This is a genomic window from Reyranella sp. CPCC 100927, assembly GCF_007859315.1.
Taxonomy (GTDB): Bacteria; Pseudomonadota; Alphaproteobacteria; order Reyranellales; family Reyranellaceae; genus Vineibacter.
The window spans coordinates 1-43634 of record NZ_VOHA01000038.1 but is presented as its reverse complement, the minus strand read 5'-3'; the positions used below and the strand labels follow the sequence as shown (position 1 = coordinate 43634).

General features: G+C 67.0%; 47 protein-coding genes. 31 read left to right on the top strand and 16 right to left on the bottom strand.

Features of this window, described 5'->3' with window-relative positions; all coding sequences use genetic code 11:
- Nucleotides 1-179 precede the first annotated feature (179 nt).
- Nucleotides 180-899, bottom strand: a complete 720-nt coding sequence (gene phnF, locus FQU96_RS40630) for a phosphonate metabolism transcriptional regulator PhnF (RefSeq protein WP_146547157.1) — start codon at nt 897-899, stop codon at nt 180-182.
- Nucleotides 900-992: 93 nt separating this feature from the next.
- On the opposite strand from phnF, the gene phnG reads away from it, so the two are divergent.
- From phnG to FQU96_RS40580, 10 genes are all read left to right on the top strand, one after another.
- Nucleotides 993-1445 carry a phosphonate C-P lyase system protein PhnG gene (gene phnG / locus FQU96_RS40625; protein ID WP_146547156.1) on the top strand — a complete coding sequence of 151 codons (453 nt, stop codon included), beginning with the start codon at nt 993-995 and terminating at the stop codon, nt 1443-1445.
- A 2-nt stretch (nt 1446-1447) separates the two neighbouring features.
- Nucleotides 1448-2032: a phosphonate C-P lyase system protein PhnH gene (phnH, locus tag FQU96_RS40620; RefSeq protein WP_146547155.1), complete on the top strand. Its 585-nt coding sequence runs from the start codon at nt 1448-1450 to the stop codon at nt 2030-2032.
- 1 nt (nt 2033) lies between these two features.
- The gene (locus FQU96_RS40615; RefSeq protein ID WP_146547154.1) at nt 2034-3137 is read left to right on the top strand and encodes a carbon-phosphorus lyase complex subunit PhnI; all 1104 of its coding nucleotides are present in this window, start codon (nt 2034-2036) and stop codon (nt 3135-3137) included.
- A gap of 5 nt (nt 3138-3142) precedes the next feature.
- Complete coding sequence (locus FQU96_RS40610; RefSeq protein ID WP_146547153.1) at nt 3143-4060, top strand: alpha-D-ribose 1-methylphosphonate 5-phosphate C-P-lyase PhnJ; 918 nt, start codon at nt 3143-3145, stop codon at nt 4058-4060.
- Nucleotides 4061-4185: 125 nt separating this feature from the next.
- Nucleotides 4186-4962, top strand: a complete 777-nt coding sequence (gene phnK / locus FQU96_RS40605) for a phosphonate C-P lyase system protein PhnK (protein ID WP_146547152.1) — start codon at nt 4186-4188, stop codon at nt 4960-4962.
- Between the two features lie 2 nt (nt 4963-4964).
- Entirely contained in the window at nt 4965-5675 is a 711-nt protein-coding gene (gene phnL / locus FQU96_RS40600; RefSeq protein ID WP_146547151.1) for a phosphonate C-P lyase system protein PhnL, read from the top strand.
- Nucleotides 5672-6811, top strand: coding sequence for an alpha-D-ribose 1-methylphosphonate 5-triphosphate diphosphatase (locus tag FQU96_RS40595; RefSeq protein WP_146547150.1), 1140 nt, complete (start codon nt 5672-5674; stop codon nt 6809-6811). Before phnL ends, FQU96_RS40595 begins: the two co-directional genes overlap by 4 nt.
- Nucleotides 6812-6907: 96 nt before the next feature.
- Nucleotides 6908-7456: an HD domain-containing protein gene (locus FQU96_RS40590; protein ID WP_146547149.1), complete on the top strand. Its 549-nt coding sequence runs from the start codon at nt 6908-6910 to the stop codon at nt 7454-7456.
- A complete protein-coding gene (phnN, locus tag FQU96_RS40585; protein ID WP_146547148.1) occupies nt 7449-8033 on the top strand; it encodes a phosphonate metabolism protein/1,5-bisphosphokinase (PRPP-forming) PhnN in 585 nt (194 codons plus the stop codon). The genes FQU96_RS40590 and phnN overlap by 8 nt, the downstream gene beginning before the upstream one ends.
- A 152-nt stretch (nt 8034-8185) precedes the next feature.
- Complete coding sequence (locus FQU96_RS40580) at nt 8186-8890, top strand: DUF1045 domain-containing protein (RefSeq protein ID WP_146547147.1); 705 nt, start codon at nt 8186-8188, stop codon at nt 8888-8890.
- 89 nt (nt 8891-8979) lie between these two features.
- Here FQU96_RS40580 and FQU96_RS40575 read toward each other — a convergent pair whose 3' ends face one another.
- From FQU96_RS40575 to FQU96_RS40555, 5 genes are read right to left on the bottom strand one after another with little or no spacing between them, the layout of a single operon-like run.
- Nucleotides 8980-9834: a 5'-nucleotidase, lipoprotein e(P4) family gene (locus tag FQU96_RS40575; protein ID WP_146547146.1), complete on the bottom strand. Its 855-nt coding sequence runs from the start codon at nt 9832-9834 to the stop codon at nt 8980-8982.
- Between the two features lie 44 nt (nt 9835-9878).
- The gene (add, locus tag FQU96_RS40570; protein WP_146547145.1) at nt 9879-10919 is read right to left on the bottom strand and encodes an adenosine deaminase; all 1041 of its coding nucleotides are present in this window, start codon (nt 10917-10919) and stop codon (nt 9879-9881) included.
- Nucleotides 10916-11812 (bottom strand): phytanoyl-CoA dioxygenase family protein, encoded by an 897-nt coding sequence (locus tag FQU96_RS40565; RefSeq protein WP_178131144.1) that lies wholly within the window; start codon nt 11810-11812, stop codon nt 10916-10918. Before FQU96_RS40565 ends, add begins: the two co-directional genes overlap by 4 nt.
- Complete coding sequence (deoA, locus tag FQU96_RS40560) at nt 11809-13155, bottom strand: thymidine phosphorylase (protein ID WP_218575072.1); 1347 nt, start codon at nt 13153-13155, stop codon at nt 11809-11811. Before deoA ends, FQU96_RS40565 begins: the two co-directional genes overlap by 4 nt.
- On the bottom strand, nt 13152-13970 hold the full coding sequence (locus FQU96_RS40555) for a purine-nucleoside phosphorylase (protein WP_146547143.1): 819 nt from the start codon (nt 13968-13970) through the stop codon (nt 13152-13154). The genes deoA and FQU96_RS40555 overlap by 4 nt, the downstream gene beginning before the upstream one ends.
- Before the next feature lie 166 nt (nt 13971-14136).
- On the opposite strand from FQU96_RS40555, the gene FQU96_RS40550 reads away from it, so the two are divergent.
- From FQU96_RS40550 to FQU96_RS40520, 7 genes are all read left to right on the top strand, one after another.
- Nucleotides 14137-15003 carry an enoyl-CoA hydratase/isomerase family protein gene (locus tag FQU96_RS40550; RefSeq protein WP_146547142.1) on the top strand — a complete coding sequence of 289 codons (867 nt, stop codon included), beginning with the start codon at nt 14137-14139 and terminating at the stop codon, nt 15001-15003.
- Between the two features lie 172 nt (nt 15004-15175).
- Nucleotides 15176-16423 (top strand): Zn-dependent hydrolase, encoded by a 1248-nt coding sequence (locus FQU96_RS40545; protein ID WP_146547141.1) that lies wholly within the window; start codon nt 15176-15178, stop codon nt 16421-16423.
- Nucleotides 16424-16724: 301 nt separating this feature from the next.
- A complete protein-coding gene (locus FQU96_RS40540) occupies nt 16725-18083 on the top strand; it encodes a hypothetical protein (protein WP_146547140.1) in 1359 nt (452 codons plus the stop codon).
- Complete coding sequence (locus FQU96_RS40535) at nt 18080-18880, top strand: 6-phosphogluconolactonase (protein ID WP_146547139.1); 801 nt, start codon at nt 18080-18082, stop codon at nt 18878-18880. Before FQU96_RS40540 ends, FQU96_RS40535 begins: the two co-directional genes overlap by 4 nt.
- Before the next feature lie 66 nt (nt 18881-18946).
- Nucleotides 18947-19567, top strand: a complete 621-nt coding sequence (locus FQU96_RS40530; RefSeq protein ID WP_146547138.1) for an OmpA family protein — start codon at nt 18947-18949, stop codon at nt 19565-19567.
- Between the two features lie 289 nt (nt 19568-19856).
- A complete protein-coding gene (locus FQU96_RS40525; RefSeq protein WP_146547137.1) occupies nt 19857-20252 on the top strand; it encodes a VOC family protein in 396 nt (131 codons plus the stop codon).
- A 334-nt stretch (nt 20253-20586) separates the two neighbouring features.
- Nucleotides 20587-21096, top strand: a complete 510-nt coding sequence (locus FQU96_RS40520; RefSeq protein WP_146547136.1) for a DUF805 domain-containing protein — start codon at nt 20587-20589, stop codon at nt 21094-21096.
- On the opposite strand, the gene FQU96_RS40515 is transcribed toward FQU96_RS40520, so the two are convergent.
- Nucleotides 21060-21557 carry a MarR family winged helix-turn-helix transcriptional regulator gene (locus FQU96_RS40515; RefSeq protein ID WP_146547135.1) on the bottom strand — a complete coding sequence of 166 codons (498 nt, stop codon included), beginning with the start codon at nt 21555-21557 and terminating at the stop codon, nt 21060-21062. The two genes, FQU96_RS40520 and FQU96_RS40515, sit on opposite strands and share 37 nt — an antisense overlap.
- 100 nt (nt 21558-21657) lie before the next feature.
- Between FQU96_RS40515 and FQU96_RS40510 the strand changes: the two genes are divergently transcribed.
- Nucleotides 21658-22536, top strand: coding sequence for an EamA family transporter (locus FQU96_RS40510; protein ID WP_146547134.1), 879 nt, complete (start codon nt 21658-21660; stop codon nt 22534-22536).
- A gap of 5 nt (nt 22537-22541) precedes the next feature.
- On the opposite strand, the gene FQU96_RS40505 is transcribed toward FQU96_RS40510, so the two are convergent.
- From FQU96_RS40505 to FQU96_RS40495, 3 genes are all read right to left on the bottom strand, one after another.
- Nucleotides 22542-22967 (bottom strand): DUF1036 domain-containing protein, encoded by a 426-nt coding sequence (locus FQU96_RS40505; RefSeq protein WP_146547133.1) that lies wholly within the window; start codon nt 22965-22967, stop codon nt 22542-22544.
- A 148-nt stretch (nt 22968-23115) separates the two neighbouring features.
- Nucleotides 23116-24522 (bottom strand): MFS transporter, encoded by a 1407-nt coding sequence (locus FQU96_RS40500; protein ID WP_146547132.1) that lies wholly within the window; start codon nt 24520-24522, stop codon nt 23116-23118.
- Nucleotides 24523-24764: 242 nt separating this feature from the next.
- On the bottom strand, nt 24765-25214 hold the full coding sequence (locus FQU96_RS40495) for an ester cyclase (protein ID WP_146547131.1): 450 nt from the start codon (nt 25212-25214) through the stop codon (nt 24765-24767).
- 170 nt (nt 25215-25384) lie between these two features.
- Here FQU96_RS40495 and FQU96_RS40490 point away from each other — a divergent pair, with 170 nt between their 5' ends.
- Nucleotides 25385-26080, top strand: coding sequence for an alpha/beta hydrolase (locus FQU96_RS40490; protein ID WP_146547130.1), 696 nt, complete (start codon nt 25385-25387; stop codon nt 26078-26080).
- Here FQU96_RS40490 and FQU96_RS40485 read toward each other — a convergent pair.
- The gene (locus tag FQU96_RS40485) at nt 26077-26331 is read right to left on the bottom strand and encodes a hypothetical protein (RefSeq protein WP_146547129.1); all 255 of its coding nucleotides are present in this window, start codon (nt 26329-26331) and stop codon (nt 26077-26079) included. The genes FQU96_RS40490 and FQU96_RS40485 overlap by 4 nt on opposite strands.
- Before the next feature lie 226 nt (nt 26332-26557).
- Here FQU96_RS40485 and FQU96_RS40480 point away from each other — a divergent pair, with 226 nt between their 5' ends.
- Nucleotides 26558-27715: an LLM class flavin-dependent oxidoreductase gene (locus FQU96_RS40480; RefSeq protein ID WP_146547128.1), complete on the top strand. Its 1158-nt coding sequence runs from the start codon at nt 26558-26560 to the stop codon at nt 27713-27715.
- Nucleotides 27716-27815: 100 nt separating this feature from the next.
- Nucleotides 27816-28841, top strand: coding sequence for a D-2-hydroxyacid dehydrogenase (locus tag FQU96_RS40475; RefSeq protein ID WP_146547127.1), 1026 nt, complete (start codon nt 27816-27818; stop codon nt 28839-28841).
- 12 nt (nt 28842-28853) lie between these two features.
- Here FQU96_RS40475 and FQU96_RS40470 read toward each other — a convergent pair whose 3' ends face one another.
- Both FQU96_RS40470 and FQU96_RS40465 read right to left on the bottom strand, forming a co-directional pair.
- Nucleotides 28854-29036, bottom strand: coding sequence for a hypothetical protein (locus tag FQU96_RS40470; RefSeq protein ID WP_146547126.1), 183 nt, complete (start codon nt 29034-29036; stop codon nt 28854-28856).
- A 44-nt stretch (nt 29037-29080) separates the two neighbouring features.
- Nucleotides 29081-29341, bottom strand: coding sequence for a PqqD family protein (locus FQU96_RS40465; RefSeq protein ID WP_178131142.1), 261 nt, complete (start codon nt 29339-29341; stop codon nt 29081-29083).
- A gap of 125 nt (nt 29342-29466) precedes the next feature.
- Between FQU96_RS40465 and FQU96_RS40460 the strand changes: the two genes are divergently transcribed.
- Nucleotides 29467-30198: a GDP-mannose 4,6-dehydratase gene (locus FQU96_RS40460; RefSeq protein WP_146547124.1), complete on the top strand. Its 732-nt coding sequence runs from the start codon at nt 29467-29469 to the stop codon at nt 30196-30198.
- On the opposite strand, the gene FQU96_RS40455 is transcribed toward FQU96_RS40460, so the two are convergent.
- Nucleotides 30185-31141, bottom strand: a complete 957-nt coding sequence (locus FQU96_RS40455) for a glycosyltransferase family 10 domain-containing protein (RefSeq protein ID WP_146547123.1) — start codon at nt 31139-31141, stop codon at nt 30185-30187. The two genes, FQU96_RS40460 and FQU96_RS40455, sit on opposite strands and share 14 nt — an antisense overlap.
- Nucleotides 31142-31185: 44 nt before the next feature.
- On the opposite strand from FQU96_RS40455, the gene FQU96_RS42405 reads away from it, so the two are divergent.
- The 4 genes from FQU96_RS42405 to FQU96_RS40440 all read left to right on the top strand — a co-directional run bounded on the left by FQU96_RS42405 (nt 31186) and on the right by FQU96_RS40440 (nt 35481).
- On the top strand, nt 31186-31362 hold the full coding sequence (locus FQU96_RS42405) for a hypothetical protein (protein ID WP_218575071.1): 177 nt from the start codon (nt 31186-31188) through the stop codon (nt 31360-31362).
- A 22-nt stretch (nt 31363-31384) separates the two neighbouring features.
- Complete coding sequence (locus tag FQU96_RS40450; RefSeq protein WP_146547122.1) at nt 31385-32491, top strand: glycosyltransferase family 2 protein; 1107 nt, start codon at nt 31385-31387, stop codon at nt 32489-32491.
- On the top strand, nt 32488-33420 hold the full coding sequence (locus FQU96_RS40445) for a hypothetical protein (protein WP_146547121.1): 933 nt from the start codon (nt 32488-32490) through the stop codon (nt 33418-33420). The genes FQU96_RS40450 and FQU96_RS40445 overlap by 4 nt, the downstream gene beginning before the upstream one ends.
- Nucleotides 33421-33579: 159 nt before the next feature.
- Nucleotides 33580-35481 carry an ATP-binding protein gene (locus tag FQU96_RS40440; RefSeq protein ID WP_146547120.1) on the top strand — a complete coding sequence of 634 codons (1902 nt, stop codon included), beginning with the start codon at nt 33580-33582 and terminating at the stop codon, nt 35479-35481.
- Nucleotides 35482-35519: 38 nt separating this feature from the next.
- On the opposite strand, the gene FQU96_RS40435 is transcribed toward FQU96_RS40440, so the two are convergent.
- The gene (locus tag FQU96_RS40435; protein ID WP_146547119.1) at nt 35520-35936 is read right to left on the bottom strand and encodes a TetR/AcrR family transcriptional regulator; all 417 of its coding nucleotides are present in this window, start codon (nt 35934-35936) and stop codon (nt 35520-35522) included.
- 387 nt (nt 35937-36323) lie between these two features.
- On the opposite strand from FQU96_RS40435, the gene FQU96_RS40430 reads away from it, so the two are divergent.
- From FQU96_RS40430 to FQU96_RS40410, 5 genes are all read left to right on the top strand, one after another.
- The gene (locus tag FQU96_RS40430; protein ID WP_146547118.1) at nt 36324-37307 is read left to right on the top strand and encodes a LysR family transcriptional regulator; all 984 of its coding nucleotides are present in this window, start codon (nt 36324-36326) and stop codon (nt 37305-37307) included.
- Between the two features lie 340 nt (nt 37308-37647).
- Nucleotides 37648-38052, top strand: coding sequence for a single-stranded DNA-binding protein (locus tag FQU96_RS40425; protein WP_146547117.1), 405 nt, complete (start codon nt 37648-37650; stop codon nt 38050-38052).
- Nucleotides 38053-38232: 180 nt separating this feature from the next.
- The gene (locus tag FQU96_RS40420; protein ID WP_178131138.1) at nt 38233-40443 is read left to right on the top strand and encodes a mechanosensitive ion channel family protein; all 2211 of its coding nucleotides are present in this window, start codon (nt 38233-38235) and stop codon (nt 40441-40443) included.
- A gap of 554 nt (nt 40444-40997) precedes the next feature.
- The gene (locus FQU96_RS40415) at nt 40998-41573 is read left to right on the top strand and encodes a hypothetical protein (RefSeq protein WP_146547115.1); all 576 of its coding nucleotides are present in this window, start codon (nt 40998-41000) and stop codon (nt 41571-41573) included.
- Nucleotides 41574-41658: 85 nt separating this feature from the next.
- On the top strand, nt 41659-41955 hold the full coding sequence (locus FQU96_RS40410) for a hypothetical protein (protein ID WP_146547114.1): 297 nt from the start codon (nt 41659-41661) through the stop codon (nt 41953-41955).
- Between the two features lie 180 nt (nt 41956-42135).
- Here the strand turns inward: FQU96_RS40410 and FQU96_RS40405 are convergent, their stop codons facing one another.
- Nucleotides 42136-43383 (bottom strand): hypothetical protein, encoded by a 1248-nt coding sequence (locus FQU96_RS40405; protein WP_146547113.1) that lies wholly within the window; start codon nt 43381-43383, stop codon nt 42136-42138.
- Between the last annotated feature and the right edge of the window lie 251 nt (nt 43384-43634).

The window sequence follows — 43634 nt, the reverse complement described above, 5'->3', positions numbered from 1 at the left end:
GCGAGAAAACTGTCACCCATGTGCTGAGTACAATCTGTTACCCATGTGCTGCGGTCGCACTAAGGCCGGAGGGGGGTTGCTCGAACGGTTCGGGCGTATCAACCAGCATCGCGTGCGCTGCCACCATCCCCATCCGGCGCTTCGTGCCACCTTCCCCGCTTGCGGGGGAAGTTAAGTCACTAAAACTCCACCACGAAGGTCATCAGGTCGCCCAGCATGCGGCCGTGGCCGAATTCGATGATGCTGCCGTCGGGCTCGACGTTGACGCTGTCGGTGACCAGCACGGCGCGGCCGCGGCGGACGCCCAGCACCCGGGCGTCGGCGTTGGAAATGAGCTGCGCTGAAATCCGTGTGGTGCGCCGCTTGTAGTCGGGCACGCCGCAGCGGCGCAGCGCCGCGGTGATGGAGCGTTCCGCCGTGAACGCGGTCGCGATATCGGGCACGCGTGCCTGGGGATAGTAATGGCTGCCGATGCCCACCGGCCGATCGTCGGCCATGCTCAGCGTCTCAAGACAGATCAACCGGGTATCGACCGGGATCTGCATCGCTGCGGCGAGGGCGGGGTCGGCGGCGATCTCCGATGCCCGCAACAGACGCCGTGACGGGCGACGCTGCGCCTGGCCGATGTTGTCGCTGAAGCGCGTGTGCGGCGTGACGGCGTAGTGGATCGGCGGATCGGGTACGAAGATGCCGCGGCCTTGTTCGGCGCGCAGCAGGCCTTCGTTCTCCAGGTACGACACCGCCTGGCGCAGCGTGTGCCGGTTGACCTCGAAGCGGTCGGCCAGCGCGTACTCGCCAGGCAGGCGATCGCCTGCCTTCCAGGTGCCGGCTTCCAGTTCGGCGCTCAGCGTGTCGGCGATCTGACGCCAACGCGGGCGCGGAGCCTCCTTGGTGCGCATGTCGTCAAACCTTCATCGACTGGTCTTGCAACGGTCACCGGCAAGGGATAGTTTGAAAAATATCTTGTATAGACAAGTGAGATCGTTGTCGAGATGAAAAGCGATCACGACGCCAAGAACCGCCAGCGCCGGCTGGCCGCCCTGGCCCGGTCCGAGCGCGAGACGCTCGAGGATGCCCTCGATCGAATCAAACCGCCGCCGCGTTACGATGTGGTGAAGCCGGCCGAGACCGGCCTGGTGATGGTGCGTGGCCGCGCCGGCGGCTCGGGCGCGCCGTTCAATCTCGGCGAGATGACGGTGACGCGCTGCGTGGTGCGCGGCGCCGATGGTGCGCTGGGTGTCGGCTACGTCGCCGGCCGCGACCGGCGCAAGGCCGAGCTGGTCGCGATCTTCGATGCGTTGCTGCAGGACCCGGAGCGCGTTGGACAACTCGAAAGCGACGTGATCGCACCAGCCGAGCAGCGCCGCCGCGAGCGACAGGACCACGTGCTCGCCCGTGCCGCGGCCACGCGCGTCGACTTCTTCACGGTGGTGCGGGGAGAATGAGCATGACCACGGCCGCGCTGCCCGGCTTCGCCGACAACGTGCATGACGCCCAGGGCACCTTTCGCCGCCTGCTCGACGCCATGGCCCATCCTGGCCGCATCGTGACGGTGCCGGGGCCGCAGGCCGCACCGCCGGGCCTCGATCCGGCAACGGCGGCGCTGCTGCTGACCCTGTGCGATGGTGAGACGCCGGTGTGGCTGGATCCCGGCGCTGCCGCCATCGCCGACTGGCTGGCGTTCCACGCCGGCGCACCGGTCACGACGGCGCCAGCCCGCGCGGCGTTCGCCGTGGTGTTGCAGCCGCAGGCCATGCCGGCGCTCGATGCCTTCGACTGGGGCACGGACGAGGTACCCGAAGCCAGCACGACGCTGATCGTCCAGGTCGCGTCGCTGGCCGACGACACGGGCTGGACGTTGCGCGGGCCGGGCATCGCTGCGCAGGCGCGCCTGGCGGTCGCCGGCCTGTCACAGAACTGGTTCACAGATCGGCGCGCCATGCAGGCGGCGTTTCCGCGCGGCGTCGATGTCGTGTTCACGAATGGCCATCGTGTCGCGGCACTGCCGCGCACAACGATCATGGAGTCCTGACATGTACGTGGCGGTCAAGGGCGGCGAGCGGGCGATTGCCAATGCGCATGCGTGGCTGGCGGAAGAGCGGCGGGGTGATCCCGCGGTGCCCGAGCTGACGGTGGCGCAGATCCGCGAGCAGCAGCGGCTGGCGGTTGATCGCGTGATGACCGAAGGATCGCTCTACGATCCCGATCTCGCGGCGCTGGCGCTGAAGCAGGCGCGCGGCGATCAGGTCGAGGCCATCTTCCTGCTGCGTGCCTATCGCACCACCCTGACCCGCTTCGGTGCCACGGTGCCGCTGGAGACCAGCCGCATGACGGTGCGCCGGCGCGTGTCGGCGATCTTCAAGGATGTGCCGGGCGGCCAGGTGCTGGGTCCGACCTTCGACTACACCCACCGCCTGCTCGATTTCGCCCTGGCCGCCAATGGCGAGCCGCCGGCGGCGCCGATCGCCGAGACGCCGCTGGCCGACACCCTGCCGGGCGTGATCGACGTGCTCAACCGCGAGAGCCTGATCGAGACCGAGGTGGCGCCGTCCGAGGCGCCGACACCGCCCGATCTGACGCGCGAGCCGCTGCGCTTCCCGGCGCCGCGCGCCATGCGCCTGCAGAACTTGGCGCGCGGCGACGAGGGCTTCCTGCTGGCGCTGGGCTACTCGACCCAGCGCGGTTATGGCCGCAACCATCCCTTCGCCGGCGAGATCCGCTTCGGCGAGGTGACCGTCGAGTTCGAGGCACCGGAGCTCGGCTTCGCCGTCGAGCTGGGCGACATCGAGCTCACCGAATGCCAGATGGTGAACCAGTTCGCCGGATCGAAGACCGAGCCGCCACAGTTCACCCGCGGTTACGGCACCAGCTTCGGCCACGGCGAGCGCAAGGCGATGGGCATGGCGCTGGTCGATCGTGCGCTGCGCGCGGCGGAGCTGGGCGAGGAGGTGACCTCGCCGGCCCAGGACACCGAGTTCGTGCTCTACCACAGCGACAACGTCGAGGCGCAGGGCTTCGTGCAGCACTTGAAGCTGCCGCATTACGTCGACTTCCAGTCCGAGCTGACGGTGATCCGCGGCATGCGGCGCACGGCGGCGCAGACGCGGGAAGCAGCCCTGGCGGAGGCCGCGGAATGAACGCCATGACACCCCCCGCCGTCGACGTTGCTCGCGAGGAGGAGGGCTACAGCTTCGCCTTCCTCGACGAGCAGACCAAGCGCATGATCCGCCGCGCCATCCTCAAGGCGGTGGCGATCCCCGGTCACCAGATCCCGTTCGGCAGTCGGGAGATGCCGCTGAGCTACGGCTGGGGCACCGGCGGCATCCAGGTGACGGCGTCCGTCATCGGTCGCGACGATACGCTCAAGGTGATCGACCAGGGCGCCGACGACACCACCAACGCCGTCAGCATCCGCGGATTCTTCCGCCGCATGACGGGCGTCGCCACGACGGAGCGCACCGAGGATGCCACCATCGTGCAGACGCGGCACCGCATACCGGAGACCAAGCTCGCCGAGGGCCAGGTCATCGTCTACCAGGTGCCGATCCCCGAGCCGCTGCGCTGGCTGGAGCCGCGCGAGACCGAGACCTGCAAGATGCATGGGCTCGCCGAGTACGGTGCCATGCACGTGAAACTCTACGAGGACATCGTGCGCTATGGCCGCATCGAGACGGCCTACGATTATCCCGTGATGGTGAACGGCCGCTACCTGATGCGGCCCTCGCCGATCCCCAAGTTCGACAATCCCAAGATGGACTACATGCCGGCGCTGCAGCTGTTCGGCGCCGGGCGCGAGAAGCGCATCTACGCCGTGCCGCCCTACACGTCGGTGAAGTCGCTCGATTTCGAGGATCATCCGTTCGAGATCGAGCGCTGGGAGCACAGGTGCGCGCTGTGCGGCTCGGGTGACAGCTTCCTCGATGAGATCGTGGTCGACGACCAAGGCAACCACGCCTTCGTCTGCTCAGACACCGACTACTGCAGCCAGCGCCGCGCCGAGGGCCACGAGGGTACCGGCATGCCGGAGGGGTATTTGCAGCCACAAGACGGTCGCGAATGATGAACCACAGAGCATGTCTGGTTGGATTGGACTCGGCGCCCTGGGAGCGCGGGCCTCTGGCCCGCTCATGTCTCGGCGTTCCGCGCCGATGCGGGCGGGACGCCCGCGCTCCCAGGAGGTGACCCATGAAAGAGCAACCCATCCTCGAGGTGAGCGGCCTCACCAAGCGCTTCGGCGTCCGCACGGCGGTGCGCGATGTCGCCTTCGAGTTGTGGCCCGGCGAGGTGCTGGGCATCGTGGGCGAGTCGGGATCGGGCAAGACCACCCTGCTGAACTGCGTCGGCGGTCGCCTGCCGGCCGACAGCGGCGAGGTGCTGTACCGCACGGCGGCGGGCCCGGCCGTCGACATGCTGATGCTGGCCGAGGCCGAGCGCCGGCGCCTGCTGCGCACCGAATGGGGCTTCGTGCACCAGAATCCGCGCGACGGGTTGCGGCTGGATGTCAGCGCCGGCGGCAATGTCGGCGAGCGCCTGATGGCGCTGGGCCATCGCCACTACGGCAATTTGCGCCAGGCGGCGGTCGACTGGCTGGCCCATGTCGAGATCGACACGACGCGGGTCGATGATCCGCCGCGCGCTTTCTCCGGCGGCATGCAGCAGCGCCTGCAGATCGCGCGCAACCTGGTGACGCACCCGCGCGTGGTGCTGATGGACGAGCCCACCGGCGGCCTCGACGTCTCCGTGCAGGCGCGCCTGCTCGACCTGTTGCGCCGCCTGGTGCGCGAGATCGGCGTGTCGGCCGTGATCGTGACCCACGATCTCGGTGTCGCGCGCCTGCTGGCCGATCGGCTGCTGGTGATGAAGGGCGGTGAGGTGGTCGAGGGCGGCCTGACCGACCGGCTGCTCGACGATCCGCATCATCCCTACACCCAGCTCCTCGTCTCCTCCGCCCTTTCGGTGTGACCATGCGTGCCGACGAACCTGCGCTGCGCATCCGCTCCCTGCGCAAGACCTTCACCCTGCATCTGCGCGGCGGCGTGCGGCTGGATGCCCTGCGCGGTGTCGACCTCGACCTGTTCCCGGCCGAGTGCGTGGTGCTGCGCGGCCCGTCCGGCGCCGGCAAGAGCACGCTGATGCGCTGCGTCTACGGCAACTATGCTGCCGACAGCGGCAGCATCCGCGTGGCGCACAATGACGCAACGGTAGAACTGGTCGGCGCCGCACCGCGACAGGTGCATGAACTGCGCCGTGGCACCCTGGGCTATGTCAGCCAGTTCCTGCGCGTGATCCCGCGCGTGTCGGCCATCGACATCGTGGCCGAACCGCTGCTGTCCCGCGGCGTGACGGAAGCCGACGCGCGCAAACGCGCCGCGGCACTGCTGGAGCGCCTCAACATCCCGTCGCGACTGTTCGATCTGCCGCCGGCGACGTTCTCGGGCGGCGAGCAGCAGCGCGTCAATATCGCGCATGTCTTCATCGCGCGCTATCCGATCCTGTTGCTTGACGAACCGACGGCGTCGCTGGACGACGCGAACCGCGCCGTCGTGATCGACCTGATCCAGGAGGCGCGCCGCGACGGTGCGGCGATTCTCGCGATCCTGCATGACGCGACGGCGCGCGAGGCGCTGGCGACCCGCATCTTCGAGTTGACGCCACGGTTGGCGGAGGTGGCTTGATGGATGAATTGATACTGACCGACGCGCAGATCGTGACGCCGCAGGCTGTCGTCCGCGGCACGGTCGTGGTGCGCGGCGGCATCATCGCGACGATCGAGGACAGGCGCTCGACAGCCGGTGAGGCGTTCGACGGCGACTACCTGATCCCGGGCCTGGTCGAACTGCATACCGACAACATGGAGCGCCATTTCGCGCCACGGCCAGGCGTGCGCTGGCCGGCGGTGTCGGCGGCGCTGGCGCATGATGCGCAGATCGCCGCCGCCGGCATCACGACCGTGTTCGATGCCGTATCGCTGGGCTCGATGCAGGACCATGACATCAGGCTCGACGCACTCGACGAGATGCTGAGCGGCTCGCGCACGGCGCGCGACAACGGCCTGTTCCGCAGCGAACACCTGCTGCATCTGCGCTGCGAGGTCAGCTACCCCCAGATGCCGCAGATGCTGGAAAGCCTGATCGACGATCCGCGCGTGCAGCTGGTATCGATCATGGATCACACGCCGGGTCAGCGGCAGTTCGTCAATCCGGAGAAGTACCGCGAGTACTACAAGGGCAAGAACGGCTTCAACGACGACGAACTCGATGCCTATCTCGACCTCGCGCGGGCGCGCGGCGCCCAGCACAGCATCGAGAACCGGCGCGCTGTCGTGGCGATCTGTCAGGCGCGCCGCATGCCGATGGCCAGCCACGACGACGGCACGCCCGAGCACGTTGCCGAGGCGCTCGCCGACGGCATGGTGGTGGCCGAGTTCCCGACGACCGTCGAGGCCGCGCGGCTGTCGCGCGACGGCGGCATGAAGGTCGTGATGGGCGGGCCCAATGTGATCCGCGGTGCCTCGCACTCCGGCAATGTCTCGGCCAATGCGTTGGCGCAGCAGGGCCTGCTCGACATCGTGTCGTCCGACTATGTGCCGACCAGCCTCGTGGAGTCGGCCTTCAAGCTGGCGTGCGAGATCCCTGGCATCGACCTGCCCAAGGCGATGGCCGCGGTGTCCCAGACGCCGGCCGAGGCGGTCGGCCTGAAAGACCGCGGCGCCATCGAGGTCGGCCGCCGCGCCGATCTCGTGCGCGTGCGCCTGATCGACGGCCAGCCCGTGGTCCGCACGGTCTGGCGCGACGGCAAGCGGGTCGCGTGAATTCTCCTCTCCCCCAGCTTCGCTGGGGGAGGTGGCCGTATCGGGGCACCTCCCCACTGCGTGGGGAGGAGGAAGATCTTGAAGGGGATCATATCCATGACAACAGTCGATGATCTGTTCGATCTGCTCGCCAAGGCGGGCGCGCGTCGCTATGGCGGCGAAGCCGTGTCGCAGCTGGCACATGCGCTGCAGACGGCGACGCTGGCGGTCGAGGCCGGCGAGCCGGCCTCCGTGGTGGTCGCAGCGCTGTTCCACGATATCGGCCATCTCGTGGGCGAGGGCGACGAGGGCCTGGTGGCCCAGGGTGTCGATGCCCGCCATGAAGACCAGGGGGCCGAGGCGCTGCGGCCGCTGTTCGGCGATGCCGTGGCCGAAGCGGTGCGCCTGCACGTGCCGGCCAAGCGCTGGCTGTGCTACGCCGAAGGTGGTTACTGGGATTCGCTCTCGCGCGGCTCGCAGGCGAGCCTTGCGGTGCAGGGTGGTCCGTTCGATGCCGACCAGGCCGCCGATTTCATCGCCCAACCGCATGCCGAAGCGGCCGTGCGCGTGCGCCGTTACGACGATTTCGCCAAGGTGCGCGGGCGCGGCACGCCGGGGCTCGACGAGTTCCGCAACTGGGCGGCGGCGCTGCGTCCGCATGCCTGACGGCCAGCGACTGGTCCTGGTCGTCGGCCCCAGCGGTGCCGGCAAGGACAGCGTGATCCGCGGCGCACAGCAGGCATTGGCGGGACGAACCGACATTGTCTTTCCGCGTCGCGTCATCACCCGTCCGGCTGACACCACCGGCGGCGAAGACCATGAGCCGTGCGAGCCGGCGGCGTTCGAGCGCCGCGCCGCGGCTGGTGACTTCACACTTCATTGGCACGCCAACGGTCTGCGCTATGGCGTGCCGGCGACAATCGAGGCTGATCTCACGGCAGGCCGTGCCGTGGTGGTCAACGTGTCGCGCGCCATCATTCCGGCCGCCGAGATGCGCTATCCCGATCTCAGTGTCTGCGTGATCACTGCGTCGCCAGCGGTGCTGGCGGCGCGCCTGCGCCAGCGCGGCCGCGAATCGGCCGATGATATCGTGGCGCGCCTGGGCCGCGCCGACGCCTTCACAGTATCGGCCCGCCGCGTTCGCACGATCAACAACGACGGCCCATTGGCCGCCAGCGTCGATGCGCTGCTGGAAGCGATCGACTTTGGACCGCGCGCGTCCACGCGCGCATCGGCGCGTTAGACCTGGGAGCGCGGGCCTCTGGCCCGCTCATGTCAGGCGACAGCACGCTTTGGCCTGGGTGCGGCCTGCGCTTCGCGGGACGAAGAGGTGACATCGGAGAGTCATGATGGCATTGCAGTATTCTGACGTCGTCGCATCCTGAGTCCATTGCCGTGTATCGTTACGCCATCTACGCCGCCATTGACCCCGACAGCATGCTGCATAACTTGGCCAGCGCCTGGCTTGGCCGCGACGCAGCGCGCGGCATCGGCATCACGCGCCCGATGCTGGACGGCATCGACGAGTCGGAAGCGGCGGCGTGGACGGCAGATCCGGCGCGCTATGGCTTCCATGCGACGCTGAAACCGCCCTTCCAGCTTGCCGAGGACCGCTCCAGTCACGCGCTCGACGATACGCTGCGCCGCTTCGCCGCGGTGCGCGATCCGGTCGACCTGGGCCAGCTCGAGGTCACCGCGTTGTCGGGCTTCGTGGCGCTGCGGCCGGTCGAGCCGATCGCCGCGCTGCAGGCCCTGGCCGACGATATCGTGCGTACCTTCGATGTCTTCCGCCGGCCGCCGGATGATGCGGAACTGAAACGGCGGCGCGCCGCCGGCCTGACGCCGCGACAAGAGGCCAACCTGATCCGCTGGGGTTATCCCTTCGTGCTGGATGATTTTCGCCTGCACTTCACTTTGACCGGCCGGCTCGACGACGCGGCGCGCGCGCAGGCCGTGCCGGCGCTGGCGACCTATCTGGCACCGGCCATTGCCGCCCCCGTCACGATCGAGGCGCTGTGGCTGTTCGTCGAACCCTCGCCCGGTGCACCGTTCCGTCAGGTCTCGCGCTACCCGTTGTCGGCAACGAGCGTCGCGGCCTGACCGGGGAGTGCTGGCGTCCGGCCCGCATCAAGGCGAAAGCCTCGCGTGCACCTTGGTATGGGCGGGGCGGAGGCCCGCGCTCCCAGGAACTACGGTCCCTGCCAGCCTTGCAGCACGTCGAGCTTGGCCTTGCGCTGCACCGCGCGGGACTGCTTGAAGTCGTGCATGTAGGGCGCGGTGTCGAACGAGCCGTAGCTGGGATTGGGCAGCATGATCCACTCGCGGCCCCAGCGCGCGACGTTCTTCTCGTAGGCCGCGAGCCGCTCGGCCTCGCTGCCGCGATAGGCATCGTCGAAATCGCCGAAATTGTCGCCGATGCTCAGCAGGATGCGGTAGTCCTTGGCGACATGGGCCCGGCGCGTGCCCTTGGCCGAGCCCCATTCCGGCCGTTCGCGCGCCATCAGGAAGGTGTCGACGTTGCCGCCCATCGGGAAGCCCAGCTTTGCCATGTTCTGGCGCGTCGGCTCTTCCTCTTCGCCGCTGCGGTTGGTGACGTAGAATACCTTGACGCCCTTGGCGTCGGCGTACTGGGCGAATTCCAGTGCGCCGGGGATCGCGGTCGAGATCTGCGCCGACACGAACTTGGTCCAGGTCTTGGAGTCGAAGGTCTGGTCAGCCTTGATCATCCACACCTGGTAGGCGGAGTTGTCGAGCAGCGTCTCGTCGACATCGACGACGATGGCCGGCGGCAGGCTCTCGTAGGCACCGGTCTGCTCCACCGGCGCCGCGGTCCATTTCGCATCCGCCAGCGCCTGGTCGAGCCGGATGCGCGCCAGTGTGAACGCTGCCAGGCAGCTCGCCTTGTACTCGACCGAGCGCTGCATCCACAGCGTGGCGAGCAGGCCGTCATGCGGCGGCGGACCGTCCTGCGCATGAGCGGCGGCGAGCGGCGTCGCGAGCACCGCGAGGCCCAGGCTGAGGGCACGTACAAAACGCATGGTCATGGTCTCCTCCCGCTTGTTCCCGGGAGCGCGGGCCTCTGGCCCGCTCATGTCTCGGCGCTCCGCGCCGATGCGGGCGGACGCTCGCGCTCCCGGGAGTATTGCGCAACGCGTTCGGTCAGGCGATGCCGGGTTTCGGTATCGGCAAAGGCGGCGTCGATCGCCGTCTGCGTAATGTGCAGCAAATCATCTTCACCGAGGCCAAAGCTCTCGACCGCCATCGCGTACTCGCGGCCGATCGAGGTGTCGAAGTAGGGTGGATCGTCCGAGTTCAAGGTCACCTTGCAGCCGGCGTCGATCAGGCGGCGCAGCGGATGATGGGCAAGGTCGGGATAGACGCCCAGCGCGATATTGCTGCCGGGGCAGACCTCCAGCACGATGCCGCGGCGCGCGATGGTCTCGAGCAGGCGCGGGTCTTCGCTGGCGCGCACGCCGTGGCCGATGCGTGAGAGCGGCAGCGCATCGATCGCGGCGCGCACGCTCTCGGCGCCGGCCACCTCGCCGGCATGCGCGGTGCAGGGATAGCCCGCGTCGGCCACCAGCCGGAAGGCCGGCGCGAAATCGGCCGGCGTGTGCTGCAACTCGTTGCCGGCCATGCCGAAGCCCACGACATAGGGGTGCCGCGTGGCCAGCATGGTGCGCGCCGTCCACAGCGCGCGCTCGGGCCCGCGATGGCGCAGGCAGATCGCGATCAGGCGGCCGGTGATGCCGAAGTCGCGCTCGGCTGCGTCGATGCCGGCCACCAGGGCTTCGAGCTGCGCCGGAAAGCCCAGGCCGATGTCCTCGGCATGCTCGGGCGAGCTGAAGAGCTCGACATAGATCGCGCCTTCGCGGGCGCAGCGCCCGAGATAGTCGTAGATCAGGTCGCGGTAATCCTCGGCCCGGCGCATGGCATCGCAGGCGCGATCGTAGGCGGCGAGGAAACTGTGGAAGTCCGTCCACGCGAAGCGATGTTCGTCGACGAACATCGACTCGGGCAGCGCGACCCCGTTGCGATGCGCCAGTTTGCGCACCAGTGCCGGCGATGCCGCCCCTTCGATGTGGCAATGCAGCTCGGCCTTGGGCAGGGCGGCGATCGTCTGATTCATGCGAAACCCCGCAAGGGTAACTCGGGACGCTGCAGCCAGTTGTCTGCCGCATAGGCCGTGGTGCCGTCGATCAGGTGCAGGCTGTAGGCATGGCGCGAGCGGGCCGAGCGGTTGGCGCTGCTGGCATGCGGCAGCAGGCCATGCAGCACCACGACACTGCCGCGCGGTGCTTCCAGGGCAACGGCTGGGCCGGCCGGCCACGGCGTGGCATCGAGCGTCTGCGTGATCAGAGCGCCATCCTGGTAGCGGAAGCGCTGGCGCAAGGGCCCGCGGTGGCCGCCCGGGATGGCCAACAGGCAGCCGTTGTCGATATCGGCATCGTCGAGCGCCAGCCAGAACCCAACGACACTGGGCGGTGTTGTGTGCAGGAACGTCAGGTCCTGATGCCAGTCGACGGCGCCGCCGATGTGCGGCTGCTTGAAGATCACCATCGATTGCAGCAGCAGTGGCGCCGCCAGGCCCAGCGACGCGGCGAGGCCGGCGAAGCGGGCATGACGCGAGATGCTGGCGAACACGGGATCAAGATCATGCAGCGCATGGCCGATCTTGTTCAGTGCCCGCGCCTTGGGCACGACCAGGTTGCCGTCGGCGTCCAGCGCGCCGTCTTCGTAGAAGAAGCGGATCGCGCCACCGGAATCGCGGAAATAGGCATCGCGCGCATGCGCCTGTGATGCCGTCGAGAACACCGTGCGCGTGGTCGTCGGGTCGAAGGCGTCGACCAGTTGGGCGATGCGCGTCTGCACGGCATCGCAGTCATCGGATGGCACGCAGCCGTCGAGGATCAGGAAGCCGTCGCGGTCGTAGACCTCCAGCATCGACGCATCGAGCCGTCCATCCGGCGGCGCCGTGAAGCGCGCCGGTGCCCGGGGAGCGCGGGCCTCCGGTCCGCTCATGCGATGGCCTCCCTGGAGGTGCCCTCGGCGTCGATACGGGCGTGCACGACCGGATGCGGCAGCGGCGCGTCGTTGGCAACATGGATGGCGCGGCGCAGGGTCGATATGGCCGCATCCGCCGCGGCGGCATCGGCAGCGTGCACCAGGGCCAGCGGATCACCGGCCGCGACCCTGCGGCCGACGCCCGCCACGTCGCTCAGTCCGACCGACGGGTCGATCGTATCGCTGGCGCGGCGCCGGCCACCGCCCAGCGTGACAACGGCCAGCCCGATATCGCGCGCGTTCATGCCGGTGACGACACCCGCCCGTTCGGCGGTGCAGGCGCGCACCGCCGTCGCCGTCGGCAGGTGCGCGTCGCCGCGGGCCAGGATGTCGGCCGGTCCGCCCAGTGCCGCGACCATGCGCGCGAACGTCTCGGCGGCGCGGCCGTCGGCAAGGCAAGCCTCGGCCTTGGTGCGCGCTTCGGCCAGTGACGGCGCCAGCTTGCCCAGCACCAGCATCTCGGCCGCCAGCGCCATCACCACGTCGTGCAGGCGCGCATCGCGCGTGCGCGGCTCGGTGAGGTAGGCCACCGTCTCGCGCACCTCAAGCGCGTTGCCCACGGTGGTGCCCAGCACCTGGTCCATGTCGGTGATCAGCGCCGTGGTCGGCAGGCCGGCGCCGGTGGCGACCGCCACGATGCTGTCGGCGAGATCGCGCGCCATCGCCGCGCTGGCGGCAAAGGCGCCGGAACCGGTCTTGATGTCCATCACCAGGCCGTCCAGGCCTTCGGCCAGCTTCTTGGACAGGATCGACGCCGTGATCAGCGGGATCGATTCCACGGTCGCGGTGACGTCGCGGATGGCATAGAGGCGGCGGTCGGCCGGTGCTAGGTCGTCGGTCTGACCGATGATGGCGCAGCCGACGTCGCGCACGACGCGGCGCAGGGTGGCGATGTCGGGATCGGTGCGGTAACCCGGGATCGCCGCCAGCTTGTCGAGCGTGCCGCCGGTGTGACCCAGGCCGCGGCCGGAGATCATCGGCACCACGCCGCCGCAGGCCGCCACCACCGGCGCCAGCATCAGGCTCACCTTGTCGCCGACACCGCCGGTGGAATGCTTGTCCAGCACCGGGCCGGGCATGCCCTCCCAGCGCAAGATCGTGCCCGACTGCGTCATCGCCGACGTCAGCGCAACGCACTCATCGCGCGTCATGCCGCGCAGGAACACCGCCATGGCGAACGCGGCGACCTGGGCATCGCTCAGGCTGCCGTCGGCGATGCCGCGCACGACGAAGCCGACCGCGTCGGCCGCGAGCGCCTGCCCGTCGCGTTTCTGGCGGATGATCTCTTGCGGCAGCATCAGCCGGCGCCGTCGGCGAAGAAGGCGAGCAGGGTACGGCGGATGTCCTCGGCGCCGCGGGCGGCAGCCACGCGCAAGGTCTCCAGGTGGCTGAGCGGCGCATCGCCCATGCCGGCCGCCAGATTGGTGATCACCGACAGCGCGGCCACCTTCATCCGTGCATGCCGCGCCAGCACCACCTCGGGCACCGTCGACATGCCCACGGCATCGGCGCCCAGGCGATCGGCGGCGCGGATCTCGGCCGGCGTCTCGAAGCTGGGCCCAGCGAACCAGATATAGACGCCTTCGTGCAAGGTCACGCCGCTCGCCGTCGCGGCCGCCTTCAGGCGGTCGCGCAGTGCCGGATCGTAGGCGTCGACCATGTCGACGAAGCGATCGTTGCCGGGCTCGCCGAACAGCGGCGAGACGCCGGTGAAGTTGATGTGGTCGGTCACCAGCATCACGCTGCCCGGCGTCACCTGCGGCCGCAGGCTGCCGGCGGCGTTGGTGAGCAGCAGCGTCTGGCAGCCCAGACCGGCCAGGGTGCGCACCGGCACCTTCATCACGTCGGCGCGGCCGTGCTCGTAGTAGTGGGCGCGGCCATGCAGCAGTGCCACCGGCACATCCGCGATCCGGCCCAGCAGCAGCGTGCCGGCGTGGCCGCTGACAGAGGGAATCGGGAAGCCGGGCAGATCGCTGTAGGGGATCGTCGCCACCGGTGCCACCGCGTCGGCCAGGCTGCCCAGGCCGGTGCCCAGCACAATGCCGATGCGCGGCGCGAAGCCGGGCGCCCGGTCACGGATCACGGAAAGGCACTTGTGGACGTCGTCGTTGGTCATCAGGGGTCCGCTGTTGTCGACGCCAGTGTGACTCATTTCCGGTGGTCGCGGCATCAAACTTCGATGGAGAAGCACTCTATCCTGGCTGGGATGCCGATCCAGCGGGTGACATCGCCGATCGTTTGCCTTGGAATATCGCGCACGACCAAGTCCAGGAGGGAACACGATGTCTTTCGTTGCCGGCGCCACGTCCGATGCGTTGATCTGCGAGCAGGATGGCCCTGTCGGGATCATCCTGTTCAACCGTCCCGAGGCCATGAACACGTTGTCGCGCGATCTCGAGGCGGAACTGCATGCGGCGCTGGACCGCGCCGAGCGCGACGATAGCGTGCGTGCCATCGTGCTGGCCGGTGCCGGCGATCGCGCCTTCTCGGCCGGCTACGATCTTGGCCGGCAGCACGGCCTCAGCGGCCGGGCCGAGGTCCTGCGCTACTGGTGGACCAACGATCAGGCCACGCCCGACAAGCACTGGCACCTGCTGCGCCTCGAGAAGCCGGTGATCGCCGCCGTCGACGGCTGGTGCCTCGCCGGCGGCTTCTGGTACGCGCTGGCGGCCGATATTACCTTGGCGTCGGAGCGCGCGGTGTTCGGCCAGCCCGAGGTGCGCGAGGTCCAGAACTCGACCGTCATGTTGGCATGGCTGGCGGGCTGGAAGAATGCGGCGCGCTATGCGCTCACCGGTGATCACTTCGATGCGCAGGAAGCCTATCGCATGGGCATCGTGAACGAGGTGGTGCCGCATCAGGAGCTGCGCCAGCGCGCCGTGGCGCTGGGCAAGCGTATCGCTCTGGTGCCGGCGGATTCGGTGCGCATCAACAAGCGCATCAATACCTTCGCCATGGAAGCGATGGGCCTGCGCACCGCGATGTCGGGCGGGTCGTTCCTGTCAACGATCGTGCATGCCTCCAACGATTCGCCCGAGCTGGCCGAATTGAACGAGGTGCGCCGCAGCCAGGGCCTGGCCGCCTCGCTGAAGGTACGCGACGACAAGTTCCGGCCCGAGCCCGGCGGTCCGCGATCCAAGCCGCGGTGATTTCTACCTTCCCTCGCTTGCGGGGGAAGGTGGCGCGCAGCGCCGGATGGGGGTTGTTGCGACAAACGTGATGGCCAGTGGATAACGCCTCTGCCTCAGCATCCCCCATCCGCCCCTTCGGGGCACCTTCCCCCGCAGGCGGGGGAAGGTAGAAACCATACAGGAGCCCCACATGACAGCCCGCCCCAACGAACTTCGCATCAACGAGCAGCGCTTCTGGGACACCATGGCGCGCTCGGGTGAGATCGGCAAAGGCCGTACAGCAGGCCTGTCGCGCCTGGCGCTGGGTGATGACGACAAGCAGATGCGCGATCTCTTCGTCGGTTGGTGCCGGGACGCCGGCCTTGAGGTCACGGTCGACGCCATGGGCAGCATCTTTGCGCGCCGCCCCGGACGCGACAACGGCCTGCCGCCGGTCCTGGTGGGCAGCCACCTCGATACCCAGATCGCCGCCGGCAACTACGACGGCATCCTGGGCGTGCTGGGCGGATTGGAGCTGATCCGCACGCTCAACGATGCCGGCATCGAGACGCGCCGCCCGATCGAGCTGGTCGACTGGGCCAACGAGGAGGGCGCCCGCTTCAACCCGCCGATGCTGGCCTCGGGCGTGTTCGCGGGCGTCAACAAGCTCGACTGGGCGCTGGGCCGCACCGACCTGCAGGGCAAGACCTATGGCGAGGAATTGAAGCGCATCGGCTATGCCGGCCCGGCGCCGGTCGGCGGCCGACCCGTCGATGCCTACTTCGAACTGCATATCGAGCAGGGCCCGATCCTGGATGCCCGGAAGATCCCGGTCGGTGTCGTGGTCGGTGGCTATGCCACGCGCGGCATGCGCATCAGGATCCACGGCGAATGTGCCCACGCCGGCGGTGCGGCGATGGACGTGCGCAAGAACGCGCTGGTCGGCGCTGCCTATCTGATCGTGGCGCTGAACGAACTGGGCTGGCGCTACCACCCCGAGGGCGGCCGCTCGACGGCGGTGCAGATCGAGGTGTGGCCCAACCTCACCGGCATCCTGCCGGAGTCGGCGCTGGTGACGCTCGACTTCCGTCATCCCACTGTCGCGGGTGTCGAAAAGATGAAAACTGAGTTCGACGCGGCGATGGTCCAGGCGGCCGAACGTGCGCAGGTGCGCATGGAGATCGCCGAGGCCTGGCGCTTCGGTGACGAGGCGTTCGACAAGGACTGCATCGGCCTGATCAAGAGCGCTGCCGATGAGCTGAAGATCCCCTGCATCGAGATGCTGAGCCAGGCCGGCCACGACGCCTACAACATGACCCGCATCTGCCCGACGGCCATGATCTTCGCACCCTGCGACAAGGGCATCTCGCACAACGAGAATGAGACCATGGCGCCCGAAGATGCCTATCCCGGCGTCAATGTCCTGATGCACGCCGTGCTGGCACGCGCCAACCGGTAACGGTCTCGACGTGGCGTATGCGGGCACACCGCATACGCCGTTTTCTGCTCGATCGCATTGAGGCGTACAGCCATCGGTGGTATCGTGCGACGTCGTCGGTTTCGGGCAGCATACTGACTCCCAGAGGACATTGAATCGTCATCTGTCAGCGTCATTTTTCAATGCATCGCTGTGACAGAAGACGACAGCAGACTCATCGCGAGCGTTCATGCCGGGCCTTTAAGTTTGTCTTGGAATACAACCTGTGAGTGCAATTTTATTGGCGCGTGCAGGTGAAGAATTCACCCCGTCGGGGACGCCGTTGCGCGTCGGCATTCCCGACATCAACGCGCGTGCCACCTTGAACGCCATCATCGTTGGTGGCGGACCGGCCGGCCTGGGCGTGCTGGTCGCTGCGGCGCGATCAAATCGGCTGTTCGACCTGCTGGCATCTGGCCTGGTGGTGCTGGACCGTGGACCGGTGCTGGGCAGCGGCGCGATCGGCCGCTACGCGATCAACTCGGATAGTTTTGCCGACAGCTTCCTGCGCGGCGTGGACGGCGGACCGTTGCGCGACATGGCCGCGCTGGTTCGCCATCCCGCGACGCGGGCCCTGGACGCCGCGCGGGGCCAGCCCGTGCCGCTGCGGCTGGCGGCCGCGTTCCTCGCGCAGCTCGCGAGCGGCGTGCGCCACCTCGCGGCCACGGCCGGATGGCAGCCTTTCCTCGATGGCGTCGATGCCACCAGCGCGCACGCGCTGCCCGACGGACGATGGCGGGTCCAGTGCCGACGCCTGGCGGATGGCCACGGTTTCAGCCTCATCACACGCTTCCTGGTGCTGGCCACCGGCGCGGCCCAGTCGATCGCCGGGCTCCACGACCAGACGGTGGCCGGCCTGCCGCTGCTGCCCACGTTCCGGCGCACGCTGATGCTGGCCAGCACGCTTCTCGGCGAGGGCGGTCCACGGCGGGTCGCCTGGCGCCTGGCGCCGGTACCGCAGCCGCGGATCGCGATCGTGGGCGGCTCGCACAGTGCGCTGGCCGCGGCACGGCGCCTGCTCGATATGCCCCTCGCCTGGTCCGAGCCGTCGATCACCCTTCTGCACCGGCGTGCACTGCGCATCACCTACGCCTCGCCCGAGGAGGCACTGGCGGACGGCTTTTCCGCCTTCGGGCGCGACGACATTTGTCCACGTACCGGTCGCGTCTTCCCGCTCGCCGGATTTCGGGCCGAGGCACGCACCTTGCTGCGGCAGATCTGGGGATTGGGCAACAGCCCGCCGGAGCGGCGCGTCCGGCTGCTGCATCTGGCCGCGCCCTCGCAGGCCGCGGCGGCGGACGTGCTGCGCGCCGCCGACCTGGTGGTGGCAGCGACAGGCTATCGTCCGCGGGCCTTGCCGCTGTTTGATGCGCGAGGCGCTCGCGTGGTGCTCCAGAGCGAGGGCACCGGGGCGCCGCCGATGGTCGACGGATCCTCGTGCGTGCTGGACGCGGCGGGCTGCCCGGTGCCGGGCGTCCTGGGCATCGGCCTGGCCGCCGGCCTTCCGTTGGCCGGTACGTTCGGCGAGCGCAGCTTCACCGGGCAGGCCAATGGGCTGGCGCTGTGGCACAGCGACATCGGCGCCGCGATCGCCACGACGCTCCTGCACGGCGCCCAGGTGCAGGCCATGCACACGCCATGATCCCGCCGGAGCAACCGTGGGTGCTGGCGCGCGAGGCGCTGAGCCGGGCTGCCGCGCGCTGGATCGTCGACACGTTGTCCGACCGCCTGGAGGCCGCCGGGCATGCCTGCCTGGTGCCCTCGGCCGGCCGCACGCCGCTGGCAACCTATGCCGTGCTGCGCGACCGCTACCGCAACGCCATCGACTGGCGCTGCGTTCATCTGGTGCAGATGGACGAATACATGGGCCTCGCGCCCGACGACCCGCGCAGCTTTGCCGACTATCTGCGCCGCCACCTCGTCGAACCGCTGGGGATCGGCGCGTTCACCCATTTCAACGGCGCCGATGGCCGGCTGCTGCGCAGCCCGGCGGCCTACGAGAGGGGCCTGCCGCCGATCGACCTGGTCGTGCACGGCATCGGCCGCAACGGCCATATCGGCTTCAACGAGCCAGGCGCCGTCTTCACCTCCCCGACACGCGCGGTGCGGCTGTCGCCATCCACGCTGGGCGCCAACTTCGCCGTCGACGCGGACCGGCAGGCCTGTGCCATGGGCGTGACGCTGGGCCTGCGCTGCCTGTTGGCCGCCCGCCAGTCGCTGTTGCTGGCCTGGGGCGTGGAGAAGGCAGACGCGCTGCGCCGGGCGCTGTGCGACACACCTTCATCCCGCTGCCCGGCTTCGGGGTTGCGGTTGACCGGACGCCTGATCGTGATGGCTGATCCGGACGCCGCCAGGCTCTGCATTCCGGTCGTCGCCGGCAGCGCGGGAAACAGCGGTACTCCCAAATGGGAGTATCACGCGGGTGCGCACATCGATTAGTCCCCCCTGCCTGTCGACCGGGAACACCGTGGTGCCCGGCGTCACGTGGAGGGGGAGAGAGAATCGATGTTGAGAAAGTTGTTCGGCCCCGCGGCCGTCGCGCTGCTGGTGAGTGCCTGCCAGCAACCCGAGCCGGCCGCGCCGCCGTCGCCGTCGGCACCGACGGCAGCGTCGTACATGGTGTTCTTCGACTTCAACAGCACGGCCCTGTCGCCCCAGGCGCTGGGCACCATCCGGCAAGCCGCGGCGGCCTTCAAGGCCAGCGGCACGGCGAGCATCACCGACACCGGCCACACCGACCGCTCGGGCTCCGACGCCTACAACCTCGCGCTGTCGCTGCGCCGTGCCAACGTGGTCAAGGATGCGCTGGTGCGCGAAGGCGTGCCGGTGGCGGCGATCACCGCCATCGGTCGCGGTGAAAGCCAGCCGCTGGTGCAGACCGCCGACGGCGTGCGCGAGCCGCAGAACCGGCGGGTCGAACTCGCCGGCTACGGCGTCAACGCGAACGACCTTGCCTATTGCCGCGCCATGGCCGCGACCTATCGGCGGCATCTCGGCGCCACCCAGGCTGACGGCGATGCCGGGCTGGCGCTGGCGCAGTGCGAGGCCGGCGATCCCGTGCCGGCGATCCCGGTGCTCGAGCGGCTGCTGACCGACGCCAGGCTGCGGCTGCCGCCGCGCGTGTAGGGCCATCTTTGGCGATGGAATCATGCTTCTGGGAGCGCGGGCGTCTCGCCCGCTCAAGGAGAGAATGGGCTTTCGCCTGACATGAATGGGCGAGGCGCCCGCGCTCCCAGGTTCCAAAGTTCTAGTGTGTCCGTCGGTCAATCGCAGGACGGCACTTTTGATACCTGCCGCGATCTGGGCACCGGTCTTGGCGTCCGCGGTCGAGCGTGCGATGGAGACGCCGCCTGACAGAAACGCGAGGATCGCCCACGCTATCTTGCGCCGTCATAGGCCATGTTCGGAGCGGTCGATGCAGCTTTCCAACTATCTCTTTTTCACGACGACATGCGAGGACGCGTTGGCCTTCTACGCCGACTGCGGACTGGGCCAAGTCGTCGACATGTTGCGCTATGGCGACAATGGCATGCCGGTGAACAACGCAGCGATGCGCGGCAAGGTCATGCACGCGAGGTTCGAAGGGCCGGGCGTCCTTTTCTATGCCTCCGACAACGACGATGCCGAGCCGATGCGAGGGTCGGCGCACATTCTGATGATGCAGGATCGCGAACAGACGCGACTGTTGTTCGAGCGGCTGGCGCGGGGTGGTGAGGTGACGACGGCGCTCGGCATCCAACCCTGGGGTGACTACTACGGTAAGCTCACCGACCGCTTCGGCGTGCAATGGATGCTCAACTGCGCGCGCTGACCTGACGCCAGCGGCGTCATCCCACCATAGAGCAGGGCAATCGCCTATGACCCGAGGCGGTATGATCAAACGCTGGGGGCGCGCCACTCCGTGGCGCGTCATAGCTTGCGATCACGGCGTCAACGCGCATTGGTACTGGCGCCGTGCAATGCGGGCGGTCCCGCACTGACGATCGGTAGCATATTGCGTCGATCGTTCAGTTGAAACAGCGGGAACCATCTGGCCTTGCGCAAATGTGCGCTGCCTCGAAGACGGAGATCACCGGACGGCTTTTACCTTCGGCGGCCCGCCCCATATGCGCAGCCTGTAGATGGCTACGCGGAGGCAATGACGCATGACGGTGGGCCAACTGTTCTTTTCCAGCCGCGGTCGCATCGGCCGGACGCAGTGGTGGATCGGCATCGTCGCGGTCTTCGTTCTGTACGTGTCGGGCCAGCTTGTGGGCACGATGGTCCATCACTGGGACAGTTTCGCCGCCGGGCAGTTCATGCGGGCGGCATTGAAAGTCCCCGTGCTCTATCTCGCCTATTGCGTGGTGGCCAAACGTTGCCACGACTGCGACGAACGCCCGATCTGGGCGCTGGCTGTGGTCGCGCTGGGCGGCCTGGAGGTCGCATGGAGTGTTGCGGAGGCTGTGCGCCAGTTCGACAAGGCATTCATCATTAACACGCACCTTGCGCTCCTGGCTGCGCGCAGCGCGCTGGTGTCTGTTCTCGTGGTCCTGCTGGGCTATCGCCGTGGCACCGTCGGCGACAATCGCTATGGCCCGGACCCGGTGGCCCACCGCGCGCCACCGCAAAGCGACGGTCAGGTGTCGTCAGGCGACTCGAACGCCGCCAGGTAGGTTTTCAGCAGCGCGTTGAGCGCGGTACGGTCCTTCGCCGATAGCGCCGACGTCAGCCGCTCCTGGGTCTTCACGTGCGCCGTGACGGCGGTGTCGATCACGGCAAAGCCGCGCTTGGTGAGCGCGATGATCAGGCCACGGCCATCGTCGGGATTGGGCATGCGCTCGACGAAGCCTGCCTTCTCCAGCTGGTCCAGGCGGTGGGTCATCGTGCCCGACGTGATCATCATCGTGGCCAGCAGGTCACCGGGCGACAGCCGATAGGGCGGTCCTGACCGGCGCAGCGTTGCCAGCACGTCGAAGCTGGCGTCGGTCAGCCCGTGCGCGGCGAACGTCTTGTCCATCTCGCGCCACAGATGCAGCGAGATCCGCCGCAGGCGCCCGATCAATTCCATCGGCACCACGTTCAGGTCGGGCCGTTCGCGGCGCCACTGCGCGATGATGTCGTCGACGCGGTCCATGCCACCTCGCTGCAAGGAGGACAATTTACCCTGCCCAGATATCTTGACGTCGAGATATCTCGAACTATCTTGATATCAAGATAACTCACGGATCTTCATCATGTCACGCAGCGGCGATCTGCTGTTGACCGCGATCGCGCCGGCGATCTGGGGCAGCACCTATCTGGTGACGACGGAACTGCTGCCGCCAGGCTACCCGCTCACCGTATCGTTGCTGCGTGCCCTGCCGGCGGGCCTGCTGCTTCTGCTGCTGGTGCGCCAGCTGCCGACCGGGATCTGGTGGGGCCGCGTCTTCATCCTGGGTGCGCTGAATTTTTCGATCTTCTGGTGGATGCTGTTCATCGCTGCCTACCGGCTGCCCGGCGGCGTCGCCGCCACGGTGGGCGCCATCCAGCCGCTGGCGGTGCTGCTGCTGGCGCGCCTGTTCCTGGGCAGCCCCGTGCGCGTGCTGGCCATCGTCGCGGCGATCGCCGGCATGGCCGGCGTGGCGCTGCTGATCCTCACGCCCAACGCGGCACTCGATCCGATCGGCGTCGCCGCCGGTCTCGCCGGCGCGGTGGCGATGGCGGCCGGCACCGTGCTGAGCCGCCGCTGGCAGCCGCCAGTGTCGCTGCTGACCTTCACCGCCTGGCAGCTGACCGCTGGCGGCCTGCTGCTGGTGCCGGTCGTGGTGCTGATGGAGCCGATGCTGCCGATGCCGACCGCGGCCAACCTGCTGGGCTTCGCCTGGCTCGGGCTGATCGGCGCGGCGCTGACCTACATCCTGTGGTTCCGCGGCATCGCGCGGCTGGAGCCGTCGGTGGTGTCGCCGCTGGGCTTCCTCAGCCCGATGACCGCCGTGATCCTGGGCTGGTGGGTCCTGGACCAGGGCCTCACGCCAGCGCAGATCGCCGGCATGGCCGTCGTGCTGGGCAGCGTCTGGCTCAGCCAGCGCGTGCAGCAGGCCAGGCCGGCGGCACGCGCGTCATCGCAGCGATAGCCTGTTCAGCTGCCCTGGAACGTGTAGGTGAACACGCCCGAGCGGCCCGAGATATCGATCTCGTTGAACATGCGCCGGCGGTAGCCCTGGCCGCACTGGTTGTCGGCGATACGGAAGGCCTTGTCCGACACGCACATCGGGTAGTTGCCCGACCAGTGGGAGTTCGCCGACTCGGCGTAGACGTAGTAATAGCGGGTCGAGAACGGCCCGCTCCACAGCACGGCGCAATCCTTGGGCGCCACCGTGTACCAGCCCTGCGACATGAAGATCGGCTTGCCATTCTCGGTCTGGCCCGTGGCCGACGCCTTGGCGACCGAGATCTGCTTGCTGGTCTGGTTGCAGACGCGAATCGCGGTCACGCCGCTCTGCGCCCATGTCGTGCCTGGCAACACCATCAACCCGGCGATCGCCGCCCATACACCCCAACGCATCGTCAAAACCTCCGTCCCGGTGCAGCAATTGGGTCACCACCCGCTCACCGACCTTACGAAGGCTAAGTAATTGACTATCAAGTCGGTGTCAAGAGTGTTCGCTCACTTTTACGCGACGAATTGCCGCCCGTCAAGAATGGATCCGGGCTCAGACGCTGATCTGGTTGAGGTCCTTGCCGGAATGTTCCGGCACCCACAGCCAGACACCCAGCGCCATCAGGACCATGAACACCGGGATGCACAGGAAGGCGAGCGCGAACGAGCCGGTCGCCTGCTGCAGGGCCACGGTGACGAACGGCCACAGCACGAAGCCGACGAAATACGCCACCGCCCACACCGCGCCGTTGGCGACGCCGCGGATGCGGGTGGGGAAGATCTCGGCCGTCAGCACCGTGCTGGGGCCCCAGAAGCCCAGGAAGCCGAAGCTCCAGGCCAGGCCGAACAGCCACAGCAGCAGGTGGCTGTCGGTGTAGATCCAGGCGGTGAGGAAAACGGCGCCCTCCAGCAGGGTGACGATGAAGCCGACGCGCCGCCCGACGCGGTCGGCGAGCCACCCGGCCAGGCACAGGCCGAAGAAGCCGGCGATGCCCCAGCACACGTAGAACCAGCTGTACTCCTCGGTCGACCAGTGCTTCTCGGTGGCGAGGTAATAGGGCATCCAGCCGCCCACCGTGCCGAAGATGCAGGTGCTGCAGCAGGCCACGAACAGCGCCACCAGGGTCGAGGGCAGGGTGTCGGGCAGGAAGAGCTGGCTGAGCCCGACCTTGTCGGCCTTCAGGAACCAGGCACGGTCCTCGTCGCTCACCGGCATGCCGTGCTGCAGGGCGACGCGCACGCGCGCCTTGCGGTCCTGCGCCCGCACCCAGTAGGGCGACTCCGGGCAGGTGGCGCGCACGTAGATCGCCAGCAGCGCGATGACGCCGGGCACCATGACCGCCACGCGCCAGCCCCAGGCGGCGGCCGCGATGCCGGTGATGGCGCCGGCCAGCGACGCACCGAAGCACCACGCCGCGCGGTTGATGCTGATGACGCGCCCGCGCAGTCGCGCCGGCCAGGTCTCCGCCACCAGCATCGAGCCCAGCGACCATTCGCCGTTCAGCGCAAAGCCCACCGCCGATCGCGCGATCACGAACACCGCGAACGTGGGCGACAAGGCGACGACGGGCATCAGCAGCGAGAACAGCGCGATGTTGACCGCCAGCAGGGTGCGCCGGCCATAGCGATCGGCCAGCCACGGCCAGACATAGAGGCCGGCGATGCCGATAAAGAGCGAGATCTGCAGGCCCGAGCGGTACTCGGGCACGGTCAGCGAGAACTCCTGGATCACCAGCGGCGCGATCAGCGCGAAGATCACGCCGTCCATGCCGTCGAAGCCCCAACCCAGGCCGTTGGCGGTGGCGATATGCCAGTGCGTGCGCGTGATGCGGCTGTCGTCGGCGACGGCGCGATAGTTGGCGGACTGCAAGTGCTGTTGCTCGAGCGGGCCGACGTCAGCGGGATGAGGCGCAACATCCCGCGTCAGTCCACCCACCGCTTCCGGCGTGGTGCTGCTCATGGGCCGTTTCTCCCGAACCGCACCGTGTTGTGAAGGGCCGGTGCGTTATCGTCGGTCAACGATACGCGCGCGTTTGGAACCTCGACACTGCATAAGGTTGTTGGTGCCGCATGACGATATGATGTCGCCGACGATCAGCGTTGCACGCACCGCCACTGTCATCCCTCGCTACGCTCGGGATGACAGCACGCTCGAAGAACTGGACCGATGTTCTCGGTCCAGTTCTTGTCGTGTTGTTGGTATCACGCCGCGCGCAGCAGGCCGAGCTGCTGCAGCGCCGTCACGCCGTCGTCGAGGCCGACTTCCTCGGTGATCTTGCCGTTCACCACCTTCAGCACGGTGGTGCCCGTGAACTTCATCTTGCGGCCGGTGGCGGCGGGCAGCGAACCGATCAGGAAGTCGCTGAAAGCAGGACCGGTGTGCGTGCCGCCGCCTTCCCAGCGGCCGACCACGTAGTCGCCCTCGGCGATGAGATCCGCGGCGCCCCAGAAATTGAGATCGGGGAACGCGGCGCGGAAATCGGTCATGAAGTTCTTGATGTCCTGCCGGCCGCGGCGCGGTGCGTGCAGCGAATACTGCAAGAGCATGTCGGGCGCCGCGAGTTCGTCGACAATCCGGGAATCCCAGGGATTGCCCCAGAACCCGGTGAACCACCGGCCGATGAGGGCCTTGTTGTCGTCTTCCTTCGACATCGCTGATCTCCTGTGGGATGGCGACTCTGTGCGCGAGTCGCCCGGACTATCGGCCCGTGTCGCGCGCCCCGCGCTCCGCTTCTTGCGCGCGAATTCGAATCGCAATGTGCTGTCGTGCGAATCATGCGATAGTGCCCATGGTGTTCCCTTCACGTGATGGAGCGCGGGCCATGGGCGACAAACCGACGATCGTGCTGGTGCATGGGTTCTGGGGTGGCGCGGCGCACTGGACCAAGGTGATCGGTGCGCTCTCGCGCCAGGGATACACGCGGTTGCGCGCGGTCGAGGTGCCGCTGACCGCGCTGGCCGATGACGCCGAGCGCACGCGCAAGATGGTGGCACAACAGGACGGTCCGGTGCTGCTCGTCGGCCACTCGTACGGCGGCGCCGTCATCACCCAGGCCGGCGACCTGCCCAACGTGGCGGGCCTGGTCTATATCGCGGCCTTCGCGCCTGATGCCGGCGAAAGTCCGGGCGGGATCAGCCGGGCGTTGCCGCCGGCGGCGATCGCCAATCTCGCGCCCGACAGCGACGGCTATCTCTGGATCAAGTACGACAAATTTCACGAAAGCTTCTGCCAGGACCTCGCGGCCGATGAGGCTCTCGCGATGGCGGTAGCGCAGAAGGCGCCACTGGCCAGCACGTTCGGCGACACCATCACGGCGCCGGCTTGGAAGAAGAAACCGAGCTGGTATCAGATCTCCAGCGATGACCGCATGATCCATCCCGACAACCAGAAGCGCATGGCCGAACGCCTGAAGGCGCGCAAGGTCATCACCTTGGCCGCCAGCCACGCGTCACTGGCGTCGAAACCGGCGGAGGTCTCGGCGCTGATCGCGGAGGCGGCATCCGCCGTCGCAGGCTAGGGATTAGTCGGCGGCCGTTTGCGGGCCGCGATGGCGGCGAGGACCTCGCGCCGGCGGTGCAGGCCGAGCGCTAGGGCAACGGCCATGCCGCCCACGATCATGATCAGGCTGGCGATCGGGACAACGATGGTGCGTGGTCCCAGCAGGTTGAGCAGGGTTGCGGGGATCACCGTAACGGCCAGCGGCAACGTCATGCCCTTGCTGAACGCCTGCAGTGCTTCCTTTCGCTCATCCGGTGTCAGATCGGCCACGGTCCTCTCCCGCTGTCGCTGGCACGCCGCGACGCTCGTGGTGCGCACGGTGTAGCGTCGCGCGGCGGACCGGCTGGCCGATATTGCCATTTGGGAATGGTGGCATCGCAGCACGGCGGCGGATGCCGGGGAGCCATTCGATGACGTCAACGCTCGCCCCTTGGCCGGGCCGGGCGTCGCCCGTTACCGTGCCGACGGATGACACCGCAGCGGAAGGAGCGTCCTCGTGATCAAGCGCTTCCATGTCCTCTATGTCGGTCAGATCGACCTCGACAATGTTGGCTTGCAGGGTACGCCGGCCAACGACCGTCGCTACGCCAGCGAGCGCCTCAGCGAGGTCTTCGCCACCACCCGCGACGTGGCGCGCACCATGGACGATCTCGGCTACTACGCGCTGTGGACGGCCGAGCATCATTTCCAGCACGAGGGCTACGAGTGCCTGCCCAACCTGGTGCAGCTGGGCCTGTGGCTGGCGACGCAGACCAAGCGCCTGAAGTTCGGCTGCGCCTTCAACGTGCTGCCGATGTGGCATCCGATCCGGCTGGCCGAGGATTACGCCATGGCCGACATCGTGACCGACGGGCGCGTGATCATGGGTGTGGGCCGCGGCTATCACACGCGCGAAGTCGAGACGTTCGGCGCGCCGCTGATCGATGCCGAGGCCAACCGCGAATATTTCGAGGAGCAGCTGCAGCTGCTGCTGAAGTGCTTCAACGAGGAGTCGTTCCACCACAAGGGCAAGTACTTCGAGTGTCCGCCGCCGGTCGACTATCGCGGCTATCGCCTGAAGGAGATCACCGTGGTGCCGCGGCCCAAGCACCTGCCGGTCGAGGTGTGGATGCCGATCGCCAGTGGCCGCACCATCGACATGATGGCGCGCTACAACCTCAAGGCCATGGTGACGCTGAACGGCGAGAAGATCCTCGACGACGTGGTGCGCCAGTATCACGACGCCTGCGCCCGCCACGGCCGCACCAAGCAGCTGGGCGAGGACATGATCTGGGGTGCCGGGCTCTACATCGCCGGCAGCCAGGAGGAGGCGATCCGCAAGGTCGAGCCGGCGCATGACGAGCGCTACAAGTGGTTCGCGCCGTTCGGCTTCGTGCGCTACGCCGACGAGCAGGGCCGCACCTGGGGCACGCCCGGTGCGCCGGCGTCGATCCCCACCATCCGCGAGGGCGTGAAGCAGAAGGCCTGGTTCTGCGGTCCGCCGGACGAGGTCATCGCCGGCATTCGCTCGATCGAGGCCAAGTATCCCGGCCTCGAGGATTTCATGGTCCACTGGGCCGAGGGCCTGTCGCCGGCCGAATTCACGGACCAGCTGCATCGCTTCGCCCGCGACGTGATGCCCGCCTTCGGTGGCGCGAAGCTTGCAGCGGAGTAGGGTGGCACACCTGTCATCCCGAGCGCAGCGAGGGATCCGGGCGCTCCTCCTGGACCCCTCGCTGCGCTCGGGATGACACCTCGCTCCACCCCACGACACCATGACCGATACACCATCATCACCGCTCACCTTGCTGCTTTCCGCGTATGCACGACGCACCTGGGGCGAGCGCATTGCTGCGGCCGTGCCGCCCGGCAGCCTTGCCTTCGTGACAGCGGAGGCGGCGATCATCGTCGACGCGCCCTGCATGGCCGACATCGCCTTCATGACGCGCGAGGTGACCGGCCGTTCCAGCAAGAACAATCTGACCCTGGAGCTGCGCGATTTTCAGGCCGTGCTGCGCAAGTCACCGCGGCTGCGCTGGCTGCAGATCCATCCCGCCGGCGCCGATCGTCCGATCTATGCCGAGCTGCGGGCGCGCGGCATGAAGGTGACGACGGCGTCGGGTGCGACGGCGGTGACGGTGGCACACAGCGCCCTGGGTGCCGTCATCGCGCTCAACCGGCGCTTTCCACTGTTGGCCGACGCGCAGCGCCGCCATGCCTGGGAACCGCGCCTGGGCGAGCGTTCGCCGCGCGACCTCAAGGGCCAATGCGCCGTCATCGTCGGGCTGGGGCCGATCGGCCGCACGATCGCGGGTCTGCTGAAGATGCTGGAGATGCGCACCATCGGCGTGCGCCGCGGCGCGGCGCCGGTGCCGCCCTGTGACCGCACGATCGCTTACGGCGATCTCGCCGCGGTCTTGCCGCAAGCCGACTGGCTGATCCTGTGCTGTCCGGCCTCGCCCACCACGCGCGGCATCGCCAACGCGGCGACATTCGCGGCCATGCCGGCGGGCGCGCACCTGGTGAACGTGGCGCGCGGTGAAGTGGCGGTGGAGCGCGACGTGATCGCGGCGCTGGCCAGCGGCAGACTGGCCGGCGCCTATCTCGACGTCTTCGAGCGCGAGCCGCTGGATGCGGCCTCGCCGCTGTGGGACATGCCCAACGTGATCGTCTCGCCGCACACGGCCAGCCATTCGCTGGGCCAGAACGAGGCGATCTTCGACATCTTCCTCGACAATCTCGCGCGCTGGCGCGGCGGCCAGCCGCTGCGCAACGACGTCGACGATCTGTCCGAGGGCTGAGCGGTCACCGCGTCAGGATCGCCGGCTGGATTGCAGGACATGCCAGGTGGCAGCCCCGGCGAAGGCGCCGAACAGCGCGTAGGCCACGGTGCCGCCCACCGCCCGCGCGACCTCTTGCGTCGTGCCGTTCGCGAGGACCGCGTAGTTGTCCAGGATGCCCAGGATCACGCCGACGATCGTGCCCGCCGCGATCATTTTGAGCATGCTCGATGGCAATGGCTTCATCCTCGTCGCATCGGTCAGGGGCGGTGTTCGATCAGGCCCTGGCTGGCCAGTGCCGCCAGGCAATCCGCGACATCCGATCGCGGCGGTGTCGGCAGGCTGAAGACGCTCTGCAACAGATCGGCGATGGCATCGGCATCGCGGTTGCCGTCGCACAGGTCGAGCACGGCCGTCGCCGTCCGGTTGAGGTAGTGAACCTGTTCGCGGGCCTGGTCGTAGACGACACAACCCTCCGGCAGCTCATTGCACTCAAGGCCGTCGATGCGACGGTAGGACACGGCGTACGCCCTCGCGCTGTTGGCAAGGCATTGGGCATCAACCGGCAGGAGTGTTCAAGTCGATTAACGCGAATGCCGGCTGGTCCTGTATCATGAGTGGGCATGGCACAGGGACATGGCAAGCGATGGCCGACAAGGTCGCTCTGATCACGGGGATCACCGGACAGGACGGCGCCTATCTCGCCGACTTTCTGCTGGCCCGTGACTATATCGTGCACGGCATCAAGCGCCGCGCCTCCTCGCTCAACACCCAGCGCATCGACCACCTCTACCGCCGCGAGGCCTACGGCCTGCATGCCTCCAACGGCATCCTGTTCAACCACGAATCGCCGCTGCGCGGCGAGACGTTCGTCACCCGCAAGATCACGCGCGCCGTGGCAGCCATCGAGGCCGGCCGCCAGCAGCGCCTCTATCTCGGCAATCTCGATGCCCGGCGCGACTGGGGCCATGCCCGCGACTATGTCGAGGGCATGTGGCTGATGCTGCAGCAGGACCAGCCTGACGACTACGTGCTGTCGACCGGCGAAGCGCATTCGGTCCGCGCGTTCGCCGAGCTGGCCTTCGCCCGCATCGGGCGTCCCATCGTGTGGCGTGGCACCGGGGTCGAGGAGACCGGCTGTTGCGCGCGCAGCGGCGAGGTTCTGATCGCAATCGATCCGACCTACAGGCGTCCGACCGAGGCCGACCACCTCGTCGGCGATCCGACCAAGGCGCGGCAGCGCCTGGGATGGTGGCATCGCACCCGCTTCGAGGATCTCGTGGCCGAGATGGTCGACGCCGACCGCGCCGCGGCCCGGAGCACTTCCTCCCCCAGCTTCGCTGGGGAGGAACATGAATTGGTGATCACGGTCGCCTGAAGCGTTGCCGCAACAGGGCGCACAGGCGCTCGACCGGGCTGCGGCTTTCGGTTTCGATCAGCTTCAGGAAGCTGTCGCGCAGCGGCCGCTGCTTCCAGTCGAAGAAGCGGCCGTAGCGCTCATCGTCGCCGGCAATGGCGCGCAGGTGCTCGGCCAGCTGGCGGGGATCGGGGAAATCCGACGCATCGATATAGCAGTGATCGCCGGGCGCGAACGCCGCGACGTTGGGCGCCCCAAAGTAGACCGGAATGGAGCCCGCCCACAGGGGGTCGAAGAACTTTTCGGTCACGTAGTCCACCGCGCGCGCGTTCTCGAACGCGGCCGTGAACCTGTACGTCGAGATCGCGTCCAGCTTGGACGGCCGGCCGGCGTCGGACGCCAGCGCACGGTTGTTCATGAACGTGCCGTACGAGTCGATCGCCATGTATTGCGCCAGCTCGTAGAGGTAGGCGCGCCGGTTGCTGGTATCGACCGCGCTCGAGATGAAAGTGGCGAGCAAGGCGTCGGCGGACTTTGGTGGCGGTGGCCGCCGCAGCGCCGCGATCATCGCCGGCACCGAACCGTGCGGGATGGCATATGTCGCCGGCACGTCGCAGTCGCGGCGATAGGTCATCGTCAGGTCGAAATGGCGCATGAAGCGCACGTCGCGCATGATCGGGTAGTGGTCCTGGCATTCGATCGTGCTGGCGATCCAGAGCTGCCCCGGCCGCTTGGCAGGATGGAGATCCCACGCCCAGGGCCGGCGGGCCCGGATGCGCGCGCGCGTCCATTCCGGCGGGTGGAAAACGACCGCGTCTGCGTCGTCGTAGCGGTTGCGGTCGGTCGAGATCGTGATGTCCGGGGTGGAAGGCACATCGAGAGACAAGCCCCACGGCACATCATAGAACAGCAGCAGCACGGTGCGTGTCGCTCCCCTGGAGCGTTTGACAATGGAAGTGCCCATGCTACGGTTCTGTGGTCGGTGAGTACAGCAACGAAGGCACGTCGATGACCGTCATTTCAACAGCGACTTCAGCAGAAGCGGTCAGCTCACCCCCGCCGCAGATCCCGGAAAAGCTGCGCGCCCTGACGGCGGACAAGGCCTATGAGGCGCCGCGGGTCGTGACCTTCCCGATCGACGCGATGAGCATCACCGAAGCCCTGGCGTTCACCGGCAACACCTGACGTGTCAAGCGACGGGGCGCCGATGAGCAGCCCCGTAACCGTGTCGGCGGCGATGATTGTTCGCAACGAACAGTCGTTCCTGCCGGGGTGCCTGGAGTCCTTGCAGGGCCGGGTCGACGACATCGTCGTGGTCGACACCGGCTCGACGGATGGCACCGTCGACATCGCAACCCGTGCTGGCGTACGTTTGTACCATCAGCCCTGGCGCGATGATTTTGCGGCGGCGCGCAACGCCGCGCTGGCAAGGGTGTCCGGCAGCTGGGTCCTCTATATCGACGCCGACGAGCGCCTGGTCCTGCCGGAGGGCGGTGTCCTGGCCGACTATATCGACCCGGGCGCCATCGCGGGCCTCGTGCGGCTGCGGCCCAAGACGGGCTACACGCGCTACCGCGAATGGCGGCTGTTCCGCAGCGATCCGCGCCTGCGCTTTGCCGGCCGCATCCATGAGACGATGGTCCCCGCCATCCGAACGATCAGTACCCGCGAGGGCCTGCCGATCCGGCAGACATCCGTGCGGATCGATCATCTCGGCTACGACGGCGGACAGGGGCATAAGCACGCCCGTAACCTCGCGCTGCTGGAGCAGGCCGTGCGCGATGATCCCGACCGCGCCTTTCTCTGGCACCATCTCGCCGAAACACTGGTCGCGCTGGGGCGGCTGCAGCCGGCGATGGCGGCGGCGCGATCGGGGATCGCCGGTGCCCGGCGGCAGGAGTCGGACGAGCAGCGCGCTGCGGCAAGCCTGTGCTGCCAGCTTCTGGCCCGCGCCGAACGGCAAGGCGGCGGTGATCCCGTGCCGGCGATCGCCGAAGGCCTGGCGATCCTGCCGCACGACTATGCGCTCTGGTTCCTGCTGGGACGTGCCGCACTCGATGCCGGCCGCCCGCGGGCGGCGCTGCGCGTCGCCCAGAAGCTGCGCGCCATCGATCCGGACACCCTGCAGGACGGGGTGCTGGCATTCGACCGCCGCATCTTCGGCGACAGAGCCTGCGAACTGGCGGCCGTCGCGTGCCTTCGGTTGGGACACCGACGGGATGCCGCGGCGCACTTCGCCGAAGCGGCGCGCCTGGCGCCGGACGAGATGACGTATCGTCTCAAGGCATCGGCATTGGGCGGGCCGGCGCCATGACGCCGAGCCGCAACCTGGTCCTGGTTCACACACCGGACTGGCAGGACATCGCCGACTTCCACGCCATCAAAACCCATGCCGAGAGCATGGCGCCGGATATCGAGGTCTTCATCGTTTCCAATCCGTCGCGGTCGTCCGTGACAAGCCGCAAGGCCGCGCAGCGTCCGTCGCTGATCTTCTCGCCCGTCCGTCTGCTGGACTTTCGTCCGCGCCGCGGCCGGCTCTATGCCGGCCAGCCGATGTCCAAGCTGGAGGAGATGCGCCGCCTGGCCGCAGCGGGCCTGCCGGTGCCGGCCTTCGAGGAGATCGGTCCGCAGACCGTGCTCTCCCGCGATACCTACGGTCCTTATGTGATCGTAAAGCCATCCTACGCACTGGCGTCCTGGGGCCAGAATATCGAGCTGCTGCCGACCGATCGCGTGCATTATCGCGCGCCATCGGACTATCCGGCCGATCATCTGGGCCGATACGCGCCGATGATCGCGCAGACATTCGTCGACTGCGGCCATGCCATGACCTGCCGCGTGCTGACCTTGTTCGGCGTGCCGCTGTTCTCCTACTGGCGCCAGTCGACCCGGCCGCTGATGCTGGACCCGTCGCGCGCGCCCTTCAAACCGGCTGACTACATGCCGGCACCGCCGGACATGACGGCGCACGTCACCCGCGATCCGGCCATGCTGGCGTTGGCTGCCGCCGCCTGGCGCGCCATGCCGACGGTGGCGCTGCAGGCCTGCGATATCCTGCGCGACAAGGATGGCGGCCTGCACCTGCTGGAGATCAATCCTGGCGGCGGTGCCTGGGCGTTCTCCAACAAGTCGGCACCCGGCTACAGGAAACGGCTGGGCGTCGACGACCTGTCTTCCTTCTTCGACGCCTTCCGTACGGCGGCCCACCTCCTGGTCGAGCGCACCCGCGCCGAAGCGGTGTGAAGCACAGCGCGCGCCGGGATCGCCGCCCGCGATCGCCATCCGAGCGTCGCGGGAATTGACAGCCCTGTGTTCCTGGGCTCCATTGTGCATTATACTTCGAATGCAAATGATTTGATCACATCGTTTTCAGCCGGTGCGCTCTGAGCCCTGAAAGGCCCTATGGACCTCGCGGCGTTGTTCAGTTCCGAGTGCAGTCCGGTTGAAAACCTGGTGGCGATTCGCGCCCACACACTGGACATCTTCCCCTACGCCATCGCCGCACTTGCCAGTTTCGCCTTCCTGGAGCTGGCCGGCCGACTTGTCGAACGGCGCGACGGGACACGACGCCTGTGGTGGCTGGTGGGCGGCGCGATCGTCATGGGCGGCGGCATCTGGTCGGCGCACTTCGTGACGATGTCGTCGCACATGGAACCGGTGACGGGGACATACGACCCGATCGCGGCCGGCATCGCGGCCATCCCGGCCATGCTGGCGACCGGCCTGGCGTTGCGCGTCCTGGTGCACCCTGCCGCCATGATTCCCCGAGCCCTCGTGGCCGGAACGGTCATGGGCCTGGGAATCGGCGCGACGTACTACGGCGCCGTGGCGGCGCTGCGGCCGGGCGTGCTGATCCGCTACGATCTGTTGCTGCTGTGTGCGTCCTTTGTTGCACCTGTAGCGCTCACCATCGCCGCGTTTCTGGTCCGGTTCCGCCCCAACCACTCGGGCTCGCAGCGGGCGACCGCCATCCAGCATTTCGCCAGCCCGCTGCTCCTGGCTGTCGCCATCGGTGGCGTGCACCTCTTCCTGATGAACGCGATGTGCATCACGGACGGCGACCTGCATGCCCCACCCGGCATACCGTCTGGCGCGTTCGCCACGATCGTGATCGGCGTCGCCATTTTTGCGCTGACGGCAGGAATTGGCACCCTGGTGTTCGAACATCTGCAGCAGAGCGCCGCCAGTTTCCGGGTCTTGTTCGAGAAGAATCCCGACGCGATGTGGGTACACCACCGCGACACGTTGCGGATTTTCGAGGCCAACGAAGCCGCCCGCAATGCCTACGGCTACACGACGGCCGAGTTTCGCAAACTGACGATATTCGATCTTCTGCCGGCCGAGGATCGGCCTCGCCTCAAGCAATTCGTGACAACGATCGTCGATGATGACGGTGTCGCCCATGATCGCGGCGTCTGGCGGCATGTCATGAAGGACGGGTCGATCACCGAGAACAAGATCACGTCGGCGTCGATTGGCTTCCGCCGCCAGCGCGCCCGGCTGGTGGTGGCGAAGGATATCACCCGCCAGCGCCGCGCCGAGGTGCAGCTGGCGCAGGCCGAGGCGAGCCTGCGCCAAAGCCAGAAGCTCGAGGCGCTCGGCAAGCTCACCGGCGGCATCGCGCACGACTTCAACAACATCCTGGCCATCATCATGGCCAAGCTGGAGGTCCTGGCGGACGAGCTGTCGCCGGACTCGCCGCACCAGCGCAAGATCACGACGGCGATCACGGCGGCCGAGCGGGGCGCCGACGTCGTGTCGCGCCTCATGATGGTGGCGCGGCAGCGGCCGCTGGAACCGACGGAAATGGCCATCGATGTCCTGCTGCACGATCTTGCGCGTTTGTTGTCGAGCGTCGTGCCAAGCCATATCCGTTTCCGCCTCGATGTCGACGAGGGCCTGCCGCGATGCCGGCTCGATCGCAGCGGGTTCGAGACGGCGATCCTCAATCTCGCGGTCAATGCCCGCGATGCCATGCCCGAGGGCGGCGAACTGCATGTGGCGGCGTCTCGGCGTGTCCTGACCCCGGCGGATGTCGAACCCCGGCCGCACCTGCGTGCCGGCGCATGGATCGAGATTGCCGTACGCGACACCGGCGCCGGCATGACGCCCGACGTGCAGGCCCACATCTTCGAGCCGTTCTTCACGACCAAGGACGAAGGCCAGGGCACCGGCCTGGGACTCGCCATGGTCTACGGCTTCGTTCATCAATCGGGCGGCTTCATGAGCGTCGACAGCGCGGTCGGACGCGGCACGACGTTCCTGCTGTACCTGCCCGTGATCGAAACAGCGTTGCGGAACTGAGATCGGGCGTACGTCTGGCCCGCGGCACGCCGAGGAACTCAGGCCGAGGCTGAAGCCATGGGTTCTGATGACATCGTCGCCATCGGTGACAGTGTGGGCTCGGGCGGGCCGCCGATGATCAGCCGTACGACAGGGCCGGCCCAGGCCTGGGGAAACGTCGCGCCCAGCAACCGGGCTGCGATCTCGCGTGACAGCTCGGCGTCTTCCAGTGCGACGGCATACAGGTTCTGCATGCTGGCGAAATGCTGGAAGAGAGCGCGCATGCTGACGCCCGCCTCCGTGGCGATGTTGGCAGAGGTTGGCTGCCAGCACCCGGTCCGCATGAGGCGGCGCGTGACGTCGATGATCCGGGACCGGGTCCGCTGGCCGCGCCGCCGGCGTCCGTCCGTGAACCATGCGACGTCTTCCTCGCGCTCCTGACCCGGTGAAGAGAGAACAATACTTACTTGTGGCATGTTATCGCCGCTTGCTGACAAAGGAGGTCACGTACTGGCGTGCGGGAAAATCCTTCGATATCGAATTTTTATCAAAATACGATAGCGCTGCCCAGCAAATACATCGTTCAAACGGATCGTTAACAAGCGAGCCGAAGTATGACTGAAACAGATAGTCGGCAGGCATGTATTATTACAAATAATAGAAGAATATCGCGCAATTGTGATTGTGAGGTACCCACAACTTTGCTACGTCCTCAAGCCATTAGAGGCACGAGTAGTCTGAGGATGATGAGCTCTCTCGACGAGCACTCGCTGAACGTCAGCCCACGTCCAAGACGCTATTGTCGGACACACACCCTAGATCGATTCTAAGTCGCCATAGGATTGCGCCGGGCCGGTCGCGCCATGGATATTGACGCCAAGCCATATCGCGCTTTCGTGGCCGTCGCCGAAGAACGCTCTTTCGGCCGCGCGGCCGCGCGTCTCCAAGTGTCGCAGCCGGCGCTTTCGGCGCAAATCAGGGAGTTCGAGCGGCTTCTTGGGTTTCCGCTGTTCAACCGCACGAGTCGCGTCGTCGAATTGTCGGTGCAGGGCCGTCTCTTTCTTGGCAATGCCCGGCGTATGTTGTTCGAGACGGAGATCGCCAGGAATACAGCGCGCGCGATCCAGACCAATCAGCTGGCCATCGGTGCCACCGTCCAGACAATGCTCGTCGCCGAGCGGGTCAACCTTCTGGATCGTTTCATTCTGCAGCGGCCTGACATCCCACTGCGCGTTGCCAATGACACGGATGCGCGACTGCGCGCGGCTCTTGCGCGGCGCGAAATAGATCTCGCACTGCTGATCGAGCCGATGCTGGGTGGCGCGGTGACATATTCGCCGCTCGACCCCCATAGCGCGTCAGTGACGGAAATCGAACGCCTTGTTCTACGCCGCCGCCGAGTGGAGGTTCTCCTGCCGCGGGAGCACCCTGCCAGCCGCCATGCGGTCCTGCCGCTGTCCGCGCTGAAGAAAATGCGGATCGCAATGTTCGATCGCGCGTACGGCGTCGCACTGATCACTGCGATCCTGCAATTCGTGCGCTCTGCGGGTGGTACCCTCACCCGTCCACCGGAACGCAATGCGCTGGCAGTCGAGCGCTATGGCGCGGTTAAGCGTGTGCCGGCGATAAGCCTGGGCTGGTTTGGTCGATCGCATCTCGCTGGCCTGGCGCCGATGGTCAGTCGCCCCATCGAGGGCTTGGATGCCGAGACCGGCCTCGTCTTGCTACGCGCTCAAGGTGAGGGGCATCCGGCGACGGCGACCATGTGGAAGATCGCCGCCGAGTTGGCATCTCATCGCCAGCCGCCAGTTCGTGGCTCGACACGCCGGGCTTCCACGGGAACATGATGTCCTCGCACAGCTTGATCTCGACGGACTGCAGATTGTCTTTCCGATGCCGGCTCTGCAGCGCCGTAGTCTCTGCCGCCGGTGCGGCCGCCCGCGATCGACTTAATCCTGCTGGTTGACGCATTGATAACCGAGTCCGATTAGTGGCTCAAAACTTACCGATTGGACTTTGCCGTCCCGCAATTCCAGTCTGCGGCGACAGGAGCATAGACATATGTTTGATATGTTAACTGAAAGCAGTGTCGTTGTTGCCGTGCGGCGGACATCAACAATGGCACCGCAGGCATCCCTGGCCATTTGACGAGGCTCACACAGGTGAGCAGTACGAGGGAGCTCCGCTATGATAAACGAGGCTGAGTTTCGCATTCTGGGCCGCGTTGGCCATGTCACCACGGTCGGCGCTACGACAAGGGTGTCGATATGCGCCAACTACAGGGTCCAGCAGCGCGACGGCTCCTATGTTGACCAACCGCACTGGAACACCGTCACCGTCCTTCCTGAAAACGTGCAGGCCTACATCATGCAGCACGTCAACGACGGCGATCTCGTGCTGGTGACGGGGCGTCTGTGCGAAGGCTCATACGAAGATGGTGAAACCAGGTACACCGTCGATCTGATCGCTACGCAGTTCTGCAAGCTGGCGAGCAAGCGCAGCGCCGATTGCGCCGCAGCCCATCAACCGTCGCCCGAACGCCAAGCGCCCGAATGCAGCATCGGCAGAGCGCGTCAGCTCCAGATGGCGTAGCCCGATCATCAGCAGCGATGCTGGACCGCGCGCGTGGCCGCCGCTGGCGGTACTTGATCACGTGCACTTTCATTCCAGACGCGTCGGGAGATTGCCCGTGAGAGGCGAAACGGCGAGTTCGGCGCTGCGTTTCCATGTCGTTCACAACCGCGGCTGAATCGGATGTGTCTTGATGGGGCGATGAGATCGCTTGTGCTGGCGCTGGGACTGCTGGTCAGCATGGCGACGGGTACCATGGCGCAGCCCGTCCCGCCCGCACCGCCGCCCGGAATGACCCAGCAGCAGTTTGACGCGCTGGTCGACGCCATCAGTGGCGCCGTGGTCAAGAAGCTCACGGAGCAGGGCACGATCGCGCGCAAGCCCGGCGCGACCGATACGACGGCGCCGGCCAAGCCCAGCGATGACGGCCAGTTCCGGACCGAATCGCGTGTGCTGGCGGATCGCGTTCAGGTCGTGCTCGGTGCTTTTCCGGACCTGTTCCGCCATACCGGTATTGTCGTTGATCAGCTCAACCGCCGAACCCTCGAAAGGGCCGGGACGCTCAACGTCTTCCTGCTGCTGGCGCTGGCCGTGGCGCTGGCACTTGGCGCCGAACTGGTCGCGCGATGGGCGCTGGTAGGCGCGCATCGCGGTATTCTGCATGGCCATGATGCGGCACCAGGGCCGTGGCGCCTGCTGGGTCTGGCCGCTGTCGATATGGTGCCGATCCTCGTGCTGGCCGTGGCGGCGCGCGCGGTGGGTGGCTGGTGGTTTGCCGGTGAGGACACGCCGGCGCGGCTGGCTACCCTCCTGCTGTTCGGCCTTGTGGCCTGGCGGTCGTACGTCCTGGTCTTCCGTCTGTGGTTCCGCCCCAGTCTGCCGGTGGCGCGCATCGTGCCGGTGAACGATGCCGATGCCCGCCGCATCTACTACGCGCTGTCGTTCGTGACGATGATGACGGCGGCGGTGCGGTCCTGGTCATCGTTCCTCAACGGCGCCGGCACGCCGCCGGATGCCATGTCGGCAGCGGCCGTCGTCCATACCGTCGTTCTGGCGGTGGCCTATATCGGGGCGATATGGTTCGTGCGCGCGCCCGTGGCGCGCTGGCTCGTGGCCATGGTCGAACACACGCATCATGCGGGCGAGCATATCCGCATCGCCCTGGCGCGGCAGTGGTTCATCTTCGCCATCGCGCTTTTCCTCGCCATCGCCGCCGCGCATTTCTATGCCGTGATCTTCGCGCGCTTCGAGGTATCGCAAGCCATCGTGCGCAGCCTGGGGGTCGTCATCGCCCTGGTGCTGCTGGAAACGTTGTTCGACTACGTGACGCGGCGGTTGGCGAAACCGGCGGGCACCACCGAGACCGGCATCGCGGCGCCGCGGTTCATCGACGTTGCCGCCCGCTGCCTGCGCGTTCTCGTCCGCATCGTGGCGTTCGTGATGGTGGCCGAGACGTGGGTGGTGGAAGTCCTGGCGCTGGTCCGTCCTGAAGACATGTGGCGGGTGGCGCGGTCCGGCATCACGGTCGGCACGATCCTGTTCCTGGCCTACGTTGCCTGGGAGACTGTGCAATTCCTCGCCGACCGCTATGCCGCGCGCAACCCGGTCATGGCGCCCGGTGGCGATCCCGAGGACATGGAAAACGCCGCCCCGACCAATGTCTCGCGGCTGCGCACATTGCTGCCGGTGATGCGGATCGCCATGGCGGTCGTCATCGTGGTGCTCACAACCCTGGTCGTGTTGTCGGAACTGGGCGTCAACATCGCCCCGCTGATCGCCGGCGCCTCGGTGATCGGCCTCGCGATCTCGTTCGGCAGCCAGGCGTTGGTGCGCGATGTCGTGTCGGGGGTTTTCTACCTGGCCGACGACGCCTTCCGTGTCGGCGAATATCTCGATGTCGGCAAGGCCAAGGGCATCGTGGAAGGCTTCACCCTGCGCTCGATCCGACTGCGTCATCAGAACGGCCAGGTACACACCATTCCGTTCGGTCAGCTCGGCCAGATCAGCAACTTCAGCCGCGACTGGACCACGGTGAAGTTCAATCTGCGCTTTGCGCGCAACACCGACTTCGAGAAGGTGCGCAAGGCGGTCAAGAAGATCGGCCAGGAGATGATGAACGAGCCGGAGTTCAAGCGCGACATGCTGCAGCCGCTCAAGATGCAGGGTGTCGCCGACATCGCGGACAACGCCCTCGTGCTGCGCTTCAAGTTTACCTGCCGTCCGATCAAGCCGACCTACATTCAGCGCCAGGCTGTCAAGCGCATGTTCCAGGCCTTCCCGGCATTGGGAATCGAGTTCGCCCAGACCATGGTCAACGTCCAGGCCCTGGGCGGCGGCCCGGTCGACCCCGCGGTGTTGGGTGGAGCCGCCGCCCATGCGCAGTCGTCGGCCACAGCCGGCGCTCCTTCCTGACGGCGATCATCAGAGGATCGACAGCGTCGCGTGGAAATGTCGCGCTCGACGGGTGTGGTGATCCTGGATCAAAAACATTAGATTACTTAGTAATATGAATGGAAGAAGTCATGATCGCGTGATAGAGTGATTTGGATATGTAATACGATCTCTTCATAGGAAACTCCAATTACATTGAATAGAGCGGTAATAAGTGAAATTTCTGGGGGGATATAATGTAAATAGTGAATTTTGATTCTCTTTAAGAACGATTCACAAGTAGGGCGCCTGGATTTCCAACAGGCCGGCTTGGCCTTCAAGAAATCTGAATCTCCCGAGCCTGTCCTGCGAACAATACCGCATTGTTTCCCTCGCCGTGCTGCTGGCATGCGCAAGCGCCCAAGGTCGGCCATTCCTTCGGAAGGGGTGTGATCGAGGGTACGCCGGATCCATGCCGGGCGTGCGCCGCGCATCCCTGTACAGGAGAAGCATATGGCTTTGTGCTCGCCCCGGGGCGGAGCGGTTTCGTGAAAAGAGATTCCAACGACGTCTCGTAAGCAGAAAGCTGTCCCAAGATGATGAAAAAGAAAGCACTGGCGGCGTATATCCCAGTCACCCTCGCGTGCCTGCCGGCGTGTTCGATAACATCGGCTCAGGCCCAGCTGCCGGCAATACCGTCGATCAGCAACTGGATCGACTATCGGGCGTCCGATGGCAGTTTCGCGATCCGCTTCCCGGGCACGGTGCAGGTACGGCCATGGCGTGAGGGGGCATTGCCGGCCACGCACTACCTGACCGGAACGCCCGACGAGGTCTATAGCGTTACGGTCATCCCGCTGCCGCAGTCCACCCGCGGTGGTCGCAGTGCGGCCGACGTCGCCCGCGAATTCACGGCACGGAGCCTCGCGGTCATGGAGCCGAATGGCGTGGACTTCGACCGGACCGAGGCGTGTTTTTCCGGGACCCCGGGTCGCCGCGTGCAGGCATCGGTACCCGTCAACCTGCACTACGTAGCACGGATCTGCACGACGACGACGGCGGTGTATCGCGCGGAGGTCGTCGTGTCCCGGCAGCGGTGGACCACCGCGCGGCCGCGAGTCGATGCATTCCTGGAGTCATTTCGCCCGACCGAACGGGTGGCGCAACGGTGACAGCGCGCCACAAGAAGCGGATACTCGTTGAGCGCCATGAGGGTGTCGTTGCTGTTGCAGCCGCGCGGCCGAGGGAGAGAACGATATGAAGCCCACGCGGATAGCCACGGCGCTCGCTGCCGCTGGCATTTTCGTCACCGGCTGGCTGGCAGGCGCGAGCGTCGACAAACCAGCGGGTCTATCGGTACCGGGCATCGGCAGCGCCGTCGCCAAGGTCGACAGTACGACGATGGACCCCCAGATGCTGGCCGTCGCGATGGGCGTCGCCTCGGTCGCGGTGGACACCGAGGCGGCGGCGCTGCGCATCAACGAGCTCACCGACCGCCTGGCCGCCCTCGAACGCCGCGTGCAGGCGCTGGAGGGCAAGCCGGGTAACCGCTAGAGCGGCTGACGTTGGAAACGGCTTGCCGTCATCCGGAGCGCAGCGAAGGATCCTGCGGTGTGGGTGGCAGCGCGATCGGGGACTGATATCGCCATCGCCGACATTCTTTTGAGCGGTCCACCGCAAGATCCTTCGCTGCGCTCAGGACGACCGATTCATCAATGGATAACTCACACCAGTCTAATCCCGCAGCTCCAGCTTGCGGCGGGCGGCGCTGATCATCGGATCGTCGCCCGGCAGGTCCTTCAGTTGGGCCAGCAGCTTCTCGCGCAGGTCCTCGCCGTCGAACTCGAGATTTGACCAGAAATTGCGCGAGCGGCGGAAATAACCGATGTCATCGAGCAGGCTGGTACAGAAATAGTAGGCCTCGGCGACCCTGTTGTAGGGTCGCGTATCGACCTCGCCGACGCTGTTGATCGACAGGCGGATCGTGCGGGCGAGGATGATCGCCAGTTGCGCCCGCGCGAACGCCTTTTGCATGTCGTTCATGTCCGACCAGCCGAAGCGCACCAGCCGCACCACGTCGTAGGCGTGGTGGCAATTCTGCGCGCCGCGATCCTGCCAGCCGTAGGGATAGCTGCGTTCGCGCGTGCGGAACGTCGTGCGGATCAGCTCAGGCAGGCGTTCGATGCGCCCGTCACGGTAGCTGGCGATATGAAACGTGACGCTGAGGTCCTCGGTCTTGATCAGCCGATCGCCCAGTTGATACCAGGCACCCCAGTAGCCGGTCTTGGGGTCCTGCCATTCGCGGTCCATGTATTCGATCAGCGCCGCCGATACCGGGGCGCGCGGCCAGTCCGGCGGGAACACGCCGGCGAGCTGCGGCAGGAACAGCAGCTGGCCCAGGCCGGTGACGGTGAGATTGAGCTCCTTGCGGTTGTCGATGCCGTCGTCCAGGACGCGCGACGTGGTCAGCCGCCGGAAACGCTCGACGATCTTCTGCGGCGAGTCGACCTCCTTGAGGAAGCCCAGTGGATGGACCGGCTGGCGCCCCTGTGCCACCAACTCCTTCAGCGGATCCGCCGAGGTCCACATGCGCAGGAACCATGCCTCGTAGCAGCCGCCCCAGGATCCATCCGATGGTGACTGCTCGCCGGCGGCCCGTTGCTGTTCCGCCGACTGGGTGAGGCTCTTGCTGAGATCGTCGAGCCGCCGCTCGATGCGGGCGGTGTCGCGGGTCGAGCCGATCAGCCAGTCCGCCTCGTCGAGGATCTGGCTCGAGCACGGCAGGTACTCGCCCGCCGCGCCGCGCTTCAGGATCTGTTTGCGGAAATCGTCGAGGCGGTGCCCATAGAGGGCGTCCATGCGGCGCTTCTGGTCGAAACGCGGAATATAGCCGTCGATCAGGCGGACGCCCGGCGGCAGCTCCGGCGCGGCCTGCGCCGGGGTGATCAGCATGGCGCTGATCAGCAGCGTGATCCATCTCATGTGCTGGCGCATGCCAGTGATCTACCGCGTTTCGCGGTATCCCTGAAATGATGAAAGAGCGAGCGGTTCAAGACAAGCGTCATTGAGGTGCATCACCCCTGGGAGCGCGGGCGTCCCGCCCGCTCATATCAAGGCGAAAGCAAGCATTCGATGCGGGCGAGACGCCCGCGCTCCCAGGTTTTCGATGATCACCAATGGAACCGCATGCCCATCTTGCCGTTGAGCGCGTGGCTCTTGCCGTTGAGGCCGAT

Excerpts from the sequence above, each read along its gene's own strand:
- FQU96_RS40565 (WP_178131144.1), bottom strand. The coding sequence starts at position 11,812 with ATGAGCGGACCGGAGGCCCGCGCTCCCCGGGCACCGGCGCGCTTCACG.
- FQU96_RS40520 (WP_146547136.1), top strand. The coding sequence starts at position 20,587 with ATGACGGTGGGCCAACTGTTCTTTTCCAGCCGCGGTCGCATCGGCCGG.
- phnK (WP_146547152.1), top strand. The coding sequence starts at position 4,186 with ATGAAAGAGCAACCCATCCTCGAGGTGAGCGGCCTCACCAAGCGCTTC.
- phnN (WP_146547148.1), top strand. The coding sequence starts at position 7,449 with ATGCCTGACGGCCAGCGACTGGTCCTGGTCGTCGGCCCCAGCGGTGCC.
- FQU96_RS40610 (WP_146547153.1), top strand. The coding sequence starts at position 3,143 with ATGACACCCCCCGCCGTCGACGTTGCTCGCGAGGAGGAGGGCTACAGC.
- phnF (WP_146547157.1), bottom strand. The coding sequence starts at position 899 with ATGCGCACCAAGGAGGCTCCGCGCCCGCGTTGGCGTCAGATCGCCGAC.
- FQU96_RS42405 (WP_218575071.1), top strand. The coding sequence starts at position 31,186 with ATGACCGTCATTTCAACAGCGACTTCAGCAGAAGCGGTCAGCTCACCC.
- phnG (WP_146547156.1), top strand. The coding sequence starts at position 993 with ATGAAAAGCGATCACGACGCCAAGAACCGCCAGCGCCGGCTGGCCGCC.
- FQU96_RS40440 (WP_146547120.1), top strand. The coding sequence starts at position 33,580 with ATGGACCTCGCGGCGTTGTTCAGTTCCGAGTGCAGTCCGGTTGAAAAC.
- FQU96_RS40515 (WP_146547135.1), bottom strand. The coding sequence starts at position 21,557 with ATGGACCGCGTCGACGACATCATCGCGCAGTGGCGCCGCGAACGGCCC.
- FQU96_RS40470 (WP_146547126.1), bottom strand. The coding sequence starts at position 29,036 with ATGATCGCGGCGGGCACGATCGTCGGCGTGATCCTGGGCATCCTGGAC.
- FQU96_RS40555 (WP_146547143.1), bottom strand. The coding sequence starts at position 13,970 with ATGACCAACGACGACGTCCACAAGTGCCTTTCCGTGATCCGTGACCGG.
- FQU96_RS40430 (WP_146547118.1), top strand. The coding sequence starts at position 36,324 with ATGGATATTGACGCCAAGCCATATCGCGCTTTCGTGGCCGTCGCCGAA.
- FQU96_RS40535 (WP_146547139.1), top strand. The coding sequence starts at position 18,080 with ATGATCCCGCCGGAGCAACCGTGGGTGCTGGCGCGCGAGGCGCTGAGC.
- FQU96_RS40445 (WP_146547121.1), top strand. The coding sequence starts at position 32,488 with ATGACGCCGAGCCGCAACCTGGTCCTGGTTCACACACCGGACTGGCAG.
- FQU96_RS40405 (WP_146547113.1), bottom strand. The coding sequence starts at position 43,383 with ATGAGATGGATCACGCTGCTGATCAGCGCCATGCTGATCACCCCGGCG.
- FQU96_RS40590 (WP_146547149.1), top strand. The coding sequence starts at position 6,908 with ATGACAACAGTCGATGATCTGTTCGATCTGCTCGCCAAGGCGGGCGCG.
- phnL (WP_146547151.1), top strand. The coding sequence starts at position 4,965 with ATGCGTGCCGACGAACCTGCGCTGCGCATCCGCTCCCTGCGCAAGACC.
- FQU96_RS40505 (WP_146547133.1), bottom strand. The coding sequence starts at position 22,967 with ATGCGTTGGGGTGTATGGGCGGCGATCGCCGGGTTGATGGTGTTGCCA.
- FQU96_RS40490 (WP_146547130.1), top strand. The coding sequence starts at position 25,385 with ATGGGCGACAAACCGACGATCGTGCTGGTGCATGGGTTCTGGGGTGGC.
- FQU96_RS40500 (WP_146547132.1), bottom strand. The coding sequence starts at position 24,522 with ATGAGCAGCACCACGCCGGAAGCGGTGGGTGGACTGACGCGGGATGTT.
- FQU96_RS40575 (WP_146547146.1), bottom strand. The coding sequence starts at position 9,834 with ATGACCATGCGTTTTGTACGTGCCCTCAGCCTGGGCCTCGCGGTGCTC.
- FQU96_RS40550 (WP_146547142.1), top strand. The coding sequence starts at position 14,137 with ATGTCTTTCGTTGCCGGCGCCACGTCCGATGCGTTGATCTGCGAGCAG.
- FQU96_RS40460 (WP_146547124.1), top strand. The coding sequence starts at position 29,467 with ATGGCCGACAAGGTCGCTCTGATCACGGGGATCACCGGACAGGACGGC.
- FQU96_RS40455 (WP_146547123.1), bottom strand. The coding sequence starts at position 31,141 with ATGGGCACTTCCATTGTCAAACGCTCCAGGGGAGCGACACGCACCGTG.
- FQU96_RS40530 (WP_146547138.1), top strand. The coding sequence starts at position 18,947 with ATGTTGAGAAAGTTGTTCGGCCCCGCGGCCGTCGCGCTGCTGGTGAGT.
- FQU96_RS40475 (WP_146547127.1), top strand. The coding sequence starts at position 27,816 with ATGACCGATACACCATCATCACCGCTCACCTTGCTGCTTTCCGCGTAT.
- FQU96_RS40545 (WP_146547141.1), top strand. The coding sequence starts at position 15,176 with ATGACAGCCCGCCCCAACGAACTTCGCATCAACGAGCAGCGCTTCTGG.
- FQU96_RS40415 (WP_146547115.1), top strand. The coding sequence starts at position 40,998 with ATGATGAAAAAGAAAGCACTGGCGGCGTATATCCCAGTCACCCTCGCG.
- FQU96_RS40510 (WP_146547134.1), top strand. The coding sequence starts at position 21,658 with ATGTCACGCAGCGGCGATCTGCTGTTGACCGCGATCGCGCCGGCGATC.
- FQU96_RS40495 (WP_146547131.1), bottom strand. The coding sequence starts at position 25,214 with ATGTCGAAGGAAGACGACAACAAGGCCCTCATCGGCCGGTGGTTCACC.
- FQU96_RS40410 (WP_146547114.1), top strand. The coding sequence starts at position 41,659 with ATGAAGCCCACGCGGATAGCCACGGCGCTCGCTGCCGCTGGCATTTTC.
- FQU96_RS40450 (WP_146547122.1), top strand. The coding sequence starts at position 31,385 with ATGAGCAGCCCCGTAACCGTGTCGGCGGCGATGATTGTTCGCAACGAA.
- FQU96_RS40435 (WP_146547119.1), bottom strand. The coding sequence starts at position 35,936 with ATGCCACAAGTAAGTATTGTTCTCTCTTCACCGGGTCAGGAGCGCGAG.
- phnH (WP_146547155.1), top strand. The coding sequence starts at position 1,448 with ATGACCACGGCCGCGCTGCCCGGCTTCGCCGACAACGTGCATGACGCC.
- FQU96_RS40525 (WP_146547137.1), top strand. The coding sequence starts at position 19,857 with ATGCAGCTTTCCAACTATCTCTTTTTCACGACGACATGCGAGGACGCG.
- add (WP_146547145.1), bottom strand. The coding sequence starts at position 10,919 with ATGAATCAGACGATCGCCGCCCTGCCCAAGGCCGAGCTGCATTGCCAC.
- FQU96_RS40425 (WP_146547117.1), top strand. The coding sequence starts at position 37,648 with ATGATAAACGAGGCTGAGTTTCGCATTCTGGGCCGCGTTGGCCATGTC.
- FQU96_RS40420 (WP_178131138.1), top strand. The coding sequence starts at position 38,233 with ATGAGATCGCTTGTGCTGGCGCTGGGACTGCTGGTCAGCATGGCGACG.
- FQU96_RS40615 (WP_146547154.1), top strand. The coding sequence starts at position 2,034 with ATGTACGTGGCGGTCAAGGGCGGCGAGCGGGCGATTGCCAATGCGCAT.